This is a genomic window from Klebsiella sp. 10, assembly GCF_018223925.1.
In the GTDB taxonomy this organism is placed as follows: Bacteria; Pseudomonadota; Gammaproteobacteria; order Enterobacterales; family Enterobacteriaceae; genus Klebsiella; species Klebsiella pneumoniae.
Genome location: NZ_JAGRRB010000008.1, coordinates 1 through 55,503, shown reverse-complemented (window position 1 = coordinate 55,503; position 55,503 = coordinate 1). Strand labels below are relative to the sequence as shown.

Annotated in this window: 55 protein-coding genes, 1 rRNA gene and 1 pseudogene (1 of these 57 only partly in view); 34 read left to right on the top strand and 23 right to left on the bottom strand. The window is 58.1% G+C overall.

What is annotated here, in order from left to right; translation table 11 throughout:
• On the top strand, positions 1-591 hold the 3' portion of the coding sequence (locus KHQ26_RS09140; RefSeq protein ID WP_002887559.1) for a MurR/RpiR family transcriptional regulator. 273 nt of this gene lie to the left of the window's left edge; 591 of the gene's 864 nt are visible here — the last part of the coding sequence; its start codon lies off the left edge, out of view; it ends in the stop codon at positions 589-591.
• Here the strand turns inward: KHQ26_RS09140 and KHQ26_RS09135 are convergent.
• The 5 genes from KHQ26_RS09135 to KHQ26_RS09115 form a co-directional block, all read right to left on the bottom strand.
• Complete coding sequence (locus KHQ26_RS09135; protein WP_004178521.1) at positions 588-1,187, bottom strand: 2-dehydro-3-deoxy-6-phosphogalactonate aldolase; 600 nt, start codon at positions 1,185-1,187, stop codon at positions 588-590. The two genes, KHQ26_RS09140 and KHQ26_RS09135, sit on opposite strands and share 4 nt — an antisense overlap.
• Positions 1,174-2,046, bottom strand: a complete 873-nt coding sequence (locus KHQ26_RS09130) for a 2-dehydro-3-deoxygalactonokinase (protein ID WP_020805197.1) — start codon at positions 2,044-2,046, stop codon at positions 1,174-1,176. Before KHQ26_RS09130 ends, KHQ26_RS09135 begins: the two co-directional genes overlap by 14 nt.
• Before the next feature lie 9 nt (positions 2,047-2,055).
• Positions 2,056-3,543 (bottom strand): sodium:solute symporter family protein, encoded by a 1,488-nt coding sequence (locus tag KHQ26_RS09125; protein ID WP_004182852.1) that lies wholly within the window; start codon positions 3,541-3,543, stop codon positions 2,056-2,058.
• Positions 3,544-3,728: 185 nt separating this feature from the next.
• Positions 3,729-4,121, bottom strand: coding sequence for a RidA family protein (locus KHQ26_RS09120; RefSeq protein WP_002887555.1), 393 nt, complete (start codon positions 4,119-4,121; stop codon positions 3,729-3,731).
• Positions 4,122-4,131: 10 nt separating this feature from the next.
• On the bottom strand, positions 4,132-5,571 hold the full coding sequence (locus KHQ26_RS09115; protein WP_002887553.1) for an N-acyl-D-amino-acid deacylase family protein: 1,440 nt from the start codon (positions 5,569-5,571) through the stop codon (positions 4,132-4,134).
• Here KHQ26_RS09115 and KHQ26_RS09110 point away from each other — a divergent pair.
• The gene (locus KHQ26_RS09110; protein WP_009485350.1) at positions 5,549-5,728 is read left to right on the top strand and encodes a hypothetical protein; all 180 of its coding nucleotides are present in this window, start codon (positions 5,549-5,551) and stop codon (positions 5,726-5,728) included. The genes KHQ26_RS09115 and KHQ26_RS09110 overlap by 23 nt on opposite strands.
• Before the next feature lie 43 nt (positions 5,729-5,771).
• Positions 5,772-6,992, top strand: a complete 1,221-nt coding sequence (locus tag KHQ26_RS09105) for an amino acid deaminase (RefSeq protein WP_029496943.1) — start codon at positions 5,772-5,774, stop codon at positions 6,990-6,992.
• Positions 6,993-7,110: 118 nt separating this feature from the next.
• Here KHQ26_RS09105 and KHQ26_RS09100 read toward each other — a convergent pair whose 3' ends face one another.
• Entirely contained in the window at positions 7,111-8,127 is a 1,017-nt protein-coding gene (locus KHQ26_RS09100) for an Ldh family oxidoreductase (protein WP_009485353.1), read from the bottom strand.
• Positions 8,128-8,339: 212 nt separating this feature from the next.
• Between KHQ26_RS09100 and KHQ26_RS26025 the strand changes: the two are divergent.
• A pseudogene (locus KHQ26_RS26025) lies at positions 8,340-8,604 on the top strand (FAD/NAD(P)-binding oxidoreductase); the annotation flags it as partial.
• 3 nt (positions 8,605-8,607) lie between these two features.
• On the opposite strand, the gene hpaR reads toward KHQ26_RS26025, so the two are convergent.
• Positions 8,608-9,048 (bottom strand): homoprotocatechuate degradation operon regulator HpaR, encoded by a 441-nt coding sequence (gene hpaR, locus KHQ26_RS09090; RefSeq protein ID WP_002887503.1) that lies wholly within the window; start codon positions 9,046-9,048, stop codon positions 8,608-8,610.
• A gap of 64 nt (positions 9,049-9,112) precedes the next feature.
• Between hpaR and KHQ26_RS09085 the strand changes: the two genes are divergently transcribed.
• The 12 genes from KHQ26_RS09085 to KHQ26_RS09030 all read left to right on the top strand — a co-directional run bounded on the left by KHQ26_RS09085 (position 9,113) and on the right by KHQ26_RS09030 (position 19,760).
• Positions 9,113-9,277: a hypothetical protein gene (locus KHQ26_RS09085; RefSeq protein WP_020805208.1), complete on the top strand. Its 165-nt coding sequence runs from the start codon at positions 9,113-9,115 to the stop codon at positions 9,275-9,277.
• Positions 9,278-9,334: 57 nt separating this feature from the next.
• Positions 9,335-9,967, top strand: coding sequence for a fumarylacetoacetate hydrolase family protein (locus KHQ26_RS09080; RefSeq protein ID WP_004146085.1), 633 nt, complete (start codon positions 9,335-9,337; stop codon positions 9,965-9,967).
• Positions 9,964-10,728 carry a fumarylacetoacetate hydrolase family protein gene (locus KHQ26_RS09075; protein ID WP_004146933.1) on the top strand — a complete coding sequence of 255 codons (765 nt, stop codon included), beginning with the start codon at positions 9,964-9,966 and terminating at the stop codon, positions 10,726-10,728. Before KHQ26_RS09080 ends, KHQ26_RS09075 begins: the two co-directional genes overlap by 4 nt.
• The gene (gene hpaE, locus KHQ26_RS09070) at positions 10,725-12,191 is read left to right on the top strand and encodes a 5-carboxymethyl-2-hydroxymuconate semialdehyde dehydrogenase (protein WP_002887494.1); all 1,467 of its coding nucleotides are present in this window, start codon (positions 10,725-10,727) and stop codon (positions 12,189-12,191) included. The genes KHQ26_RS09075 and hpaE overlap by 4 nt, the downstream gene beginning before the upstream one ends.
• Position 12,192: 1 nt before the next feature.
• Positions 12,193-13,050, top strand: a complete 858-nt coding sequence (gene hpaD, locus KHQ26_RS09065) for a 3,4-dihydroxyphenylacetate 2,3-dioxygenase (RefSeq protein WP_002887492.1) — start codon at positions 12,193-12,195, stop codon at positions 13,048-13,050.
• Between the two features lie 9 nt (positions 13,051-13,059).
• Complete coding sequence (locus KHQ26_RS09060; RefSeq protein ID WP_020805209.1) at positions 13,060-13,440, top strand: 5-carboxymethyl-2-hydroxymuconate Delta-isomerase; 381 nt, start codon at positions 13,060-13,062, stop codon at positions 13,438-13,440.
• Between the two features lie 108 nt (positions 13,441-13,548).
• The gene (gene hpaH, locus KHQ26_RS09055; protein ID WP_002887487.1) at positions 13,549-14,352 is read left to right on the top strand and encodes a 2-oxo-hept-4-ene-1,7-dioate hydratase; all 804 of its coding nucleotides are present in this window, start codon (positions 13,549-13,551) and stop codon (positions 14,350-14,352) included.
• 10 nt (positions 14,353-14,362) lie between these two features.
• Positions 14,363-15,160 carry a 4-hydroxy-2-oxoheptanedioate aldolase gene (hpaI, locus tag KHQ26_RS09050; RefSeq protein WP_002887479.1) on the top strand — a complete coding sequence of 266 codons (798 nt, stop codon included), beginning with the start codon at positions 14,363-14,365 and terminating at the stop codon, positions 15,158-15,160.
• Between the two features lie 21 nt (positions 15,161-15,181).
• Complete coding sequence (gene hpaX, locus KHQ26_RS09045) at positions 15,182-16,540, top strand: 4-hydroxyphenylacetate permease (RefSeq protein ID WP_211777879.1); 1,359 nt, start codon at positions 15,182-15,184, stop codon at positions 16,538-16,540.
• 9 nt (positions 16,541-16,549) lie between these two features.
• Positions 16,550-17,440: a 4-hydroxyphenylacetate catabolism regulatory protein HpaA gene (hpaA, locus tag KHQ26_RS09040; RefSeq protein WP_016530625.1), complete on the top strand. Its 891-nt coding sequence runs from the start codon at positions 16,550-16,552 to the stop codon at positions 17,438-17,440.
• A gap of 225 nt (positions 17,441-17,665) precedes the next feature.
• Positions 17,666-19,228, top strand: coding sequence for a 4-hydroxyphenylacetate 3-monooxygenase, oxygenase component (hpaB, locus tag KHQ26_RS09035; RefSeq protein WP_002887473.1), 1,563 nt, complete (start codon positions 17,666-17,668; stop codon positions 19,226-19,228).
• A gap of 19 nt (positions 19,229-19,247) precedes the next feature.
• Entirely contained in the window at positions 19,248-19,760 is a 513-nt protein-coding gene (locus tag KHQ26_RS09030; protein ID WP_002887467.1) for a 4-hydroxyphenylacetate 3-monooxygenase reductase subunit, read from the top strand.
• 74 nt (positions 19,761-19,834) lie between these two features.
• Here the strand turns inward: KHQ26_RS09030 and KHQ26_RS09025 are convergent, their stop codons facing one another.
• Positions 19,835-20,545, bottom strand: a complete 711-nt coding sequence (locus KHQ26_RS09025; RefSeq protein WP_002887465.1) for an ascBF operon repressor — start codon at positions 20,543-20,545, stop codon at positions 19,835-19,837.
• A gap of 127 nt (positions 20,546-20,672) precedes the next feature.
• Complete coding sequence (locus KHQ26_RS09020) at positions 20,673-21,296, bottom strand: hypothetical protein (protein WP_009485366.1); 624 nt, start codon at positions 21,294-21,296, stop codon at positions 20,673-20,675.
• Positions 21,297-21,680: 384 nt separating this feature from the next.
• Between KHQ26_RS09020 and KHQ26_RS09015 the strand changes: the two genes are divergently transcribed.
• The 4 genes from KHQ26_RS09015 (at position 21,681) to KHQ26_RS09000 (ending at position 26,049) form a co-directional block, all read left to right on the top strand.
• Entirely contained in the window at positions 21,681-23,831 is a 2,151-nt protein-coding gene (locus KHQ26_RS09015) for a carbon starvation protein (RefSeq protein ID WP_002887454.1), read from the top strand.
• Between the two features lie 109 nt (positions 23,832-23,940).
• On the top strand, positions 23,941-24,144 hold the full coding sequence (locus KHQ26_RS09010; RefSeq protein WP_002887451.1) for a YbdD/YjiX family protein: 204 nt from the start codon (positions 23,941-23,943) through the stop codon (positions 24,142-24,144).
• 11 nt (positions 24,145-24,155) lie between these two features.
• Positions 24,156-25,112, top strand: coding sequence for a GTPase (gene yjiA / locus KHQ26_RS09005; protein ID WP_002887442.1), 957 nt, complete (start codon positions 24,156-24,158; stop codon positions 25,110-25,112).
• Between the two features lie 391 nt (positions 25,113-25,503).
• On the top strand, positions 25,504-26,049 hold the full coding sequence (locus tag KHQ26_RS09000) for a YfaZ family outer membrane protein (protein ID WP_004177540.1): 546 nt from the start codon (positions 25,504-25,506) through the stop codon (positions 26,047-26,049).
• Positions 26,050-26,146: 97 nt separating this feature from the next.
• Here KHQ26_RS09000 and KHQ26_RS08995 read toward each other — a convergent pair whose 3' ends face one another.
• Entirely contained in the window at positions 26,147-27,517 is a 1,371-nt protein-coding gene (locus KHQ26_RS08995; protein ID WP_029496946.1) for an NAD-dependent succinate-semialdehyde dehydrogenase, read from the bottom strand.
• Positions 27,518-27,675: 158 nt separating this feature from the next.
• Entirely contained in the window at positions 27,676-28,578 is a 903-nt protein-coding gene (locus KHQ26_RS08990) for an Rpn family recombination-promoting nuclease/putative transposase (protein WP_020805202.1), read from the bottom strand.
• 215 nt (positions 28,579-28,793) lie between these two features.
• Here KHQ26_RS08990 and KHQ26_RS08985 point away from each other — a divergent pair, with 215 nt between their 5' ends.
• The 8 genes from KHQ26_RS08985 to KHQ26_RS08950 all read left to right on the top strand — a co-directional run bounded on the left by KHQ26_RS08985 (position 28,794) and on the right by KHQ26_RS08950 (position 35,441).
• Entirely contained in the window at positions 28,794-29,609 is an 816-nt protein-coding gene (locus KHQ26_RS08985; RefSeq protein ID WP_029496947.1) for an AraC family transcriptional regulator, read from the top strand.
• Between the two features lie 47 nt (positions 29,610-29,656).
• Positions 29,657-30,319 carry a LysE family translocator gene (locus KHQ26_RS08980; RefSeq protein ID WP_020805198.1) on the top strand — a complete coding sequence of 221 codons (663 nt, stop codon included), beginning with the start codon at positions 29,657-29,659 and terminating at the stop codon, positions 30,317-30,319.
• Entirely contained in the window at positions 30,312-31,604 is a 1,293-nt protein-coding gene (locus KHQ26_RS08975; protein ID WP_004146918.1) for a DUF445 domain-containing protein, read from the top strand. The genes KHQ26_RS08980 and KHQ26_RS08975 overlap by 8 nt, the downstream gene beginning before the upstream one ends.
• A gap of 53 nt (positions 31,605-31,657) precedes the next feature.
• The gene (gene mdtM / locus KHQ26_RS08970; protein WP_004192185.1) at positions 31,658-32,899 is read left to right on the top strand and encodes a multidrug efflux MFS transporter MdtM; all 1,242 of its coding nucleotides are present in this window, start codon (positions 31,658-31,660) and stop codon (positions 32,897-32,899) included.
• Between the two features lie 25 nt (positions 32,900-32,924).
• Positions 32,925-33,164 carry a DUF2164 domain-containing protein gene (locus KHQ26_RS08965; protein ID WP_002887416.1) on the top strand — a complete coding sequence of 80 codons (240 nt, stop codon included), beginning with the start codon at positions 32,925-32,927 and terminating at the stop codon, positions 33,162-33,164.
• A gap of 97 nt (positions 33,165-33,261) precedes the next feature.
• Positions 33,262-34,413, top strand: coding sequence for a double-cubane-cluster-containing anaerobic reductase (locus KHQ26_RS08960; RefSeq protein WP_002887414.1), 1,152 nt, complete (start codon positions 33,262-33,264; stop codon positions 34,411-34,413).
• A 9-nt stretch (positions 34,414-34,422) separates the two neighbouring features.
• Complete coding sequence (yjiL, locus tag KHQ26_RS08955) at positions 34,423-35,190, top strand: putative 2-hydroxyacyl-CoA dehydratase activator YjiL (protein ID WP_004178487.1); 768 nt, start codon at positions 34,423-34,425, stop codon at positions 35,188-35,190.
• On the top strand, positions 35,187-35,441 hold the full coding sequence (locus KHQ26_RS08950; protein WP_004177546.1) for a DUF3343 domain-containing protein: 255 nt from the start codon (positions 35,187-35,189) through the stop codon (positions 35,439-35,441). The genes yjiL and KHQ26_RS08950 overlap by 4 nt, the downstream gene beginning before the upstream one ends.
• Here KHQ26_RS08950 and KHQ26_RS08945 read toward each other — a convergent pair.
• The 4 genes from KHQ26_RS08945 to KHQ26_RS08930 form a co-directional block, all read right to left on the bottom strand.
• Entirely contained in the window at positions 35,438-36,502 is a 1,065-nt protein-coding gene (locus KHQ26_RS08945; protein ID WP_020805207.1) for a DUF2955 domain-containing protein, read from the bottom strand. The genes KHQ26_RS08950 and KHQ26_RS08945 overlap by 4 nt on opposite strands.
• A complete protein-coding gene (locus KHQ26_RS08940; RefSeq protein ID WP_002887394.1) occupies positions 36,492-37,559 on the bottom strand; it encodes an HlyD family secretion protein in 1,068 nt (355 codons plus the stop codon). Before KHQ26_RS08940 ends, KHQ26_RS08945 begins: the two co-directional genes overlap by 11 nt.
• Before the next feature lie 6 nt (positions 37,560-37,565).
• Positions 37,566-38,030: a MarR family winged helix-turn-helix transcriptional regulator gene (locus KHQ26_RS08935; protein WP_004177547.1), complete on the bottom strand. Its 465-nt coding sequence runs from the start codon at positions 38,028-38,030 to the stop codon at positions 37,566-37,568.
• Between the two features lie 164 nt (positions 38,031-38,194).
• Positions 38,195-38,359, bottom strand: a complete 165-nt coding sequence (locus tag KHQ26_RS08930) for a DUF1127 domain-containing protein (protein ID WP_020325220.1) — start codon at positions 38,357-38,359, stop codon at positions 38,195-38,197.
• A gap of 177 nt (positions 38,360-38,536) precedes the next feature.
• On the opposite strand from KHQ26_RS08930, the gene KHQ26_RS08925 reads away from it, so the two are divergent.
• A complete protein-coding gene (locus tag KHQ26_RS08925; RefSeq protein WP_002887384.1) occupies positions 38,537-39,949 on the top strand; it encodes a PLP-dependent aminotransferase family protein in 1,413 nt (470 codons plus the stop codon).
• A 944-nt stretch (positions 39,950-40,893) separates the two neighbouring features.
• Here KHQ26_RS08925 and KHQ26_RS08920 read toward each other — a convergent pair.
• Together KHQ26_RS08920 and KHQ26_RS08915 are read right to left on the bottom strand one after the other, a co-directional pair.
• The gene (locus tag KHQ26_RS08920) at positions 40,894-41,313 is read right to left on the bottom strand and encodes a fosfomycin resistance glutathione transferase FosA5 (RefSeq protein ID WP_012579083.1); all 420 of its coding nucleotides are present in this window, start codon (positions 41,311-41,313) and stop codon (positions 40,894-40,896) included.
• Positions 41,307-42,215 (bottom strand): LysR family transcriptional regulator, encoded by a 909-nt coding sequence (locus KHQ26_RS08915; protein WP_004178483.1) that lies wholly within the window; start codon positions 42,213-42,215, stop codon positions 41,307-41,309. The genes KHQ26_RS08920 and KHQ26_RS08915 overlap by 7 nt, the downstream gene beginning before the upstream one ends.
• An 86-nt stretch (positions 42,216-42,301) precedes the next feature.
• On the opposite strand from KHQ26_RS08915, the gene KHQ26_RS08910 reads away from it, so the two are divergent.
• Positions 42,302-43,084 (top strand): NAD(P)H-dependent oxidoreductase, encoded by a 783-nt coding sequence (locus KHQ26_RS08910; protein ID WP_002887354.1) that lies wholly within the window; start codon positions 42,302-42,304, stop codon positions 43,082-43,084.
• A 36-nt stretch (positions 43,085-43,120) separates the two neighbouring features.
• Here KHQ26_RS08910 and KHQ26_RS08905 read toward each other — a convergent pair whose 3' ends face one another.
• Genes KHQ26_RS08905 through KHQ26_RS08890 form a run of 4 tightly spaced genes read right to left on the bottom strand, consistent with a single transcriptional unit; the run spans position 43,121 to position 47,556 of the window.
• A complete protein-coding gene (locus KHQ26_RS08905; protein WP_002887352.1) occupies positions 43,121-44,077 on the bottom strand; it encodes an ABC transporter permease in 957 nt (318 codons plus the stop codon).
• Positions 44,074-45,045 carry an ABC transporter permease gene (locus tag KHQ26_RS08900; RefSeq protein WP_002887351.1) on the bottom strand — a complete coding sequence of 324 codons (972 nt, stop codon included), beginning with the start codon at positions 45,043-45,045 and terminating at the stop codon, positions 44,074-44,076. Before KHQ26_RS08900 ends, KHQ26_RS08905 begins: the two co-directional genes overlap by 4 nt.
• Positions 45,038-46,522, bottom strand: coding sequence for a sugar ABC transporter ATP-binding protein (locus KHQ26_RS08895; RefSeq protein WP_004177552.1), 1,485 nt, complete (start codon positions 46,520-46,522; stop codon positions 45,038-45,040). Before KHQ26_RS08895 ends, KHQ26_RS08900 begins: the two co-directional genes overlap by 8 nt.
• A gap of 50 nt (positions 46,523-46,572) precedes the next feature.
• A complete protein-coding gene (locus tag KHQ26_RS08890; protein WP_002887349.1) occupies positions 46,573-47,556 on the bottom strand; it encodes an autoinducer 2 ABC transporter substrate-binding protein in 984 nt (327 codons plus the stop codon).
• A gap of 503 nt (positions 47,557-48,059) precedes the next feature.
• On the opposite strand from KHQ26_RS08890, the gene trpS reads away from it, so the two are divergent.
• From trpS to KHQ26_RS08870, 4 genes are all read left to right on the top strand, one after another.
• Entirely contained in the window at positions 48,060-49,067 is a 1,008-nt protein-coding gene (gene trpS / locus KHQ26_RS08885) for a tryptophan--tRNA ligase (protein ID WP_002887348.1), read from the top strand.
• Positions 49,068-49,373: 306 nt separating this feature from the next.
• Positions 49,374-50,441, top strand: a complete 1,068-nt coding sequence (locus KHQ26_RS08880) for an HlyD family secretion protein (RefSeq protein WP_004152412.1) — start codon at positions 49,374-49,376, stop codon at positions 50,439-50,441.
• Positions 50,438-53,182 (top strand): ribosome-associated ATPase/putative transporter RbbA, encoded by a 2,745-nt coding sequence (gene rbbA / locus KHQ26_RS08875; RefSeq protein WP_020803970.1) that lies wholly within the window; start codon positions 50,438-50,440, stop codon positions 53,180-53,182. Before KHQ26_RS08880 ends, rbbA begins: the two co-directional genes overlap by 4 nt.
• Positions 53,182-54,306: an ABC transporter permease gene (locus KHQ26_RS08870; protein WP_020803971.1), complete on the top strand. Its 1,125-nt coding sequence runs from the start codon at positions 53,182-53,184 to the stop codon at positions 54,304-54,306. The genes rbbA and KHQ26_RS08870 overlap by 1 nt, the downstream gene beginning before the upstream one ends.
• Before the next feature lie 40 nt (positions 54,307-54,346).
• On the opposite strand, the gene KHQ26_RS08865 is transcribed toward KHQ26_RS08870, so the two are convergent.
• Both KHQ26_RS08865 and rrf read right to left on the bottom strand, forming a co-directional pair.
• On the bottom strand, positions 54,347-54,664 hold the full coding sequence (locus KHQ26_RS08865; RefSeq protein ID WP_002887322.1) for a hypothetical protein: 318 nt from the start codon (positions 54,662-54,664) through the stop codon (positions 54,347-54,349).
• Positions 54,665-55,236: 572 nt separating this feature from the next.
• A 5S ribosomal RNA gene (gene rrf / locus KHQ26_RS08860) occupies positions 55,237-55,352 on the bottom strand.
• Between the last annotated feature and the right edge of the window lie 151 nt (positions 55,353-55,503).

Genomic DNA, 55,503 nt, shown 5'->3' with positions numbered 1-55,503 from the left:
GAAGGCGTCCAGGGGATCTATGAGTCAATCATCAGCGTACTGGAGACCAACCGGCGGGCGCTGGATATCGAGGCGCTGAAGCGCGCGGTGAGCTGGCTGAGCGATGCGCGGCAGATCCTCGCCCTGGGGATGGGCGGCGGTTCGACCATCTGCGCTCAGGAAATTCAGTATCGCCTGTTTCGCCTCGGTCTGCCGGTAGTCAGCCAGAGCGATGGTCTGCTGGTACGCATGATGAGCTCGGCGGTGACGCCGCAGGATGTGGTGATCGTGCTGTCTCTGGGCGGCTATACCCGGGAAATCATCGAGAGCGCGGCGATTGCCAGCCAGTACGGCGCGAAGGTTATTGCGATTACCCCCGCCGGAACGCCGCTGGCTGAACAGGCGGATCTGGTGCTACCGCTGCTGGTACGGGAAAACGACTATATCTTTAAGCCCAGCACTTCCCGTTACGCGATGCTGGCGATGGTCGATGTGCTGGCCACCGAACTGGCGATGGCCAACAAACCCCAGGCAAAAGGCAAATTACGCCGTATTAAGCTGGCGCTCGACAGCCACCGCGGCGGCGTCGATCGGCAGCCGCTGGGGGACTAACTTTTACTGGCGGAGATAAACCTCTCCGCCTGCTCGCGGGTACGTTCCACGGCCTGTCCGGCGCGATAAAGATCGCTGCCCAGACCGGCACCGGCGCACCCCGCCTGTATCCAGGTCGCCAGACTTTCCGGCGTCACGCCGCCGACCGCCAGCACCGGAACCTCCGGCGGCAACACCGCTTTCAGCGCGCGAATATAGTCCGCGCCGAATGCTGATGACGGAAAGATTTTCAGCCATTGCGCCCCGGCATCCAGCGCGCTAAACGCCTCGGAGGCCGTCGCGCAGCCGGCGCACACCAGCATCCCCTTATCTACCGCGCGGCGGATCACCGCCGGGGCCGTATTGGGCGTCACGATAAGTTTCGCCCCGGCTTCAGCGAGAAAATCAACCTGTTCAACCTTCAGCACCGTTCCCGCGCCAATCATCGCCCGCTCGCCAAACTGACGCACCATCGCCGGAATACTTTGCTGCCAGTCCGGCGAATTGAGCGGGATTTCGATATAGCGAAAGCCTGCATTTATTAGCGTCTCAATATGATCTGCCGCCTCAGCGGGTTGAATGCCGCGTAAAATCGCCACCAGCTTAATCTTGTCCATCAATCATCCTCGCTATACCCGAAAGAAACGCCGCCTCGCCGGAGCAACAGGAAACGGCTAACCCACGCGCCGCCATCGCCTGCTGATAACGGGCGTTGAGCGAGTGCTCACCAACCAGCACCACGCGGCTGGCGCGATAGCGTTCGCTGAATGTCGCCACCTCCGCGCCAATCAACAGCCCGGAGAGATAATCGCTCACCGAAGTCGCCGCCAGCGCGCCTAACACCCGCGCGGCGCGGGCGCTAAAAAGCCCGGACAATAACGCCGGCTGATTTAACCCTTTTTCTATACCGAGGGCGAAAGAGGCTTCATCCGGCAACTGCGCAGGCAGTTGCTGGCCGAGCAGCGAATGGTTAAGCAGCAGGTGATGCAGTTCGCCGGTCATCGCCGTGGCGAACTGGCGCACCACGCCGTTTTGCACCTGCACCCATTTGCAGTGGGTGCCGGGCATCACGTAACACTCCGCGGGCATCAGTTGCCAGGCGCCCAGCAGCTGCGTTTCTTCACCGCGCATTACGTCGTAATCTGCAGCCTGCGCCACTTTCAGCCCCGGCACGATCCACACTTTTTCCGCCACCTCATATAACTGACCGTTGAGTGCCTCCAGCGCCAGCGGGCAGGCCAGATAAGGCACCGGTTGCCAACCGGCATCGCTGCCGATCATGCCCGCCATCACCACCGGCAGCGCGGGGTCGCCGCGCCACGGCGCCAGCTGCTGCTGAAATACCGCTTCGGCGCGCTGCCCGTTCAGACGCGTGACGCCGCAGGGCAGTTTCAGCTTGTCGATGCATTCGCCATCACGCATCCGCCATGCCCGCAGCTGGGTGGAGCCCCAATCGACGGCAATATACTCGTTCATGATTGCCCCTTACCCGCGTGAGGTATGACGTTTGCCAATCGGCAGCGGCGGCGGCGTTGGGCGGCTTTCACGCTCGCGGGTAATCATCTCCAGCGCCTGCTCGCGGCTCATGCTGCTTGCCGGGGTCAGTAACGTCACCACAACCGAGGCCACCAGGCTCGTCAGCACCGCCGGAATACACGGGTTGCCCCAGAACGCCAGCCAGTCGCTATCCACCAGCACCGCAACCGATGCCCCGGCGCCGCCGGCCAGCGCGGCGACCGCGCCCTGCCAGTTAAAGCGTGTCCAGAAACGGCCAAGCATGGTGCAGATAAACATCCCGGACATAATCATCGAGATCATTTTGGTGATGTAGCTGATGATGTCGTTGGAGGTCAGGGCAAACAGCAGCGCCAGCGCAATCACCAGAACCAGGAAGATCCGCGACAGGCGAATCGCTTTCTCCGGCGCGGGCATATGGCCGGTCACCAGGGTGTAGAGGTCGCGCAGCATAATGGACACCGCGGCGATGGCATCAGAGCTGCCGGAAGACATATTGGCCGACATGCCGGCAATCAGGATCGCCATCGCCAGCACCGGCGGCAGCACCTGGGTGGCAAACAAGAAGGCGAAGCCGCTGTTCTCCAACTGCGGGTTCATGGTCCATACCGCCATACCGATGATCGCCGGCAGGAAGGAGAATCCCAGATACAGCAGGCCGGTAATCGTGAAAGAGTGGCGTACCGAAGAGACGGTCTTCGCCGAGTAAATACGCTGGCGATAAGAAGGCGTCGCCAGCACGCCGACGCCGATCACCATCGCCAATGATAGCGCCGGCAGCACGCCTAATTTATCGACCGCGAACAGGCTTTGCGCCGCCGGATCGACGGCCTGCTGAATATGGCTCCAGCCGCCAACGTGATGAACCGCCAGTATCGCCATTAAAATAAAGCCCACGAACAGCACGATCGATTGAATGGTATCGATCCACACCACCGCGGAATAGCCGCCGATACCGACATAAACCACAAAAGCCAGCGCGATAATAATTTTCGCGACATTAATATCAATGCCGCTGGCCCACGCCAGATATAATCCGCCGCCTAATATATGCGCCCCCAGCCAGCCGATAGAGGCAATAAAAATAAGTATCGCGACGAGGTTTTTAATAATTTTACTGCCGCCGGTGTAATACGACATTTCTTCACTCATGGTCATGAAGCGAAGTTTACGTACCGGTGCAAATAACCATGCCACCAGCAGGATCCCCACCGCGCCGCCGAGGCCGTAAAGCATCCCGGCCCAGCCGTTGCTGTAGCCAAAGCCGACGGCGCCGACGCTGGAGCCGGTCCCCACCATGGTGCCGACCGTCGAACCGAGAGTGAGGATCATCGGCAGCGAACGACCGCCAAGTAAAAAGTCTTCGCCGGTTTTCTGTTTGCGCGAAACGTACCAGCCTAAGGTAATCATCGCGCAGGCATAAACGGAAAACCAAATCATAAATGACATATTATTCATGGCTCACATCCAGACGTAATAAATAATATTCGTGCCGCTGAATATTATGAGTTAACAGGAACCATGCCTGAAAAAAGGCATAGCGAACCCAGTGGCACCGATTTATTTATTCACTCTGGTGCCGATATCACACTTTTTTGATGCTCCCTCCCGCAAAGGGAGGGATTTATTTTAGGTTTCGAGCGTTATTGTCGCGCAGCGTTAAAACAGGTCACATCCACTTCGACTTTACAATCCACCACCAGGTCCGCTACGCAGCAGATGCGGGCAGGCGGGTTGTCGCCAAAGAACTCGCGAAATACCTTATTGAACGACTGAAAATAGCGCGCATCGGTGAGGATCACTTTAACATGCACCACGTCGGCCAGGGTGTAGCCCGCTTCGGTCATGATATCTACGCAGTTCTGAATCGCCAGACGCGACTGGTCGACAATCCCGCCTTCCACGACTTCGCCATTTTTCATCGGCGTCTGGCCGGAAACGTACAGCCAGCCTCCCGCTTCCACCGCCCGCGCGAACGGCAGGTGCTGCCCGCCGGTACCGGTACCACCTTCTACGCCATAACGCTTGATACTCATACTCAACTCCTTAGTCCATCCGACGACGCAGGAAACGCCCTGCCCGTCCGGTAATTTTCTTATCACTGCCGTAGCTCATCACGCCGTTGACCATCACCGCCTCAATGCCGTCCGCCGGTCGTTTCGGGTCGGAGAAACTGGCGACATCGCGCACCGTCTGCGGGTCAAACAGCACCAGGTCGGCAAAGTAGCCAATTTTCACCAGCCCGCGATCCGCCAGCTGGAAGCGCGCCGCCGACAGCCCGGTCATCTTGTGTACCGCGGTAGTCAGCGGGAATAGCTGCTCGTCGCGGCTATAGTGGCCGAGCACCCGCGGGAAGGCGCCCCACAGGCGCGGATGCGGCATCGGATCGTTCGGCAGCCCGTCAGAGCCAATCATGGTGACCGGATAGCGCATCACCCGCCGTACGTCCTGCTCATCCATGTTGTGATAAATAGCGCCCGCCGGCATCAGCCGCGCCGCGGCGTCGTGCAGGCTCACCTGCCACTCATCGGCGATCTGCTGCAGCGTTTTCCCCGCCTGCTCCGGCTGCGCTTCGGACCAGGTAATCACGATATCAAACTCGTCGGTCACCTGTTTCATATCCAGCGTCGATGAGCTGGCTGAATAGGGATAACAGTCGCAGGCGATATCCTGCTGCTGGCGCATCTCATCGAAAAACGCCAGCGTCTCTTTGGTACGCCCCCAGTTTTTTGCCCCGGCGCACTTGTGGTGCGAAACCACCACCGGCACGTTGCCGTGACGGCCAATACGGAAGGCTTCGTCCAGCGCCTCGAGAATCGGCTCAAACTCTGAACGTAAATGGGTGGTATAGACGCCCTTCCCGGCCGCCAGCTCTTCCGCCAGCGCCATCACCTCCTCGGTGGTCGACTGGAAGGCGCTGGCGTAGGCCAGCCCGGTACTGAGCCCTAATGCTCCCTGGCGCAGCGCATCGCGTAGCTGTACGCGCATGCCGGCGATTTCCGTCTCGTTCGCCGGACGAAACAGATCGTCCATATGGTTATTGCGCAGCGCGGTGTGACCGATTAACGTGCCGACGTTCAGCGACGGTCGCGCCGCCTCCACCGCATGGGCATAAGCCTCCACGGTGGGATAGATAAAGTGTTGCTGCTCGCCGAGGAGATTCATCGGGTCCGGCACTTCCCCCCGCATGGTGGCGGTCGCCGCACTGATCCCGCAGTTGCCGACGATCACCGTCGTCACCCCCTGGCTGAGCTTCGGCAAGTACTCCGGCATGCGGATCACGTTGATATCATCATGGGTATGCACATCAATAAAGCCCGGCGCCAGTACCCGCCCCTGGCCATCAATCACCTGCTCCGCCGCAACGTCCAGCGCCGGGGCGATAGCCATAATTCGATCGCCCTTCACCGCCACATCAGCACGGTATTGCGGCCCGCCGCTCCCGTCGATCACCGTGACGTTTTTGAAAAGCCAGTCAACTTTCATAGCAATTACTCCCTTTCGACATGCCGATAAGTTAACCATTTACAAGCGCAAAAAACAGTGGAAAACTACGCAAAACTCAGATCGTTTTGTGATACTTTTATTCAAAACGAATAACATTTTTATATTAAAAATATATTTATCAAATAGTTATAAATGATACCCAGCGACTAACCGATTATAAACCCTGAAAGGATAGTGTTATGAAATACCATTCAGCACCGATCATCCCGCACAAATCCGCCCTCATGTCCGCGCCGGCTAATCTGCTGGCGGAAGAGGTCTGTCTACCCGCCGCGCTGCTAAAAAAGTCGGCGCTGGAAAATAATATTTCATGGATGCAGCGCTACGCCGACGCCCGCGGCGTATCGCTGGCGCCGCATGGTAAAACGACAATGACGCCATGGATATTTCAGGCGCAGCAGCGAGCGGGGGCGTGGGGGATCGGCGTGGGCAGCGTCTGGCAGGCTAGCGCGGCAATGGCCAGCGGCATCCAACGCGTCCTGATGGTTAATCAGCTGGTCGGCAAAGCCAATATGCAGGTGGTCGCGCAGCTAAAAGCCCACTATCGGGCGGTGGATTTTATCTGCTGCGTCGATAGCGAGGTCAACGTGCGCGCCCTCTCCACATTCTTCGCAGACCAGGGACAAACGCTGGATGTGCTGATTGAACTTGGCGTGCCTGGCGGGCGCTGCGGCTGTCGTAGCGTTGATGACGCGCTGGCGCTGGCGCAGCGGGTAAGCGACCTGCCGGGGTTACGGCTACGCGGACTGGAATTGTATGAAGGGGTGCTGCACGGCGACGATCCGCAGCCGCAGGTGGAAGCGCTGTTACAGCAGGCCGCGGCGCTTGCCTGCCGCATGGAGCCGCTGGTTGACGGCGAATTTATTCTCACCGGCGCGGGCACCGTCTGGTATGACGTGGTATGCAATATCTGGCTGGCGGCGGCAAAACCGCGCCGCTGCCGTATCGTTATTCGCCCTGGCTGTTATATCACCCACGATCGTGGGATCTACGATCTCGCTCAGCAAGCGCTGATCGCCCGCGATCCGATTGCCTGCGATCTCGCCGGCGATCTCACTTCAGCGCTGGAGCTGATGGCGATGGTGCAATCGGTGCCGGAGGCGGATCGCGCGGTAGTGAATTTCGGCAAGCGCGACTGCGCTTTCGACGCCGGGCTGCCGCAGCCGATCGCCCATTATCGTAATGGCCAGCAGTTAGCGCTGCGCGCGGAGTCGATCGTCAGCACCGGCATCATGGATCAGCATTGTATGCTGCGCCTGGCGCCGGGCAGCGATGTGCAGGTCGGCGATATTCTGCTGTTCGGCACCTCGCACCCGTGTCTGACCTTTGATAAGTGGAAGACGTTGCTGCTGGTCGATGACGACTACAACGTGCTGGACGAGCTCGACACGCTGTTTTGACAGGCATCCGGATAGCGGCGCTTCGCGCCTTACCCGGGCTACACAACCCGCGACGTTCGGTAGCCCGGCTAAGCGTAGCGCGAGCCGGGGGATGTATCGGGTAGCGGCGCTTCGCGCCTTACCCGCCCTGGCGCAAGGCGCAAATCTCATCATGCAATGAACGACTGATAATGACCCCCTGCCGTTCACTCTGCTGGCGGCAGGCAAAACGCCGCTCGCCCGGCAGCCGCGCCCCTTGTTCCTGCATCCCCATGAACAGCGTTTCGGCGCGCGCCAGCTGCTCTGGTGCCTGCGCGCCGAGAAAACGCTGCGGATCCAGCGCCAGAATCAGCTCGCCGCCGTAGGGGAGACCGCCCGCGCCGTTATCCCACGCCAGCGATTCGGCGCTGGTCATATCGCCGATAAGCGGCCCGGCCAACAGCTCAACCATTGCCGCCAGCGCCGAGCCCTTATGGCCGCCGAAAGTCAACATCGCGCCGTTCAGCACCTCTGCGGCATCGGTCGTTGGCTGTCCCTGACTGTCGATTCCCCAGCCTTCCGGTAGCGCTTTGCCGGCGCGCTGATGCAGCTGGATCTCGCCGCGCGCCGCGGCGCTGGTCGCCATATCAACAATAAACGGCGGCTTATCCTGCCGCGGCCAGCCGAAGGCGATGGGGTTGGTGCCGAACAGCGGACGTGTGCCGCCCGCCGGGGCGACCCAGGCGTGGCTTGGCGTACAGGCCAGCCCTACCAGCCCTGCCTCGGTCAACGGCTCAATATCGGCAAACAGCGCGGAAAAATGAACGCAGCGATTAATTGCCAGCGCCGCAATGCCATTGTGGCGCGCCTTCTCCAGCAGCAGCGGCAGCGCGCGCTCGTAGGCCAGCAGTGAAAAAGCGCCCCCGGCGTCCGCCCGCGCAATCCCCGGCGCCTGGTCATGGATCTGCGGCTCGGCATCGGGCGATACCTTACCTTTGCGCAGGGTATCGACAATGCCCAACAGCCGCCACAGGCCGTGGGAAGCGCAGCCGTCGCGCTCCCCGGCGGTCACATTGCGGGCAATCGCCGCCGCGTGGTCGGCGCTAAATCCATTGGCGCTGAGTACCTCCAGCGCCAGGTCATAAGCTTCAGGTAACGATAGAGTTACCGACTCCATACTGTTCTCCTTTACTCTTCTTCGTCTCCGCTAAAGTTAGCCTGCGGCAGGCAGCTGCGCGCGCCCCAGTAGTAAATCCCCAACGACATCGCCGCCATCCGGAAGGTGAAGGGCGCGCGGCTGATTGCCCGCCCCTCCGTGCACAACGCGCTGTTTGAAACCGCCGACGGCGGCGGCGTGGTTTACTGGCAGAAACTGATCCTCTGCTGCAGCGCTGGCAGCGCTTCGCCGCGGCCATCAACCGCACCTTCCGGCTGGCGGAGTCGTTGAAAAACGCGGCGACGCCGGAGAGCCTGCTGTGCCGTTGCGAAGATGTGCGCTGCGGCGACGTGGCTGCCGCCGACGACTGGCTGCAGGCCAAACTGACCCAGCGCCTGCTGGCTGTATGGCTGGCCGCTGCCGCAGCCGAGAGAGCCGCTGTCCCCCGCCCGCGCGGAAACGCTTATTGCCCTCGCCAGGCTGAGCGCCGAGCCGTAACCGCTACTCTTCTTCATCGCCGCGCCCGGCAGGGACGCCAAGCGCAATAAACTCCTCCAGCAGGGAGGTCAGTTGCTGCAGCTTTTCCGTGGTGAACTGGGCCTCCAGCAGGCGATAGGTTTCTTCCACCTCCGCCTGGGCGCTTTCGTACAGCGCAGTTCCGGCAGGCGTCAGCGAGACGTACAGCTTGCGCTGATCGTTAACTGGCTTTAAGCGCAGCACCAGCCCATCCCGCTCCATACGCGTCAAAATACCGGTCAGACTGGGGCGCAGGATACAGGCGCGAAAGGCCAGATCGTGAAAGTCCATCGACGGACGTTCGGCGAGAATTCGCACGATCCGCCACTGCTGTTCGGTGAGATTGTGCCGTTTGACGATCGGTCGAAAGTAGGCCATCGCCGCTTCACGCGCCTGCAACAAGGCAATGGTTAATGAATCATGCATAGTATCCCCTCAACAGCCTCACCAAAAACTTATTAATAACTTAATAATTAGCGTTAATCCTGCCATGTACAACCGGTTTCTGCACCTGAAAAGTACCAGTCTTTTCCTGAAAAATATTCAAATTATTGATTTACAACAAATAAGTAATTGCTATGTAAATATTGTGTTAATCCGATCACAAAACATTCACTTCCAGTTGCTAAACCTCAGCGCAAAGCATAAAAGATGATCATTAATATATTAACGAAATCCCTTTGAACCGAAATCTGTCCCAGAGGAGTGGTGAATGAAAGGTACCATCTTCGCCGTTGCGCTCAATCATCGCAGCCAGCTCGACGCCTGGCGCGAGGCGTTTCAACAGGCCCCCTACAAGACGCCGCCGAAAACCGCGGTCTGGTTTATCAAGCCGCGCAATACCGTAATTGGCGATGGCGAAGCGATCCCGTATCCGCAGGGCGAGACCGTACAAAGCGGCGCAACGGTGGCGCTGATTGTCGGCAAAACCGCGCGTAAAGTGGCGGCGGAAGAGGCGGCGAACTATATCGCTGGCTACGCGCTGGCTAACGATGTGAGTCTGCCGGAAGAGAGTTTTTATCGCCCGGCGATCAAAGCCAAGTGCCGCGATGGCTTCTGCCCCATCGGCACGCTATCGGCGGTACGCAACGTCGACGATCTGACCATCATCACCGAAATCAACGGCCGCGAGGCGGATAGCTGGCATACCGGCGATCTGCAGCGTAATGCCGCGCAGCTGCTGAGCGCCTTAAGCGAATTCGCCACCCTCAATCCCGGCGACGCGATCCTTATCGGCACGCCCCACTCCCGCGTCACGCTGCGCCCCGGCGACCGGGTACGTATTCTCGCCGACGGTTTCCCGGCGCTCGAAAACCCGGTTGTCGCAGAAGGAGAGCTGGCATGAAACAGGCACGCATTGAATGGCAAGGACAGGTACGCGACGTGCTGGTCAATGAACGCGACCAGGTGCGCCTGGACGATGGCACGGTATTAAAAGAAGGTGAATTCCGCTGGCTGCCGCCCGCCGACGGCACGCTGTTCGCGCTGGGGCTGAATTACGCCGATCACGCCAGCGAGCTGGAATTTAAACCGCCAACCGAGCCGTTGGTGTTTATCAAAGCGCCGAACACCTTTACTGGCCACCAGCAGCAGTCGGTACGCCCGGATAACGTCGAATACATGCACTACGAAGCCGAACTGGTGGTGGTGATTGGGAAAACCGCGCGCCGCGTCAGCGAAGCCGAGGCTATGGATTATGTCGCTGGCTATACCCTGTGCAACGACTACGCGATCCGCGACTATCTGGAAAACTACTACCGCCCGAACCTGCGGGTGAAAAGCCGCGACACCCTGACGCCGATCGGCCCGTGGATCGTCGCCAAAGAGGCGATCCCGGATCCGCATAATCTGGCCCTACGCACCTGGGTCAACGGCGAACTGCGCCAGCAGGGCACCACCGCCGATCTGATCTTCAGCATCCCGTTCCTCATCGCTTATTTAAGCGAATTTATGACCCTGCAACCGGGCGACATGATCGCCACCGGCACGCCGAAAGGGCTATCCGATGTGGTGCCGGGCGATGAGGTGATCGTTGAAGTCGAGGGCGTGGGCCGCCTGGTCAACCATATCATCAGCCAGCAAGCGTATGAGGAGACACTGTCATGAAAAAGATTAACCATTGGATCAACGGTAAAAACGTTGCCGGCGCAGACTATTTTCATACCACCAACCCGGCCACCGGCGAGGTACTGGCGGAAGTCGCCTCCGGCGGTGAAGCCGAAATAAACCAGGCGGTGGCGGCGGCGAAAGAGGCCTTCCCGAAGTGGGCTAACCTGCCGATGAAAGAGCGCGCGCGCCTGATGCGCCGCCTGGGGGATCTGATCGATCAGAACGTCCCGGAGATCGCGGCGATGGAAACCGCCGATACCGGCCTGCCGATCCACCAGACCAAAAACGTGTTGATCCCGCGCGCCTCACACAATTTCGAATTTTTCGCCGAAGTATGCCAGCAGATGAACGGCAAGACCTATCCGGTCGACGACAAGATGCTGAACTACACCCTCGTGCAGCCGGTTGGCGTCTGCGCGCTGGTGTCGCCGTGGAACGTGCCGTTTATGACCGCCACCTGGAAGGTGGCGCCGTGCCTGGCGCTGGGGAATACCGCGGTGCTGAAAATGTCCGAGCTGTCGCCGCTGACCGCCGATCGTCTGGGCGAGCTGGCGCTGGAAGCCGGGATCCCGGCTGGCGTGCTCAACGTGGTGCAGGGCTACGGCGCCACCGCTGGCGACGCGCTGGTGCGCCATCATGATGTGCGCGCCGTCTCCTTCACCGGCGGCACCGCCACCGGCCGCAACATCATGAAAAACGCCGGCCTGAAAAAGTACTCCATGGAGCTGGGCGGAAAATCGCCGGTGCTGATTTTTGAAGACGCCGATATCGAGCGCGCGCTTGACGCCGCGCTGTTCACCATCTTCTCGATCAACGGCGAACGCTGCACCGCCGGCTCGCGCATCTTTATTCAGCAGAGTATCTACCCCGAGTTCGTTAAACGCTTCGCCGAGCGCGCCAATCGCCTGCGCGTAGGCGATCCGACCGATCCGAATACCCAGGTCGGCGCGCTGATTAGCCAGCAACACTGGGAGAAAGTGTCCGGCTACATTCGCCTCGGCATCGAAGAGGGGGCCACCCTGCTGGCCGGCGGCGCGGATAAACCGTCCGACCTGCCGGCGCATCTGAAAGCCGGCAACTTCCTGCGCCCGACGGTGCTGGCGGATGTCGACAACCGTATGCGCGTCGCCCAGGAAGAGATTTTTGGCCCGGTCGCCTGCCTGCTGCCGTTCAAAGACGAAGCGGAAGGGCTGCGCCTGGCGAACGATGTGGAATACGGCCTGGCGTCGTATATCTGGACCCAGGACGTCAGCAAAGTGCTGCGTCTGGCGCGCGGTATTGAAGCCGGGATGGTGTTCGTCAACACCCAGAACGTGCGCGACCTGCGTCAGCCGTTCGGCGGCGTGAAGGCCTCCGGCACCGGCCGCGAAGGCGGCGAGTACAGCTTTGAAGTGTTCGCCGAAATGAAAAACGTCTGCATCTCGATGGGCGACCATCCGATCCCGAAATGGGGAGTCTGATATGGGTAAGTTAGCGTTAGCAGCAAAAATCACTCACGTGCCGTCGATGTATCTGTCTGAGCTGCCGGGGAAAAACCACGGCTGCCGTCAGGGCGCGATCGACGGGCATAAAGAAATTGGCAAGCGCTGCCGTGAAATGGGCGTCGATACCATCATCGTGTTCGATACCCACTGGCTGGTCAACAGCGCCTACCACATCAACTGCGCCGACCATTTTCAGGGCGTCTACACCAGTAACGAACTGCCGCATTTCATTCGCGACATGACCTACGACTACGACGGCAACCCGGAGCTGGGCCAGCTTATCGCCGACGAGGCGGTGAAGCTCGGGGTGCGTGCCAAAGCGCACAATATTCCCAGCCTGAAGCTGGAGTACGGCACCCTGGTGCCGATGCGCTACATGAACAGCGATAAGCACTTCAAGGTGGTATCTATCTCTGCTTTCTGTACCGTTCACGACTTTGCCGATAGCCGCAGGCTGGGCGAAGCGATCCTCAAAGCCATTGAGAAATACGACGGCACCGTGGCGGTGCTGGCCAGCGGTTCGCTGTCGCACCGCTTTATCGACGACCAGCGCGCCGAAGAGGGGATGAACAGCTACACCCGCGAATTTGACCATCAAATGGATGAGCGGGTGGTGAAGCTGTGGCGCGAGGGCAAATTCAAAGAGTTCTGCACCATGCTGCCGGAGTATGCCGACTACTGCTACGGCGAAGGCAACATGCACGACACGGTGATGCTGCTCGGTCTGCTGGGTTGGGATAAATACGACGGCAAAGTGGAGTTTATCACCGAGCTATTCGCCAGCTCCGGTACCGGCCAGGTTAACGCCGTGTTCCCGTTGCCAGCGCAGGCGTAAGGGGGCCCCATGCCGCATTTTATCGCCGAATGTACCGACAACATCCGCGAGCAGGCCGATCTGCCTGGGCTGTTCGCCAAAGTCAACGAGGCGCTGGCCGCCACCGGCATCTTTCCGATCGGCGGGATCCGCAGCCGCGCCCACTGGCTGGATACCTGGCAGATGGCCGACGGCAGGCAGGATTACGCCTTCGTGCATATGACCCTGAAGATCGGCGCCGGGCGCAGCCTGGAGAGCCGTCAGGACGTGGGAGATATGCTGTTCGCGCTGATCAAATCCCACTTCGCGACGCTAATGGAGAGCCGCTATCTGGCGCTGTCGTTCGCCATGGAAGAGCTCGAACCGACGCTGAACTACAAACAAAACAACGTGCACGCGTTATTTAAATAATGTGCAAATTGCCCGGTGGCGCTGCGCTTACCGGGCCTACAACGGCCATGAATTTGTAGGCCGGATAAGCGAAGCGCCATCCGGCAATGCAATGCCACAGGAATCTCTATGCTCGATAAACAGACCCGTACCCTGATTGCCCAGCGGCTGAACCAGGCCGAAAAGCAGCGTGAACAGATCCGCGCGATCTCGCTGGATTATCCGTCGATCACCATTGAGGACGCCTACGCCGTCCAGCGCGAGTGGGTCGAGATGAAGATCGCCGAAGGCCGCGTGCTCAAAGGCCACAAGATCGGCCTGACCTCTAAAGCGATGCAGGCCAGCTCGCAGATCAGCGAGCCGGACTACGGCGCGCTGCTCGACGATATGTTCTTTCACGACGGCAGCGATATTCCCACCGACCGCTTTATCGTGCCGCGTATTGAAGTCGAGCTGGCCTTCGTGCTGGCCAAACCGCTGCGCGGCCCGAACTGCACGCTGTTTGATGTCTACAACGCCACCGACTACGTTATCCCGGCGCTGGAGCTTATCGACGCGCGCTGCCACAACATCGACCCGGAAACCCAGCGTCCGCGCAAAGTGTTCGACACTATCTCCGACAACGCCGCCAACGCCGGGGTGATCCTCGGCGGCCGGCCGATTAAACCGGACGAGCTCGACCTGCGCTGGATCTCCGCCCTGCTGTATCGCAACGGCGTAATTGAAGAGACCGGCGTCGCCGCGGGCGTACTCAATCATCCGGCCAACGGCGTGGCCTGGCTGGCCAACAAGCTGGCGCCGTACGATGTCCAGCTCGAAGCCGGGCAGATTATCCTCGGCGGCTCCTTCACCCGCCCGGTCCCGGCGCGCAAGGGCGATACCTTCCACGTCGACTACGGCAACATGGGCGCCATCAGCTGCCGGTTTGTCTAGGAGAAACACCATGAATAACGCCTTTAAAGACGCCTTAAAAGCGGGCCGTCCGCAAATCGGCCTGTGGCTTGGACTGTGCAGCAGCTACAGCGCCGAACTGCTGGCCGGCGCGGGCTTCGACTGGCTGCTGATCGACGGCGAACACGCGCCCAACAATGTACCAACGGTGCTGACCCAGCTGCAGGCCATTGCGCCCTACCCCAGCCAGCCGGTGGTGCGTCCGTCGTGGAACGATCCGGTGCAGATCAAACAGCTGCTGGATGTCGGCGCGCAAACCCTGCTGGTGCCGATGGTGCAGAATGCCGAAGAGGCGCGGTTGGCGGTCAGAGCCACCCGCTATCCGCCAGCCGGCATCCGCGGCGTCGGCAGCGCGCTGGCCCGCGCCTCGCGCTGGAATCGCGTCCCGGACTATATCCACCGGGCCAACGACGCCATGTGCGTCCTGGTACAGATTGAGACCCGCGAAGCGCTGAAAAACCTGCCGCAGATCCTCGATGTCGACGGGGTGGACGGCGTGTTTATCGGCCCGGCGGATCTCAGCGCCGATATGGGCCACGGCGGCAATCCGCAGCACCCGGAAGTGCAGGCCGCCATCGAAGATGCCATCCAGCAAATCCGTCAGGCCGGCAAGGCGCCGGGGATCCTGATGGCCAATGAACAGCTGGCGAAACGCTATCTCGAACTGGGCGCGCTGTTCGTCGCCGTCGGCGTCGATACCACCCTGCTGGCCCGCGGCGCAGAAGCGCTGGCGGCCCGGTTTACCCACAACGCAACCACCACAACCGATAACAATAAATCCGTCTATTGAACGGATAATGTGGAGCGCAACATGACTACCTCTACCCTGCAACACAATGATAATAAAGCCGTTGAAGTAGAAAACCGGGTGATCAAAAAGCTGTTCCGCCGCCTGATTACCTTCCTGTTTGTTCTCTTTGTTTTCTCATTTTTGGATCGCATTAATATCGGCTTCGCCGGTCTGACGATGGGTAAAGATCTCGGCCTGACCTCCACCATGTTCGGCCTGGCGGCGACGCTGTTCTACGTCACCTACGTGCTGTGCGGGATCCCCAGCAATATCATGCTGGCGAAAGTTGGCGCGCGCCGCTGGATCGCCGGGATCATGGTGGTCTGGGGGATCGCCTCGACCTGCACCATGTTCGCCACCAGCCCGCATACGCTGTACATCCTGCGCATGCTGGTCGGCATCGCCGAGGCTGGTTTTCTGCCGGGGATCCTCGTCTATCTGACCTGGTGGTTCCCGGCCTACCATCGCGCCCGCGCCAACGCCCTGTTTATGATCGCCATGCCGGTGACCATGATGCTCGGCTCGATACTTTCCGGCTATATTCTGGCGCTCGACGGCCTGTGGAACCTGAAAGGCTGGCAATGGCTATTTCTGCTGGAAGGCCTGCCGTCGGTGGTGCTCGGCGTCGTCACCTGGTTCTTCCTCAACGACACGCCGGATAAAGCCAACTGGCTGGATAACGAAGAGAAACAGGCGCTGAAGGCGATGATCGATCGCGAACTGGAACATGCGGCGATCGTCCCGGCTTCGCCGCGTTCCACGCTGCGCGAAGTACTGACGCCAGCGGTGCTGATGTATACCCTCGCCTACTTCTGCCTGACCAATACCCTCAGCGCCATTAATATCTGGACGCCGCAGATCCTACAGAGCTTCAACACCGGCAGCAGCAACATCATGATTGGCCTGCTGGCGGCGATCCCGCAGTTCTGCACTATTTTCGGCATGATCTGGTGGAGCCGCCGATCCGACCGCCGCAAAGAGCGCAAGATGCATACCATCCTGCCCTACCTGTTCGCCGCGGCGGGTTGGCTGCTGGCTTCGGCAACGCACCACAGCCTGATCCAACTGATCGGCATTATTATGGCTTCTGTGGGATCCTTTACCGCGATGGCCATTTTCTGGACCACCCCGGATCGGGTGATCAGCCTGCAGTCGCGCGCGGTGGCGCTGGCGGTGATCAACGCTATCGGCAACGTCGGCTCTGCCGTCAGCCCGCTGTTGATCGGCATTTTGCGCGATACCACCGGCAGCTTTAGCTCCGGGCTGTGGTTTGTCGCCGGATTACTGATCGTCGGCGCGCTGGTGCTTACCCGCATTCCAATGAGCCAGCGTGAGGACGCCGCCGCCGCGCCGGGCTTAGCGGCGCAAAAAGGCCACTAAGGAGCGGGTATGTGCCAGCATTCCATCGCCAACATCGACATCAATAAAGATTACGACGAGAGTCTGGGTACCGAAGAGGTGCACTACCAGTCGTTCTCCCGCATGGCGGCCTTTTTTGGCCGCGACATGCAGGCGCATCGCCACGACCGCTATTTCCAGATGCACTACCTTGATACCGGACAGATTGAGCTGCAGCTTGATGACCATCGCTATTCGGTGCAGGCGCCGCTGTTTGTGATAACGGCGCCCTCGGTACCGCACGCTTTTATTACCGAGTCCGATAGCGATGGCCATGTGTTGACGGTCCATGAGGAGCTGATCTGGCCGCTGCTGGAGGTACTTTATCCCGGCACGCGGGAGACCTTCGGCCTGCCGGGGATCTGCCTGTCGCTGGCGGATAAACCCGACGAGCTGGCGGCGCTGGCCCACTACTGGCAGCTGATTCGCCGGGAATCTACCGCCCAGTTGCCGGGGCGGGAGCATACCCTGGCGCTACTGGCGCAGGCGGTCTTTACCCTGCTGCTGCGTAACGCAAAGCTCGACGATCACGCCGCCAGCGGGATGCGCGGCGAGCTGAAGCTATTCCAGCGCTTTAACCAGATGATCGACAGCCACTACCATCAGCACTGGACGGTACCGGATTACGCCAGGGAGCTGCATCTGACCGAATCGCGGTTGACCGACATCTGCCGCCGCTTCGCCAACCGTTCGCCGAAGCGGCTGATATTCGACCGCCAGCTGCGCGAGGCGAAGCGCCTGCTGCTGTTTTCCGATAGCGCGGTCAATGAGATTGCCTGGCAGCTGGGGTTTAAAGACCCCGCCTATTTTGCGCGCTTTTTTAGCCGCCAGGTCGGCTGCTCGCCCAGCAGCTACCGGGCGCAAAAAGTACCGGTGTCGTAATACCCCGGCGGCGCTGCGCTTGCCTGGGCTACAGACCGTAGGGCGGGTCAGCGCCGCGCCAGCCGGTAAAAGTTGCAGAGATCACAAAATTCACTCCCGCCTGAAAAGTACCCGCCGTTGTCGCAAACGTCCCTTCACGACAAGCACCATAACCGCTTCAATTAAACAACAAAAACAAAACATATATTTAACATCATTATTCCGATAAATACTGAAGAGGCCCCTATGAAACCTGAAGATTTCCGCGCCGACGCGAAACGCCCGTTAACTGGCGAAGAGTATTTAAAAAGCCTGCAGGATGGCCGCGAAATTTATATCTACGGCGAGCGCGTGAAAGACGTCACCACGCATCCGGCCTTCCGTAATGCCGCGGCCTCCGTCGCTCAGCTGTACGATGCGCTGCACAAACCGGAGATGCAGGATTCCCTGTGCTGGGGCACCGATACCGGCAGCGGCGGCTACACCCATAAATTCTTCCGCGTGGCGAAAAGCGCCGACGATCTGCGCCAGCAGCGCGACGCCATCGCCGAATGGTCGCGCTTAAGCTACGGCTGGATGGGCCGCACCCCAGACTACAAAGCCGCCTTCGGCTGCGCGCTGGGCGCCAACCCGGCGTTTTACGGCCAGTTCGAGCAGAACGCCCGCAACTGGTACACCCGCATTCAGGAAACCGGCCTGTACTTTAACCACGCTATCGTCAACCCGCCGATTGACCGCCACAAGCCAGCTGATGAAGTGAAGGATGTCTACATCAAGCTGGAAAAAGAGACAGATGCCGGGATCATCGTCAGCGGCGCGAAAGTGGTCGCCACCAACTCGGCGCTGACCCACTACAACATGATCGGCTTCGGCTCCGCACAGGTGATGGGCGAGAACCCGGACTTCGCGCTGATGTTCGTCGCGCCGATGGATGCCGAAGGCGTCAAGCTTATCTCCCGCGCCTCCTATGAGATGGTCGCCGGCGCGACCGGATCGCCGTACGACTATCCGCTTTCCAGCCGTTTCGACGAGAACGACGCGATTCTGGTAATGGATAAGGTGCTGATCCCATGGGAGAACGTACTAATTTATCGCGACTTTGACCGCTGCCGTCGCTGGACCATGGAAGGCGGTTTTGCCCGCATGTACCCCCTGCAGGCCTGCGTGCGTCTGGCGGTCAAACTGGACTTTATCACTGCCCTGCTGAAGCGTTCTCTGGAATGTACCGGCACCCTCGAATTCCGCGGCGTGCAGGCCGACCTTGGCGAAGTGGTGGCGTGGCGCAACATGTTCTGGGCGCTGAGCGATTCCATGTGCTCGGAAGCGACGCCGTGGGTCAACGGCGCATGGCTGCCGGATCACGCCGCGCTGCAGACCTATCGCGTGATGGCCCCGATGGCCTACGCCAAGATCAAGAACATCATCGAGCGCAACGTCACCAGCGGCCTGATTTATCTTCCATCCAGCGCCCGCGATCTGAACAACCCGCAGATCGACCAGTATCTGGCGAAGTACGTGCGCGGCTCCAACGGTATGGACCACGTTGAACGTATCAAAATCCTCAAACTGATGTGGGACGCCATCGGCAGCGAATTCGGCGGCCGCCATGAACTGTATGAGATCAACTACTCCGGTAGCCAGGATGAAATTCGCCTGCAGTGTCTGCGCCAGGCGCAGAGCTCCGGCAATATGGACAAAATGATGGCGATGGTCGACCGCTGCCTGTCCGAGTACGACCAGAACGGCTGGACGGTGCCGCATCTGCACAATAATGCTGATATCAACATGTTGGATAAGCTGCTGAAGTAATTCGCAGCGGGAGGTCATAATGCAATTAGATGAACAACGCCTGCGTTTTCGCGATGCCATGGCCAGCCTGTCGGCTGCGGTTAACGTTGTCACCACCGCGGGCGAAGCCGGCCGCTGCGGCATTACCGCCACGGCGGTATGCTCGGTGACGGATACGCCGCCATCGGTGATGGTGTGTATCAACGCCAACAGCGCGATGAACCCGGTGTTTCAGGGCAACGGCAAGTTGTGCATCAACGTGCTGAACCACGAACAGGAAATCATGGCCCGTCATTTCGCCGGGATGACCGGGGTGACGATGGAAGAGCGGTTTGCCCTCAGCGGCTGGCAGCAGGGCGCGCTCGGGCAGCCGGTGCTGAAGGGCTCGCTGGCCAGCCTCGAAGGCGAAATTAGTCAGGTGCAAACCATTGGTACCCACCTGGTGTATCTGGTGGAGATCCGCAATATTACCCTGAGCCCGCAAGGGCACGGCCTGATTTACTTTAAACGCCGTTTCCACCCGGTGATGATGGAAATGGAAGTGGCAGTCTAAAATCCGCGCCCAGGTTTACTTATCGCCCGATACGTAAACCTGGCGCTTAATATGCGTCATCTCACCCGCCAACCTTATTCAACAGCGCGACATGAAGCCCAATCAAAACGTCCACCGCCGCGGAAATTTTGTTCCCGGTAGTCAGCAGGTAATGTTAAGTGCCAGCCTTTTCGCCTGGCGGTACAGGCAATAACCGGGAATTGCGAATAATCTATAGCGTCATGAATAAATTGTTGTTTACCTATATTTGTTAAAAAAGCGTCTCCCCGATTCCAGATAGCTTTTTTTAACTTGATATTCCAGGTCTGATAGCTTTCACCAGCAATTGTATAACCTTCACCTTCAGGCGCTTTTTTGGTCCAGTCAATCTCGCCGCCATCGTATAAATATTGCCATACAGCATAGCGTTCAAGGGTAAACTGGCTGGGTAAAGTACTGACATTTTTAGAATCGATTTTATCGAGTAATTGCGGATTCGCTAACAGTAGCGCCATGGCTTTATGCATGTAACCCAACATAATATCGGGATGTTCGGGCACTCCCTCTTCTGCTTCAAACAAAGAGATATAAGCGAGATAGAGCGCATCATCACGCACTTTTTGACCGTTCGCCGCGGCGTTGGCGACGATTTTCGCCGCCCGATATTGTAAACTTCCCCAGGATTCCTCACCGCTAACAGGCCTGTAGCGATTATTGTATTTTTCTCCCGTCAGGTAGCCCTGAGCTGCATTTAAATCGTTAGCGTTTAACGCCGATTTAGCGCGCTGATGGTCGGATAAGGTCATTATATTGCGCCCCGTATTTCTGGCAATATAATACGACTGACGACAATCAGAAAGGATCATAACCATAATGACCATGGCAATAATTCTAAAAAAAATCTTATACATTCTCACCGTTAAGTCCTTTAATTTATTTATAAATATAATGTTTGGAAACTTGTCTCGGTTCGATGTATAGCAAAACGGTTACCCGACCTTTTTTATAAGTACGTTGCCAGGTTGAACAATTTGTTATTTTATTCAGATCTAATCTTTTATTATACCACTCCTGCTGTTTTGCAATGCAGGCGGAAAGACTTTGATAGAATTTCCCTTTTTCTGCAATGAACTCTTCTTTGATTGTCGCTGGCCCATATTCTCGATCAAGAACCTTAACTTCCTCATTATATAAGGCGAGTGCTTCCCGGCCATCATCAACTTTATAGGCCTGCTGACTGGAATCAACATCAGCGCTAACAAAAACACTTTTCAGCCCTTTATTCTTATCGAAATAAAGCTTCATCTCCTGATATTTCAACGCCCCCACTTCCTGGGGAGTCAGCGTTGAGATAATCAGATCCGGGTCTTTTCCGGCATAATTGATATCTGATACCTCCAGAGAATATAAAGGCGTGTTTCTGGCCTCATCGTAACTCATCCCCCAGCGCAAATTATAAGGGGCTGCCGGCTCATCAACAGCCTGATGTATCTCTCTTGCATGAGCATATGTTAAGTAAAAAGCACTGGCGATGATCATTATCTTTACAAATTTCATAACTCGAATTCCCTTTGTTAAACGCTATCCATACGACATGACAAAGTCAGCATAATATCAAAATACCTCTACTTGAAATAAAGATAGTGATCTGCGGGTGATAAAAATCGTTATCCTCAGTTTGAAAGCATATCTTTGAGATGCGCAGAATAATATTGTGAGCTTAATCACACATTTACGCGCTCTCGTACTCATATCTAACCGCTTACCCCCGCAAGTAACCGCTTAACCCCCTATACAACCACTCACCGATTTACCCAACTTTACGCGCGCGCTGTTCTGGCAAGATCGGAGGCAGCCTAGCTAATCAATACCTCCATCAACCCTTACTTAAAACCAGACGGCTTCGGCCAATTATTCATCTAATTAACGCCAGGTTTTACTATGGATACCAAAAAACTATTCAAGCACATACCCTGGGTGATTCTCGGAATCATCGGGGCATTTTGCCTCTCAGTCGTCGCCCTGCGCCGCGGTGAGCACGTCAGCGCCCTGTGGATCGTCGTCGCATCGGTTTCTGTGTACCTCGTCGCCTACCGTTATTACAGCCTGTACATCGCGCAGAAGGTGATGAAGCTTGACCCGACGCGCTCCACGCCGGCGGTCATTAATAACGATGGCCTGAACTATGTGCCAACCAACCGCTACGTGCTGTTTGGCCACCACTTTGCCGCGATCGCCGGCGCCGGCCCGCTGGTCGGCCCGGTACTGGCCGCGCAAATGGGTTATCTGCCGGGTACCCTGTGGCTGCTGGCCGGCGTGGTGCTGGCGGGCGCGGTACAGGACTTCATGGTGCTGTTTATCTCCTCGCGGCGTAACGGCGCCTCGCTGGGCGAGATGATTAAACAGGAGATGGGGCCGGTTCCGGGCTCTATCGCCCTGTTCGGCTGCTTCCTGATTATGATCATCATCCTCGCGGTGCTGGCGCTCATCGTGGTGAAAGCGCTGGCGGAAAGCCCGTGGGGCGTGTTTACCGTCTGCTCGACGGTGCCTATCGCCCTGTTTATGGGGATCTACATGCGCTTCCTGCGCCCAGGCCGCGTCGGTGAAGTGTCGGTTATCGGTATCGTGCTGCTGGTGGCCTCTATCTGGTTCGGCGGCGTGATTGCCCACGACCCGTACTGGGGCCCGGCGTTGACCTTTAAAGATACCACTATCACCTTTACCCTGATTGGCTACGCGTTCATTTCCGCGCTGCTGCCGGTATGGCTGATTCTGGCGCCGCGCGATTATCTGGCCACCTTCCTGAAAATCGGCGTAATCGTCGGCCTGGCGCTGGGGATCGTTATCCTCAACCCGGACCTGAAAATGCCGGCAGTGACCCAGTACATTGATGGTACCGGCCCGCTGTGGAAAGGCGCGCTGTTCCCGTTCCTGTTTATCACCATCGCCTGCGGCGCGGTCTCCGGTTTCCATGCGCTGATCGCTTCCGGCACCACGCCGAAGCTGCTGGCCAACGAAACCGATGCCCGCTTTATCGGCTACGGCGCGATGCTGATGGAATCCTTTGTTGCAGTCATGGCGCTGGTCGCCGCCTCGATTATCGAACCGGGCCTTTATTTCGCGATGAACACCCCGCCGGCAGGCCTGGGCATCGTCATGCCGAACCTGCATGAAATGGGCGGTGAGAACGCGGCGATGATTGCAGCGCAGTTGAAAGAAGTGACCGTCCACGCGGCGGCGACCGTCAGCTCCTGGGGCTTTGTGATTTCACCTGAGCAGATCCTGCAGACGGCGAAAGATATCGGCGAACCTTCGGTACTGAACCGCGCTGGCGGTGCGCCGACGCTGGCCGTCGGTATCGCCCACGTATTCCATAAAATCATCCCGATGGCGGATATGGGCTTCTGGTACCACTTCGGTATCCTGTTTGAAGCGCTGTTTATCCTCACCGCGCTGGATGCGGGTACCCGCGCAGGCCGCTTTATGCTGCAGGATCTGTTGGGTAACTTCGTGCCGTTCCTGAAAAAAACCGACTCGCTGGTCGCCGGGATTATCGGTACCGCCGGCTGCGTCGGGCTGTGGGGCTACCTGCTGTATCAGGGCGTGGTCGACCCGCTGGGCGGCGTGAAGAGCCTGTGGCCGCTGTTCGGGATCTCTAACCAGATGCTGGCCGCCGTGGCGCTGGTGCTTGGCACCGTGGTGCTGGTCAAGATGCAGCGCACCAAATATATCTGGGTCACCGTTATCCCGGCGGCATGGCTGCTGCTGTGCACCACCTGGGCGCTGGGCCTGAAGCTGTTCAGCAGCAACCCGCAGATGGAAGGCTTCTTCTTTATGGCTCAGCAGTATAAAGAGAAGATTGCCGCCGGCGGCGAGCTGACCGCGCAGCAGATCGCCAACATGAACCATATCGTGGTCAACAACTACACCAACGCCGGCCTGAGTATTCTGTTCCTGGTGGTGGTGTATAGCATCATCTTCTACGGCATCAAAACCTGGCTCAATGTCCGCAACAATAAGGTGCGTACCGACAAAGAGACTCCGTATGTGCCGGTACCGGAAGGCGGCGTGAAGACCTCGTCACATCATTAACCCTGATGCCGGATAGCGCTACGCGTATCCGGCCTACCAAAAGCGCATTAACGTAGGCCGGATATGGCGCTAGCCGCCATCCGGCTTTATTCGTTATCTGGAACTTATAATGTTTGGTAACTTAGGTCAGGCAAAAAAATATCTCGGTCAGGCGGCAAAAATGCTGATTGGCATTCCGGATTACGACAACTACGTCACGCATATGCAAACCAACCATCCGGATCAGCCGTACATGACTTATGAAGAATTCTTCCGCGAACGCCAGCAGGCCCGCTACGGCGGCGACGGCAAAGGCGGCGTACGCTGCTGTTAATGGAGGCAATAATGGCACCGATTGCAGTCACCCTACTCACCGGTTTTCTCGGCGCAGGAAAAACCACCCTCCTGCGCCATATCCTCAATGAGCAGCACGGTTTCAAAATCGCCGTAATTGAAAACGAATTCGGCGAAGTCTCCGTTGACGATCAGCTCATCGGCGACCGCGCCACGCAGATTAAAACCCTGACCAACGGCTGTATCTGCTGTACACGCTCCAACGAACTGGAAGACGCCCTGCTCGATCTCCTCGACAGTCGCGATCGCGGCGAAATCGAGTTTGACCGGCTGGTGATTGAATGCACCGGCATGGCCGACCCGGGGCCGATTATCCAGACCTTTTTCTCCCATCAGGTGCTCTGCGAGCGCTATCTGCTGGACGGCGTGATCGCCCTGGTTGACGCCGTCCATGCCGACCAGCAGATGGATCAGTTCACCATCGCCCAGTCGCAGGTCGGCTACGCGGACCGGATCCTGTTAACCAAAACCGACGTCGCCGGCGACACCGAAAAGCTGCGTGAACGGCTGGCGCGCATTAACGCGCGGGCGCCGATTTATACCGTCATTCACGGCGATATCGATTTAAGCCAGTTGTTTAACACCAGCGGTTTTATGCTGGAAGAGAAGGTTGTCAGCGCCACACCGCGCTTTCATTTTGTGGCAGAAAAACAGAATGACGTCTCGTCGATTGTGGTCGAGCTCGACTATCCGGTGGATATCAGTGAAGTTTCACGGGTAATGGAAAATCTGCTGCTCTCCTTCGCCGAGCAATTGATGCGTTATAAAGGCATGCTGTGGATCGACGGCGAGCCAAATCGCCTGCTGTTCCAGGGCGTGCAGCGCCTCTACAGCGCCGACTGGGATCGCCCGTGGGGCGATGAAACGCCGCACAGCACGCTGGTGTTTATCGGCATTCAGTTGCCGGAAGAGGAAATTCGCGCGGCGTTTGCCGGGTTACGACGCTAACCTGCCCGCCTGCGCCCTAAGGCGCAGGCCCCCTTCTCTCTGAGACCTCGTCAAAAACAGGGACCAAACGTCGGCAGCGCGTCGAAAAATGTAAAGCAAAGTTTTAATAAGTAACAGTAGAAACATTTTTGGAAATTATAAGAAACTGAATGAATAGGCCCCTTAATAATTAATGACTGCTCTGTTCAGTTTCTGTTTAGCCCACCAATTAAACCACGGCTAAACAGGCTAAATTTGATGATTGATCTCGCCGTAACCCAACGTCATTACAACATTTTCAAAACACCTTCCTGACAAAACCAGCATAAAAAATCGACGCAAGTCACATTTGCAGAGGTAAACATCGCTTGTTAAGGTGCCCTCAGACAACTTTATTGACGAGGAGTAAACCATGAGAAAGCTTAACATCCTTATTCTTGCAGCCCTGACCGCGGTCTCTGGTTCCGCCATGGCGGTGGGGTTTACCGTTGAACAGGGTAAAAACTTCACTAATCTGAATATGGAAATGGGTAAATCCTCTTCTGGCCTGTACGCCGAAAGCCACTGGCTGAAGAATACCGATGATGGTAGCCAGACCGGCGGCGTGGGCGCGGGTTACAACCTGGAAGTGGGCCCGGTGATGCTCAACGCCGGCGCGAAAGCCATCTACCTCGGGCCGAAAAAAGGCGATAACGGCGTCGCGTTTCCGGTCGGCGGGGGGGTGAACGTGGCCCTGACCGACAGCATCCACGTGTTTGGCGAAGGGTATGTCGCGCCGGATGGTCTGAACAACAGCGTGAAAAACTATGTTGAAGCGAACGGCGGCGTGAGCTGGTCTCCGATTGGTCCAGTGACGTTGAAAGTGGGTTACCGCCATGTGAGCGTTGACGGTAAAGAGGGTCGCCCGAACCACACCCTGATTGATGGCGCCTATGTGGGCGGCGGGGTCACCTTCTGATTATGATCAACGCCCCGCGATAAAGTTAAGGTGCGCTGAGCATTAGCCATAAAAAAACCTGCCGAATGGCAGGTTTTTTTATGGCCGGGTCATAGGCTTAGCGGCGCACCACCACCAGCTTCTGGTTCACAAACTCTTTGATGCCGAGATCGGAGAGCTCCCGTCCGTAACCGGAACGCTTCACGCCGCCAAACGGCAGCTCCGGCGCGGTATCGGTGAGCCAGTTGATATAAACCATTCCGGTTTCAATGGCGGAGGCCATCCGTTTGGCGCGTTCGATATCCTGACTGAACACCGCGCCGCCCAGACCATAGTGGGAATCATTGGCCAGCTGGATTGCCTCCTCATCGTTTTTCACCACGTAGATCTGCGCCACCGGGCCAAAGAACTCTTCGAAGTACGCCGGATTATCACGGGTGATACCGGTCAAAATGGTGGGTTCAAAGAAATTGCCTTCTCGAGCCACCGCTTTGCCGCCCAGATGCAGCTTAGCGCCATTTTTCACCGCCTCGTCCACCTGTTTGCTTAGGGTATGCAGCGCATCTTTGGAAGAGAGCGGCCCCAGCGTGGTGCTTTCATCCAGCGGATCGCCGATTTTCACCTGGCGAAACGCCTCGCTAAATTTTGTCAGGAACGCATCCGCGATATTTTCGTGCAGGATAAAGCGCTTGGCAGCGGTACACACCTGGCCGGCGTTGTTCAGCCGCGCCTGGACGCCGATTTTCACCGCGCGCTCCAGGTCGGCATCGTCCAGCACGACAAACACATCATTGCCGCCCAGTTCCAGCGTTGATTTCTTAATATGCTTCGCCGCCTGCGCCGCCACCACGCTGCCGGCTTTCTCCGACCCCGTTAGCGCCGCGCCCTGCACGCGATCGTCGGCGATAATCTTCGCCACCTGATCCTGGGAGATAAACAGGTTGGTCCACGCCCCCTCCGGAGCGCCGGCCTCACGCACCAGATGGGCAAAGGTCTCCGCGCAGTGCGGCACAATGCTGGCGTGTTTGGCGATAACCGGGTTACCGGCCGCCAGGTTTGGCGCCAGGACGCGCATCAGCTGGTAATAGGGGAAGTTCCACGGCTCCACCGCCAGTAAGACGCCAATAGGATGGTGCTCAACCCAGGCGTCACCCAGTTCGGAGGGATACTTCACCGGCGCCAGGAACGATTTGGCGTTATCGGCGTAATAGCGGGCGATCTGCGCGCAAAGTTTCACTTCGCCGCGGCTCTGCTTAATGAGTTTCCCCATCTCCTGGCTGGCGATTTTTGCCAGCTCCTCCGCCCGGCTATCGATCAGATCCGCCAGCTTATGCAGTACCGCCAGCCGCGGTTCAATATCGCCTTTTGCCCAAGCAGAATGGTAGAGCGCATCCGCCTGCTGCAGCGCTGCCTCCACGTCCGCATCGCTGTGCGCCGGGTACGTTTTAATAAGCTGATTGTTCGCAGGATTCACCGTCTGATAGGCCATATCGCATGTCTCCTTGTTATCGCTACTAAGGCAGTCAAAAATGCCGTTAAGGATATTAAGGGTAGTCGAGATGGCTGGCGATGCGGGTAAAGTTAGGTATATCCGGAATATTCCATAACGAGGCTAACCGGGGCGACCGTCAGGCCGCCCCGGCGTTATCAATGCGCCAGCGCGGCGATCTCGTCGGCGGCCAGGCCGGTGATTTTCACTACCGTCTCGCGGGCAATACCGTAGTCCAGCATCCTCTGGGCGATGCGCAGCGCCTCGGCATGCTGTCCTTCACGCTTGCCTTTTCTGCGGCCCACTTCCTGTAATCTTTCAGCAATAGTCATCAATCTCTCCCTGTGCTGAGGAACCCGTTGCGCCACTTCGTGGATAAACCGGCCAAAGCGGCGCGCGTTGCCAGTCTGCAGCAGATAATTAAACAGCGTTTTTAGCTGTCTGTCATTAGCGTCCCCGCTAAGTAAAATCGTCGTCAGTTGCTCAACAATGCCCATTAAATCGCGCTGGCGAATATGCTTCTGTATCAGCTCGAGTAATGCCACGCGCCGGTGGCGAACGATCTCATCGTCGGGGATCACCGTGACATCCACCAGCGGAAAGGGCGAGATATAAAGCTCACTCGCCAGCTGTGGATCGGCAAAACAGTCCAGCCAGTTGAGTGACCACGGGTATGGCGTGGTCGCTCCGTGATAGAAGAGCATCGGCACCACCAGCGGCAGTTTTGTATGACCGCCATCAAGATGGCGCTGCATCGCGGCGATGGCGTAGCGCATCAGGCGGAAGGCCATCTGCGCATCCGGCGAGCTCTGATGTTCGATAACCACATAAATGTAGCCCTCGCCAGACGCGGTTTTGAGTGACCACAGCACATCGGAGTACCAGGCCCGCAGGCTCTCCTCGATAAAGCTTGCCGATTCCAGCTGTAAGGTATCGAGGTCGCAGCGCTGACGCAGCGCAGGCGGTAGATGGATCGCCAGAAAATCGCGCGCGGTGTCGGCCTGAGTGAGGAACTGTTTAAACACCGCATCATGCGGCGTCGAGGTGGTGCCCTTTGCCATCGGCTCATCCCTGCCTGCTTATCCTGCAGGGACTCTACCTCCCATGAATGTCTCTGGCACCCCGGAAACCGGGATTTTACATTCCGCTACGAAAACATATTTCCCCGGACTGCAAGCGTGACATCCTTTTTCGACGCGGTACGCAAATCCAGGCGGGCGACAGCCTCGGCGCAGCATGCTATAAACGGCTTATCCCCGCAGCAAAGGCCAAAGCAGTGAACCATACCCGAGATATTCCCCAAACCTTCTGGCGAGACGATCGTCTGCCGTGGCTGGAGCTGCGCAGCACCTGGCGCAGCCGCCGGGCCTATAAGCGCCACAGCCACCCCCAGCTTTCCGTAGGGGCGATTATCGAGGGGGAAACGCGCTGCCTGTGCGCTGGCCAGGAGTACCTGCTGCAACCCGGGGATCTGATCGTGATCCCGCCGCACGCGCCGCATAGCTGTAATCCGCTGCATGGCAGGCCGCGCAGCTATCACATGCTTTACCTGGACGCGACATGGTGCCGCGCGCAGCGCCCGGATATTCCCCCTGGCGCCAGTATCACCTCGCCGCAGCCGCTGCTGCGCGACAGCCCTCTCTTTGCCAGTTTCCAGCAGGTTGTCGCCCTGATGAACCGCGGGAGCCTTGAACAACTGCCCGCCCGGCTGGCGCAACTCCTGCACGCGCTGCCGCTGTGCGCCGCCGCGCCGCAGGCGCCACATCACGCCAGCGCCCTGCTGTTTCAGCGCCTGGCGATGGATCTGCCGGCGTCGCCGTCGCTGGATAAGCTGGCCCACGACAGCGCGCTTCGTAAAGAGACCGTTATCCGCGCCGTGAAACAAGATACCGGCCTGACGCCTGCCAGTTTGATCAACATGGCGCGCATCGAATATGCGAAAACGCGCTTACGCGCCGGGGATCCTATCGCCGACGTTGGCTATCAGGCTGGCTTTGCCGATCAGAGCCATTTCCATAAAACCTTTGTCAGCTATACCGCCGCCACGCCGCGGCAGTATGCGCAAAGCAGATCAATATCTGACAATAAGTAATACGCCACCTGGCGTAGGGTGGCCTCTGCACCATTATCGAGGCCACTATGCATACCTTATCGACGCTCTTTCCCGCCGTCTTCCCGGCGCTAGCCCTGTCCCACTTTGTCGCTCTGCTCAGTCCGGGCCCTGATTTTTTTCTGCTGATCGGCTACGCCGTGCGCTACCGGATCCGCGGCAGCATCGGATTGTGTCTCGGCATCGCCGCAGGCAATGCGCTGTATATTGTGCTCGCCATCGTCGGCTGGGGGCTTCTGCGCCAGGCGCCGCTGCTTTTTTTGCTCATCGAGCTGCTGGGGGCGGGCTATTTATTGTGGATTGGCAGCCTGCTGATACGCAGCCGTCCCGCGACGCTGGCGATGGAGAGCGTTCGCGCAGCGCGTCCGGGGTTCGGCAGGCAGCTGCTGCTGGGGCTGGGGTCATCGCTGCTCAACCCCAAAAACGCCCTGTTTTATCTGGCGCTGATGACTTCCCTGCTCGGGCCGGCTGTGACCCTGCTTCAGCAAACGGTGAGCGGGCTGTGGATGGTCAGCGTGGTGTTCTTCTGGGATTTACTGCTGGTGAGCGCGATTGCGCTGCCACAGATACAGCGCCGCCTGGGCGCCATCGTCTGGCGAGTCGAGCGGGCGGCGGGGGCGATCCTGATGCTCTTCGGCCTGGGGATTATCTGGCGATTTTTGCACGACCTCGCCGTCAGGCTATATGCTTAAGCATATGGAAAAACTCGCTGAACTGAAACGCGCCAAACTGCTGGCGCTGTCGCTGCTGCTGATTGCAGCCGCCATTTTTATCACTACCCTCGCGCTACCACCGTCGCCCTGGGTCGGTGCGCTAAAAGCTATTTCCGAAGCGGCGATGGTCGGGGCGCTGGCCGACTGGTTTGCGGTCGTGGCTCTGTTTCGCCGTATTCCGCTGCCCTTTGTCGCCCGCCATACGGCGATTATTCCTCGCAATAAAGACCGCATCGCCGACAACCTCGGCCGCTTTGTCGAGGAAAAGTTCCTTGATACCCCGTCGCTGGTCGCGCTGATCCGCCGCTATCAGCCAGCCCTGATGCTCGGCAACTGGTTCAGCCAGCCGGAGAACGCCCGACGGGTCGGCCAGCACCTGCTGCAGGTGATGAGCGGTTTTCTCGAACTGACCGATGACGCGCGCATTCAACGTCTGCTGCGACGCGCGGTGCATAAGGCTATCGATAAGGTCGACCTGACGCAGACCAGCGCCATGATGCTGGAGGGACTGACCCGCGACAATCGCCATCAAAAGCTGCTCGATTCGCTGATAAACCAACTGATTGCCCTGCTGCAGCGCGACAGCTCCCGCGCCTTTATCGCCCGCGGCATCGTACACTGGCTGGAGACCGAACACCCGCTGAAGGCCAAACTCCTACCCACCGAGTGGCTCGGCGAGCACAGCGCTGAGATGGTCACCGACGCGGTGAATACCCTGCTGGACGAGGTGACTCACGACCGTACGCATCAGATCCGTCAGACTTTTGACCGCGCCGTGCAAAAGCTTATCGATAACCTGAAATCCGACCCGGATATGGCGCAGAAGGCCGATAACATCAAAGCCTGGCTAAAAAATGATGAGACCTTTAACCACTATCTTGGCGAAGTATGGGGCGACCTGCGCGGCTGGGTAAAAAACGATATCAGCAGCGACGACTCACGTATTAAGCAGCGTATCGCCGAGGCGGGGCAGTGGTTCGGTGAAACCTTACTCCGCGACGACGCGCTGCGCGAATCGCTTAACGAACACCTGGAGCAGGCGGCGCACCGGGTGGCGCCGGAGTTCGCCGCCTTCCTCACCCGCCATATCAGCGACACAGTGAAGAGCTGGGACGCCCGCGATATGTCGCGGCAGATCGAGCTCAATATCGGTAAAGATCTGCAGTTCATCCGCATCAACGGTACCCTGGTGGGGGGAACCATCGGCCTGTTGTTGTGGCTGCTCTCGCAGATCCCCTCGCTGCTGCATCTGCATATTGGTTAGTAATGATACTATCCGAACAATAGCGCTGATAAATATTCCACAGGGAGGGCGAGATGATGCACAGGATTTCCCACTGGCTGAGCCGACACGCCGCCGCGCTGTTCTTCCCGGCGGCGTTAATTCTGTATGATTTTTCCGCTTATCTCACTACCGATCTGATCCAGCCGGGGATCCTGCACGTGGTGCGGGATTTCAATGCTGATGTGGCGCTGGCTCCGGCCTCGGTGAGCCTGTATATGGCCGGCGGCATGGCGCTACAGTGGCTGCTGGGGCCGCTCTCTGACCGGATAGGACGGCGTCCGGTGCTGCTCACCGGCGCGCTGATTTTCACCCTCGCATGCCTGGCGACCCTGTTCACCACCTCCATGACGCAGTTCCTGATTGCCCGCTTCGTGCAGGGCACCAGCATCTGCTTTATCGCCACCGTCGGCTACGTCACCGTACAGGAGGCCTTTGAGGAAAAAAGGTCGATCAGGCTGATGGCAGTGATCACCTCCGTCGTGCTGGTGGCGCCGATCGTCGGCCCGCTCTCCGGCGCGGCGCTGATGCATTTCATCCACTGGAAAGCGCTGTTCGGCATTATCGCCGCCATGGGATTGGTGGCCTGGCTCGGCCTGCTGTTGACCATGCCGGAGACGGTGCGCCGCGGCGATGTGCCGTTCAGCCCCCTGGGCGTGCTGCGCGATTTTCGCAACGTCTTTCGCAACCGCATCTTTTTACTCGGCGCCGCCACGCTGTCGCTGAGCTATATTCCGCTGATGAGCTGGGTGGCGGTATCGCCGGTGATTTTAATGGACGCCGGCGGACTGACCACCAGCGAGTTCGCCTGGAGCCAGGTGCCGGTCTTCAGCGCCGTTATCATCGCCAACCTGTCGGTGGCGCGCTGGGTAAAAGACCCCACCCGCCCGCGCTTTGTCCTCAGCGCGGTGCCGGTACAGATGCTCGGCCTGGCCATCCTGATCGTTGGCAATCTGGTATGGCCCCACGTCTGGCTGTGGTCGGTGGTCGGCACCTGCTTCTACGCCTTCGGCATCGGGCTGATTTTCCCGACGCTGTTTCGCTTTACCCTCTTTTCCAACGACCTGCCGAAAGGCACGGTCTCCGCCTCGCTGAATATCGTGATCCTCAGCGTCAGCGCGTTATCAATTGAAGGCGCGCGCTGGCTGTGGTTCCATGGCGGCAGACTCCCCTTCCACCTGTTGGCGGTGGCCGCCGGGATTGTCGCCGCCTGCTGCCTGGCCGGACTGTTACGCCACCAGCGCGGACAAGCGGTGATCGAAGCCCGGCAGTCGTGAGCCCTTTTACGGAGAAAGCCCCATCATGAATGACATTGAACTCAGCCAGGCGCAGCGCGACCTGCTGCGCGACAGGCTCAGCAAGTACTGCGCAGAGACCTTCGACCTCGAACTGGAGCAGTTTGACGCCGAATTTTTCGTCGACTTTATCGCCAAAGAGCTGGGGCCGCTGTTTTACAACGCCGGTATCGAAGAGGCCATCCGCACCCATCAGGCATGGAGCGAGCGTATCCAGGAAGAGATGGATTTGAAAAAGGTCTATTAACACCGCGTACAGACGCAGGAGATCAATAAAACCCTGCATACACCATGGCTATAATGGCGACTCTTTCAGCATCTCCCGTGTACGGGGAAGGAAAACCATGTCGCTTATCACCGATCTACCCGCCATTTTTGACCAGTTCTCAGAAGCTCGCCAGAAGGGCTTTCTCACCGTCATGGATCTTAAAGAGCAGAACGTACCGCTGGTGGGCACTTACTGCACCTTTATGCCCCAGGAGATCGCCATGGCGGCGGGCGCCGTTGTCGTCTCGCTGTGCTCAACCTCCGATGAAACCATCGAGGAAGCGGAAAAAGATCTCCCGCGCAACCTCTGCCCGCTTATCAAAAGCAGCTACGGCTTCGGCAAAACCGATAAATGTCCCTACTTCTATTTCTCTGACCTGGTGGTTGGGGAAACCACCTGCGACGGCAAAAAGAAAATGTATGAGTACATGGCCGAGTTCAAGGCGGTCCACGTCATGCAGTTGCCGAACAGCGCCAGCGATGCCGCCTCGCGCGCACTGTGGAAAACGGAGATCCTGCGCCTGCAGCAGGTGATTGAGGCCCGGTTTGGCACGCCGATTAGCGAGGCGGCACTGCGCGAAGCCATCGTGTTGAAAAATCGCGAGCGCCGGGCGCTGGCCCACTTTTATCGTCTCGGGCAGCTCAATCCGCCGGCGCTCAGCGGCGGCGACATCCTGAAAGTGGTGTACGGCGCCACTTTTCGTTTCGACAAAACCGCCCTGATTGATGAACTGCATGCCATGGCGGAGCGCATCCATCAGGAGTGGCAGCAGGGTAAACGGCTGGAACCTCGTCCGCGGATCCTGATCACCGGCTGCCCGATCGGCGGCGCGGCGGAAAAAGTGGTCCGCGCCATCGAGGAAAACGGCGGCTGGGTGGTCGGCTATGAGAACTGCACCGGCGCGAAAGCGACCGAGCGCTGCGTGGCGGAAGAGGGTGACGTCTACGACGCCTTAACCGATAAATATCTCGCCATCGGCTGCTCCTGTATCTCCCCCAACGACCAGCGTCTGCAGCTGCTGAGCCAGATGGTGGAGGAGTATCAGGCCGACGGGGTGATCGACGTCATTTTGCAGGCCTGCCATACCTATGCCGTGGAATCGCTGGCGATTAAACGCCATCTGCGCCAACAGCACGATCTTCCTTACATGGCGATTGAAACCGACTATTCGACAGCGGACCTCGGCCAGCTCAGCACCCGCGTCGCCGCCTTTATCGAAATGCTGTAAGGAGCTGGCGTGAACTATACGGTTGGCATTGATTCCGGCTCCACCGCCACAAAAGGCATCCTGTTGGCGGACGGCGTCATCGTGCGCCGCTTCCTCTGCCCCACCCCCTTTCGCCCCGCCGACGCCATCCACGAGGCCTGGGAGACACTGCGCGCTGGCCTCATGGAGACGCCTTTTTTAACCCTCACCGGCTATGGCCGCCAGCTGGTGGATTTTGCCGATAAGCAGGTGACGGAGATCTCTTGCCACGGCCTCGGCGCCCGCCTGCTGGCGCCGGACACCCGCACGGTGATTGATATCGGCGGCCAGGACAGCAAAGTCATCCAGCTGGACGCCGGGGGCAACCTCAGCGACTTCCTGATGAATGACAAATGCGCCGCCGGCACCGGCCGCTTTCTGGAAGTCATTTCACGCACCCTCGGCGCCAGCGTCGAACAACTGGACGCCATTACCGACGGCGTGGAACCGCACGCCATTACCAGTATGTGCACGGTGTTTGCCGAATCGGAGGTCATTAGCCTGCGGTCGGCCGGTGTCGCGCCGGAGGCGATTCTGGCGGGGGTGATTAACGCCATGGCCCGGCGCAGCGCGAACTTTATCGGCCGCTTATCGGCGCAGGGGCCGCTGCTGTTTACCGGCGGCGTCAGCCACTGCGCCGCCTTTGCCCGGATGCTGGAAAGCCATGTCGGCATGGCGGTGACAACCCATCCCGACGCCCAGTTTGCCGGGGCGATCGGCGCGGCGCTGATCGGCCAGCGCCAGCGGAGGCGCGGATGACAACGTTTCTGTTTTTATTTCACTCCACGGTGGGGGTGGTGCGGATGCGCAAAGCCCTGCAGGCGGCGGGAGTGGCCTTCGAGGTCAAAGATATACCCCGCCAGCTGCGCAGCGGCTGCGGGCTGTGCATCCTGCTGGAGGGGACGGAAGCCGATGCGCGAGGCTGGATCGTCCCGGAACAGACGGCGGCGCTGTATCAGCAGAACGGGGAAGCATGGCGCTGTCTCGCCACCTTCCCACCTGCAGGTTAGTTGCTCACCACAAAACGCGTCGCCGCGAAACAGTTCAGCAGGCGGTGCATGAGAAAAACCAGGGTCAGCGTCACCACCAGCGAGACCGTCACCGAGGTGATGCGGTACAGATCGCTGAACACCAGATCCTGATACGGATGCAAATTCTGGCCGAACATAATGCCGATGGTAGTGATGCTGGCGAAGCCCACCCCGGCGCCCACTTTCTCCATCACGTGGAGGCGGGCGCTGAAGGCCAGCCCGAGACCAATCAGCGGCATCATCAGGATCATGTGGTTGCTGAAATCATAGATAATCAGCTGCACCACCAGTATATAGAGACAGGCCAGCACCACCCCGACGACGCGCCAGATCGAGCTGATCACCGCCCCACGATAGTGCATCGGGAACAGGATCAGGACCCCGGCCATCAGCGCCGACAGCGAGTCGCTGAGATCGCAGATCTGAAACACCACAAAGATGATCGTCGCTACCGTACCGGAGAGCAGCGACTCATGACGGATGCGGGCGGCGTCTTTCTCAATCCGCGGCGGCGGCTTGCGCGGTTCGACGTCCGGGATCAGGTAATGCAGCAGCGCGCTCAGCGCCACGGCCATCACGCAGGCTTCCATATTGGAGAACATCAGGGTGTGCCAGTTGCTGGTGGGATAGCTCATAAAGTTGAGCATCGTGCTCTGGCACACCACCCCCATCGATCCCAACAGGAACAGCGGTCCCTGGCTCATAAAGCGGAAACGCATCACGTACAGGGCAAACACCACCAGGGTCATGATCACCGGCCACTGCGACAAATAGCCGACAATTAGCACCATTTCGACACAGTTTACCGCCGCGCTAAATATAAACTGGCGGGCGACGTGCAGGTTGAACATCGGTACCAGCGACATCAGCATCAGCGGATAAACGACGAAAAATACGCCGTACTGTACGTCGTAGAAGGTGGAGATGCTGAGCGCAATGGTCCCGGCCACGGCGATACGCACCGTCTGGCGAAAATCATTCGCCGTGTAGACGATATTGCCGTGCGGGGTAAAGACATGCGCCAGGGTATTAATAGACATAGTGCAACCAGCTCACCAGGTGGATCTGCAGGCCGGCGAAGGTGCGGGCAAAAGGTCCCTCGCTATTGTACAGCTGCACCGTAGCGCGGGCGCCGGTCGGCAGCGGTTTGTCCAGCGGCTGATCCAGCGCGACGTGAATGCGCATCCGCTGGGCGTCGCGCACCCAGCGGGTGGACTGCTCGGGCTGCGACAGCTGGCCGTTCACCGCCTCCTGTCCCGCCAGAATCCCGGCGTCGCTGCTGGTCACGTGCGCCGGGAAGACTTGACCCGGCAGGGCGTCAAAGACCACCGCCGCATCGGTATTCACCGCGGTGTGGCGCAGGCTTTTTTCGCGGAAGTCGGCGACGATGTCAGTGTTGTTGTTAACCAATGCCAGCACAGCCGTCGCCGCGGTGGCGTAGATCCCCGGGTTCAGCTGCAGGTTGCTGACCATGCCGTCAGTTTCCGCACGCACTTTGGTCCAGGCCAGGTTCAGCTGCGCCTCCTCCAGCGCATTACGGTATTTTTGCAGGGTGACGTTGCGCTTATCGTCGCGCTCGCCGCGCTGGATCAGCAGGTTCTGGATCTGCGCGTTCAGCGCCGAGACCGACTGCTCGCTGGTCTGCCAGGTGGTCCGCACCTTATCGAGGTCGGACTGCGAGACGTTCTGCATCGTACTCAAGCGCTGGTAGCGATCGAGGGTGACCTTATCGTTACGCGCGGTGTACTGCGCGGTGCGCAGGTTGGCGCGGGCGGCGGCGATTTGCGCGTCCAGCTGCTGGTTGCTCAGTTTCGCCTGCTCGAGGGCGATCTGCGCCGCTTCAACTTTATTAATGAATGGCGTTGGGTCGAGCTCATACAGCAGGTCGCCCTTTTTCACCTGGCTGTTGTTGTGCACGTAGACGTGCGAGACATAGCCGGAGACCCGCGACGAAACCGGGGTCACCACGCGCATGACGGTGGAGTCCGGCGTCAGCGGGATCCAGATATCGGCAACGATAAACCAGGCGAATATTCCCAGAAAAGCGGCAATACTCACCCGTACCCAGCGGGCAAATTTTTGTTCAGGCGTCATCATAGTGTGTTAGATCTTGTTATCTTCTTCGCGGATATTCCGCAAACGGCAGGCGATTTGATTTAACGTGGCGCTGAAGGTAGCGAGATCGGCCTCCGGGATGGTCTGGGTTACGCGCTCCTGATAGGTCTCGATCACGCAGCTCAGTTTTTCCAGAATAGCCCGCCCCTCAGCGGTCAGCGTCAGCAGGCGAATGCGTTTGTCATATGGCGATGTGGAACGCACCAGATAGCCCTGCTTTTCCAGTAATGAGAGGGTGCGCATTAGCGGCGGCAGTTCAATGCCCTGCACCTCCGCCAGTTCGCTGACCGAGACGTTGTCTCCCAGCTGATGCAGTTGCATCAGCACCGTCCAGCTGGACTGGGTGAGTCCGGTATCGGTGATAGCGGAGTCAATAATGGCGCGCCACTGGCGCACCACCATAGCCATCCGCATCCCCAGCGGGCGGCGGGCAAACAGTTCGTCTTCAGTCACGGGTCTTCCTCTCATTATTGAGAAGAAAATAATACTTATCAGGATAAGCATCAAGAAACGGAAGCTCGTGCCGCATCAATTGATAAATTTCGTGAATGTATCCCGGCGGCACTTTGCGCTCACCGGGATAATGAAGAAGGTTTGCCTGTAAAAAACCGCACGTTTTAATTGATCTGGTCCCGACGCAGGCCGATATCTTTCAGCTGTTCGTCGCTCATTTGCTGCAAAACTCTGCGCGTTTGCCCCTGAAGCCACCATTTTTTGATAAACCGCACCAGCAGTACGAAACCGATAAATGGCTGTCTTGCCCTGTTCTCGTGAAATTCCATCCTCTACCTCCTCACCTTGCCAGAGGCTTTATCTTCACGGATTTGGGGGTAAGGAATACAGATTCACAAAACGCTTTTCTTTAACATACAGATTAGCTAAAACGTACACCAGAGCCCAATTTTTACGCCAATCTGTACTGGTTATTCCATCTGTATGGCGGCAATTAAGGATACAGTATGACCCGCTACCAACATCTCGCTACGCTGCTGGCCGAACGCATCGAACAGGGCCTGTATCGCCATGGCGAAAAGCTGCCGTCGGTGCGCAGCCTGAGCCAGGAGCACGGCGTCAGCATCAGCACTGTCCAGCAGGCCTATCAGCTGCTTGAGCAGCAGCAGATGATTGTGCCGCAGCCGCGATCGGGCTATTTCGTCGCCCCGCGCAAAGCCCAGCCGCCGGTGCCGCCGATGTCGCGTCCGGTCCAGCGCCCGGTGGAGATCACCCAGTGGGATCAGGTGCTGACCATGCTTGACGCCCGCTACGATAAATCGATCATCCCCTTCGGCGGTGGCTCGCCGGACGTGACGCAGCCAAGCCTGAAGCCCATCTGGCGTGAACTGAGCCGGGCTATCCAGCACAACCTCACTGAGGTGTTGAACTATGACGAGCTGGCCGGGCGTCGCGAGCTACGGGAGCAGATCGCCCGCCTGATGCTCGACGGCGGATCGGTGGTAACTGCCGACGATCTGGTGCTCACCAGCGGCTGCCACAGCGCGCTGTCGCTGGCCCTGCTGTCGGTGTGTCAGCCAGGGGACATCATCGCCGTTGAATCCCCCTGCTACTACGGCACCATGCAGATGCTGCGCGGGCTGGGATTAAAGACCATTGAGATCCCCACCGATCCGGAAACCGGGATCAGCATCGAGGCCCTGGAGCTGGCGCTGGATCAGTGGCCGATCAAAGGGGTGATCCTCGTGCCAAACTGCAATAACCCGCTGGGCTTTATCATGCCGGACGCCCGCAAGCGCGCGGTGCTGAACCTTGCCCAACGCTACGATATCGTTATTTTCGAGGATGATATTTACGGCGAGCTGGCCACCGAATACCCGCGCCCGCGCACGATCCACTCCTGGGATATCGACGGCCGGGTGATGCTCTGCAGCTCCTTTACCAAAACCATCGCCCCCGGGCTGCGTATCGGCTGGATCGCCCCCGGGCGCTACTACGACAAGCTGCTACAGATGAAGTACGCCGCCAGCGGGACCAACGTCCCTTCCACTCAGCTGGCGGCCTGTAATTTTATTCGCGAAGGCCACTACCACCGCCACGTGCGGCGGATGCGGCAGATCTATCAGCGCAATATCGAGATCTACACCTGCTGGCTGCGGGAATTTTTCCCCTGCGGGATCTGCGTCACCCGGCCGAAGGGCGGTTTTATGCTGTGGGTTGAGCTCCCGGAGCAGGTAGATATGGTCTGCGTCGCCAAGCAGCTGTGCCGGCTGAAGATCCAGGTCGCGCCGGGCTCGCTGTTTTCGGCAGCGGGCAAGTATCGCAACTGCGTCAGGATCAACTGCGCCCTGCCGCCGACCGAGAAACATAAAGCGGTGATGGTGAAGCTGGGAGAAGCGGTGAAGGTGGCGATGGAGTGATTAATCATCTCAACTAATAGGACATATATGGAAAACAACTTAAAAAATTTTTTGACAAATGCATTAAGAGTCATTCCGGGATACGATTTCCTGTCGGAAATGTTTATTTTCATTAAACACCCAGAAATATATGATGGTACCCACGAGTATGCTCCACTGGAAAAATCTGGTGCTAACTTATTAAAATCGATGCTCTTCGTCGGTTCATTAATAGCAGCATTCAGTTTTCTTTCCATTAAATCAAGCCCTATAACTAGTTTTAAATTAATATTCAATCAAATCTATTGGTACATTCTTTTGATGATCCAACCTATAAAGTTTGGTGGTTTTTTCTGGTTATGCATGTCTACCGCGACCAGAGTAAGAAAAAATGAGTTGCATAGTGTTTATTTCTTTCAAGTGATTCAAACTTACGCAGTTATTAATATAATAATCTTCTTCTTATTTTGCATAGCAATCAACAGGATTTTACTTACTGGAGATTTTAACCAACCATTTGGCAACATTGATCTTATGATAGGAAGTATATTGGCATTACTTGCTCTTATACTTATATACAGGCTATTTATAGTTCCATCATTTAATTACTTGTCGATATATTACAACAAAGTAACCAGTTTAATCGTTCTTCTTTTGTCAATTATTATTTCTTATTATTCATCTAGTTATATACGGATAATAGATGAAAAAGAAATTATCAACCCAAAAGAATACTGCGAATTATCTTATATATTAAAATTTTCACCTTCACATATTAATGAAATAAATAAAAGCTTATACCTGAATAAATGTATAAATCTCTTCCCCCAGTAGAGAGCATTATGTAAAACAGAAGATTAGATAACAATATCTGCAAATATAGAATAATTCAGCCACGAGCAGGTCCTGCCCCTTCGGGCAGGCCACGCAAGAGATTAGCCTCCCCCATAGCGCAGAGGACAGCTTCACTCAGCAAAAAACACCATCCCCTTATACGGCTGCTCGCGGCAGGCGGCCAGACGCTGGGCGAGACTGCCGACGTGCAGCTCCAGCTTATGGCCATCGGGATCGAGGAAATAGTGCGAAGCGCCTTCGCTACGGTTCAGCTTCCAGACCGCTACGCCGGCAGCCTCAAGGCGGGCGGCGAAGCTAGCAAAATCGGCTTCGCTAATACTAAACGCATAATGGGTGTAGTCGCTCTCTTCCGGCGGAGTAACGCGCCGCTGCGGATCCAGCGACAGGCACAGCCACAGATCGCCGCAGGAGAGATAAGCCCCGCTGTCCCAGCGGGCATGCAGCATCATGCCCAGCAGCTGCTGATAAAACGCCACGCTCGGCGCCAGCTGGCTGACTGCCAGGGTCAGGTGATTCAGTCCACTCAGCATGTCTGTTCCTCCAGTGAATTCACAATGAACTGACGCAGCCATTGATGCGCCGGGTCGCGGTGCCAGCGCTCGTGCCACAGCATCAGCATCTCAAAGCCGGCGACCGCCAGCGGCGGCTCGACGACCACCAGCCCGCTCTGCCCGCGCACCAGCCGCTCCGGCAGGACCGCCACCAGATCGCTATTGCGCAGGGTCTCCAGCATAAACAGGAAATGTGGCACGGAAAGGACAACCCGCCGCATCAGTCCGAGGTTCGCCAGCGCGATATCGGTCGCCGCGCTGAAGCCGCCCCCGTCCGGGGAGACGATCACGTGCTCCAGCTGACAGAACGTTTCCAAGCTAAGCCCAGGCCGCAGCGCCGAATGTTCCGCCCGGCCAGCCAGCACGTAGCGTTCGCGAAACAGCAGGCGCTGATGCAGCCCCGGCGGCGCGCCCTCGCGGGTATGAAAGAAAAGATCTACTGTATCGCTGGCCGCCTGCTGCTCCAGCCGCGCCGGCTGCAGTTCGAATACCGCCAGCCGACTGCCGGGAGAGGCCTGGCGTAACCCAGCCAGCATCGGCAGGAGGATCGCCGAGGCCATATAGTCCGTCGCCGCCACCCGCCAGGTCTCCGCCGCCGTGGCCGGATCAAAAGGGCTGACCGGCGCCACCGCCTGCTCCAGCGCGGCTAATGCGGCGCGCAGCGGCTGGCGAAGCTCATCGGCGCGGGCGGTGGGCTGCATGCCGCGCGGGCCCGGCATCAGCAGCGGATCGGCGAAAATCTCCCGCAGCCTGGCGAGCTGAATACTTACCGAGGGCTGCGACAGATTCAGCCGCTGCGCCGCCCGGGTAACGTTGTTTTCGCTAAGCAGCACATCCAGGGTGCGCAACAGATTGAGATCCAGACGCTGTAAATTAATCACGACTATACCGGGAATTTAAGTAATTAATTTCTACTATAGCGTCAGCTTTCCTACTCTGCAGCTCTCCATACGCCAGAGGTGATATTATGAAAGTACTGCTGATTTACGCCCATCCGGAACCGCGCTCGCTCAATGGCGCGCTGAAAAATTTCGCCGTCCGCCATCTGCAGCAGGCCGGGCATGAAGTGCAAGTCTCCGATCTCTACGCCATGCGCTGGAAGGCCGGGTATGACGCCGACGACAGCGGCGCCCCGCCGGTCGGCGAGTTCTGGCGGCCGACCCTCGATTCCAAACAGGCCTTTGCCCAGGGCACCCAAAGTGCGGATATCGCAGCCGAGCAGGAAAAGCTGCTGTGGGCCGATACGGTGATTTTCCAGTTCCCGCTATGGTGGTTCTCGATGCCCGCCATCATGAAGGGCTGGATCGACAGGGTGTACGCCTGGGGCTTTGCCTATGGCGTCGGCGAGCACAGCGACCGCCACTGGGGGGATCGCTACGGGGAAGGCACTTTCGTCGGCAAGCGGGCGATGCTGATCGTCACCGCCGGCGGCTGGGCGGAACACTATTCACCGCGCGGGATCAATGGCCCCATCGACGACATCCTGTTCCCCATTCAGCACGGTATGCTGTTCTACCCCGGCTTTGAGGTGCTTCCGCCGCTGGTGTTCTACCGCACGGATAAAACCGATGCCGGGCAGTTCGCCGATCAGTGCGCCGCCCTGGCCGAGCGGCTGGACACGCTGTGGCAAACCGAGCCCATTCCATTCCGCCGCCAGAATCATGGCGATTATCTGATCCCGTCGCTGACGCTGCGCCCGGAGCTGGCGCCAGGGCAAAGCGGCCTGGCGGTGCATTTGCGTAGCGAATAACTGGCTATCCCGTCTTCGCCCCCGAGGACGGGTCATTTACCCGGCTCTCTCCAGTCCCAGCATGCCTCGCGCCTGGATAAAGCACAGCAGCAATACGCCCCACAGCGCCATCGTCAGATAGGGGCTGATACCGAGGATATTGAACCCACTCTCAATAATCTGCAGCAGGAACAGCGCGAGCACCATCCCAACGATGCGCCCGCTACCGCCATCCGGATTCACGCCGCCAAGCACCGCCGCGAGGATCGACACCAGTAAATACGATTCCCCATAAGATGCTTTGGCTGAGTTCAGCTTCGACATCATCAGAAACGCAGCCACCGCGCAGAGCAGGGCCGAGATGACATATACCCACATCAACACCCGCCGGGTATTGATCCCGGAATAATGGGTCGCCCGTTCGTTGGATCCGATCAACATGATCGCCCGACCCAGCGGGCTTTTCTCCAGCAGCACCCACAGCCCGGCCGCCACCACCGCAAAAAGCCACATTGGCAGCGGAATACCGAACCACTGGGCGTGATTCAGCCACAGCACCCACTGCGGATAGTTAGCGATGGCGCTGCCGCCGGTGATCAGAATATTTATCCCTTTGAGCAGGGTCATCATGCCAAGGGTAGCCAGGATCGGCGAAACGCGGATCCCGGCGATCAATATCCCGTTGCACAGGCCAATGATCATCGCCGCCCCTCCGCCGGCCAGCAGCGTCGCCAGCGCGGTAGCGCCCCCAGGCGGATAGCTCGTCGCCACCCAGGCCATCACCAGCGAGCAGGCGTTAGCCGTCGCGATAATTGACAAATTAATGCCGCCGCAAAGCATAGTCATGGCCATCGCCAGCGCCAGGATCCCCAGCACCGGCATTTGCGAGGCAATCGACTGGAAATTGCTGACAGACCAGAAGATGTTTGGCATGGCGATGCTAAAGGCGATAACCATCAGCAGCAGCAGGCCGATCAGGTAAAACTCAACGTTGTTGCGCCACGATTTTTTCATAACAAGCTCCGGTTCTGATGCTGGCTCCATGCCGTTACGCTGATGCTGACGACGATGATCGCCCCAGTGATCAGGGTCTGCCAGTAGGAGGAGACCCCTAGCAGGTTCAGGCCGTTCTGCATCACCGCCAGTAAAATCACCCCCAGCAGCGTACCGGTGAGAGTTCCGCGCCCGCCAATCAGGCTGGTGCCGCCCAGCACCACCGCCGCCAGCACCGTCAGCTCATAGCCCAGCAGTGAATCCGGCGCAACGGTCATCACTGTCCACGCCTGCACGACACCTGCGGCCCCCGACATTAGCCCCATATAGCCATAAACGAACAGCTGCAGGCGGAGCACGCTGAAGCCGACGCGGCTGGCGGATTCCCGGTTGCCGCCCATGGCATAGATCTTGCGGCCAACGGTAGTGAAATTCATGATAAACGCGGTCAACAGCACCACGACGATCATCGTCAGCAGCGGCAGCCCCAGGCCGTAATCGTAACCATCGGCATCGGTATATTTGAACAGCATAACCCCCTTTTCAAACCACGGAGGGAAGTCGTAGAGCCAGACACCTTTGCTTAACCACAGCAGCAAACCGTAGAAAATGTTGAGCGTAGAAATGGTGATAATGATCGAGGGGACCCGCAGACGATTAACCAACAGCGCGTTCACCAGCCCCAGCAGCACGCCGATGCCGCCGGCAAGCACAAAAGCCACCGCGAAGTTGCCGCCTACTTTTTGCAGCATCACCACCATGCCGTACTGGGCGATAATGGTCATAGCCGGGAAGGAGATATCAATCCCGCCGGCGATCAGCACCACGAACAGACCACAGGCGAGAATGGTCAGCATCGCATAGTTATTAGCGAGGTCGTAAAGATTGCCGAAAGTGAAAAATTCCTCACTGCGCCAGCCCAGCAGCAGGCACAGCGCAATAATGAACATGCCTAACCAGAATTCATGTCGTTTCAACAGATTAGCCATTGACCACCTCCGCTATCTGCTGCTGGGTACTGCTGTCCGGCAGGAAGCTATGGGTCAACTCGCCCTGCTTCATCACCAGGATGCGATGACTCTGGTACCACGCCTCTTCAATCTCGTCGCAAATCATCAGCACGGCGATACCATGGGCAGCCAAATCGCTGATGATATGATAGATCCCGGCTTTGTTTGCGATATCCACCCCCACGGTTGGGCTATCGAGGATCAGCAGCTTAGGAGAGATCGCCAGCCATTTGGCGATAGAAACGCGCTGGGCATTACCACCGGAGAGGGTATTCACCGGCAGATGCGTATCCGGCGCCTTAATGGTCAACGCGTTGACCATTCTTGCGACCAGCTGCTGAGCTTTACTATCACTCAATAGTCCGCAAGCGCCTTTCACTTTATGAAACACGGTGCTGATAATGTTGTTTTCAATCGACTGACTCATCACCAGGCCGCGCGACATACGGTCCTCGGAGACATAGCCGATACCGTGGCGGATAGCGTCCTGATTGCTACGCAACCGCACCGGCTGGCCATTTATCAGGATCTCGCCGCTGTCAGGGCGGGTCATGCCGAAAAGGCTCAGGCACAGCTCTGTTCGCCCGGCGCCCAACAGGCCGACTATCGACACCACTTCTCCGGCTTCGACCTTCAGGGAGACGTTATGATATTCCCCTTTGCGGCTGAGATTGCGCACCTCCAGCACCGGCGTACTGCCCTGCCCCTGCCACAGATCGCGCACCTGATAGTCAAACTCCTGGCCCGTCATCAGAAAACCGAGCCGGCGGGTGGTTACCTCTGCCGCCGGCAAGGTGCCGACCAGATTGCCATCCTTCAGCACGCTGATGCGGTCCGATACGGCCATGACCTCTTCCAGACGGTGGCTTACGAAGACGATGCAGATCCCCCTCTCACGCAGCTGGCGCACCACATGCAATAGTCCCTCCACTTCCTGATGGGTCAATGAGGCCGTGGGTTCATCCATAATGATAAGCCGGGCATCCTGCGCCAGCGCGCGGCAGATAGCCACCAGCTGACAGCGAGCGATGGAGAGCGATTCCACGGCGGCATCCAGCGGCAGCGAGACGTTAATACTGCGCATCGCCTGCTCCGCACTGCGTCGCAGTTCGCTGCGCCTCACCAGTACGCCGCGATGATAGTGGTTTATAGCAATGTTCTCCCACACGCTGAGATTGGGAAACAGCGACAGATCCTGATAAATCACCTGGATCCCATGGGCGACAGAGGCCGCTGGCGTCAGTTTGGGCCACGTCTTGCCGCCCAGCGTCATCGCTGCGCCCTCATCCGGGCGATAGACGCCAGAGATAATTTTGATCAACGTCGACTTCCCGCAACCGTTCTGCCCGGCCAGGCAGTGCACTTCTCCGGGCATAAAGTCGATGCTGATATCATTGAGCGCGCGGTTGGCGTGGAAGGTTTTGCTGACGTGTCGAAGGGAAAGGAAAGGTTCCATAGCATCCCCTGGCTGGTTAAGCCGGGGCGGCAGGCGCCCCGGAAGGTGGATTAGTAGAGCGAATCAATATTGTCTTTATTTACCAGCAGCACTTTATGGAAGCGGATAATATGCTTGTCGCTATCGACTTCCGCTTTACCGAGCTCTTTCAGTTCAAATCCCGGCTCAATGGTTTTGCCGTTCAGCAGGGTGCTGGCGACGGCCGCGAGGGCATAGCCGGCTGTCGCCGGATCGTAGGTGATCCCTTCGGTAATATCGCCGCTCTTAATAAGAGAAGCCGCCTGCGAGGGGATCATCATCCCGTAGACCGCGACTTTATTTTTCGCACGCTTCTCTTTCACCGCGCGCCCCGCGCCAATCGGGCCATTCGAACCAAAAGAGACCACCGCTTTCAGATCCGGGTAAGTTTTCATCAGATCGAGCGTGGTACGGCGGGAATCATCAACACTTTCCGCCACCGGCATTCGGCGGGTGACTTCATGCATGTCCGGGTAATGTTCTTTTTGGTATTTCACCAGCAGATCGGCCCACAGGTTGTGCTGCGGTACCGTAAGGCTACCGACATAGATAACGTAGCCGCCTTTGCCCCCCATCCGCTTGGCCATATGCTCCACGTATTCAGCAGCGAACTTCTCGTTATCGATGATCTCCACATCCCAGTTGGCGCTCGGCTGCCCGGGCGATTCGTTGGTCAGCACCACGATGCCGGCGTCACGGGCTTTTTTGAATACCGGCTCCAGCACGTTGGCATCGTTAGGCACGATAGTGATGGCATCCACTTTACGTGCAATCAGGTCCTCAATAATTTTCACCTGCTGCGGCGCATCGGTGCTGGACGGCCCTACCTGGGAGGCGTTGAGGTTAAACTCTTTCCCGGCCTGGACTACCCCTTCACCCATCCGGTTAAACCATGGCATGCCGTCCACTTTTGAAATATTGACTACGGTTTTTTCCGCCGCATATACCGGCGCGGAAATAAGCGCAGCCCCCAACAGCAATGATGAAAAAATATTAACGACCAGACGTTTATGCATAATAATTAGCCTCAATACGTTGTAGTCAGACAGGGGTATGACGCAAAGCGGAAAAATAGATAGAAATTGTAATAATGTTAATAATTTAGAAGAGAATAAACACAAGCTGTAACAGCAGACAGGTAATATTCAGCTATAAATATGGATAATAATACTATAATCCTGTGGCGTGAGCTTTTTCACAAAAAAATGCAACATAGTTTGTTGTTCCAGAATAATGATCGGGTCGCAGAGAAAATATATTTTTCCCGCTTCGTTATTTACCGAAAAACAATCACATAAATAACATCAGGAAAAGTATGTGATTTTTGATTGCGCCTCCAGCCCCTTCCGTGGCAGGATACTCCCTATGAACAGAAACGTTATCGTTACCTATCCCCGCCGTTGGTGGCTGCCTGCATAACAGGCGGCACGATACACGTTTCCATTTTCAAAGCCGCCGGAAGGCGGCTTTGGTGTTTTCAGGACGTCTTTCGGCTGAACAGTCTGATAAGGAGTCCCTGATGAACCATCCACAAACCATCCTCACCGGCGACCGCCCGACCGGCCAACTTCATCTTGGCCACTACGTCGGCTCGCTGCGCCAGCGCGTCGCGCTGCAGCATAACCACCAGCAATTTATCCTGATCGCCGACCTGCAAGGGCTCACGGACAACGGCAGCAATCCGCAAAAAATCAGCCACCATATCCTCGAAGTCATGGCCGATTATCTGGCCGTCGGCATCGACCCCAGGCTCACCACTATTTGCCTGCAGTCCGCCCTGCCGGCGCTGGCGGAGCTCAGCGCGCTGTATATGAATATCGTCACCGTCGCCCGCGTAGAACGTAATCCGACGGTCAAAAATGAGATTGCCCAGAAGGGATTCGCCCGCTCGCTACCGGTGGGTTTTCTTGCCTATCCGATTAGCCAGGCGGCCGATATCACCGCGTTCAAGGCCGAACTGGTGCCGGTGGGCGACGATCAGCTACCGATGATTGAGCAGACCAACGAGATCGTCCACAAGATGAATAGCCTCACCGGCGAGCCGGTGCTGCGCCACTGCAAGGCGCTACTCAGCGAAGTGAGTCGCCTGCCGGGCGTCGATGGCAACGCCAAAATGTCGAAATCGCTGGGCAATACGCTGACGTTATCGGCCACAGAGGAGGAGATCCACCACGCGGTCAGCGCGATGTATACCGACCCGACGCACCTGAGAGTCAGCGATCCGGGGCATGTCGAGGGCAACGTGGTGTTTACCTATCTCGATGCATTCCACAGCGATAAGGTGCGGGTGGCAGAGATGAAAGCCCACTATCAGCGCGGCGGGCTGGGCGATCGCCAGTGTAAGAATGAGCTGGAAACCTGCCTGCAGACGCTACTGGCGCCGATCCGCGAACGCAGGGCCACTTTTATTCAGGATAAAGGGATGCTGCTGGAGCTGCTGCGCCAGGGCAGCGAACGCGCCCACCACCTCACACAGCAGACGCTGCATGAGGTGAAGCGTGGGCTGGGTCTGCCTGTGCTGTTCTGAGATGGTGAAATACTCCCTGTGCGGATAATTTTGTTAACACGCCGACAAGACCCTGTCTTTCGTATGGACAATATCGCCCCGGCTGTTACTATCGCGTTAACGGTAGCTCTCACTATGCGTGTTTCATTAAGGCCAGGATCGCTGATGATGACCACATAAGTAGCCCAGCGAGCGGCTGCGCATCGGCGCGGCAGAGCGCGGCGTCAGCGGCCCTCCCTCCACTTTTTCGTCCTTCGCAAGAAGGACGCTCCGCCCGCCGGAGGAAACACGCGCACCACTCAGCACAGGGAATCAAGCGAGTCGCGTATGGACAAAATAAAGAAACGTTGGGCAGGGTATTTTGTCGGCTTACTGGTGGTGCTCGCCGCCGCCGCATGGTGGCTGCTGCGCCCGCCGGGACTCCCGGCGGGGTTTGCCAGCAGCAACGGCCGAATCGAAGCCACCGAAGTTGATATTGCCAGTAAAATCGCCGGGCGTATCGACACCATTCTGGTCAAAGAGGGTCAGTTCGTGCACCAGGGAGAGGTGCTGGCGAGAATGGATACCCGGGTACTGAACGAGCAGCGTCTTGAAGCCGCCGCGCAAATCAAGGAAGCGGAAAGCGCGGTCCTGGCCGCCAGAGCCTTGCTCGATCAGCGACAAAGTGAAATGCGTGCCAGCGAAGCGGTAGTGAAGCAGCGCCAGGCGGAGCTGGATTCCACGGCGAAACGCCATGTTCGCTCCAACACCCTCTCCCAGCGTGGCGCCGTCTCCGCCCAGCAGCTGGATGACGATCGCGCGGCCGCAGAGAGCGCCCGCGCGGCGCTGGAATCGGCGAAAGCCCAGGTCTCCGCCGCCCGCGCCGCCATCGAAGCTGCCCGCACCAGCATTATTCAGGCGCAAACCCGCGTCGAAGCCGCCCAGGCGACCGAGCGGCGGATCCTCGCCGATATTGACGATAGCGAGCTGAAAGCCCCCCGCGATGGCCGCATTCAGTATCGCGTCGCTGAGCCAGGCGAAGTCCTGGCCGCCGGTGGCCGGGTACTGAACATGGTCGATCTCGCCGATGTCTATATGACCTTTTTTCTGCCCACCGAACAGGCAGGTCTGCTGGCGCTCGGCAGCGAAGCGCGCTTGGTCCTTGATGCCGCGCCGGATCTGGTGATCCCGGCCAATATCAGCTTTGTCGCCAGCGTCGCCCAGTTCACGCCGAAAACGGTCGAGACCAGCGACGAGCGCCTGAAGCTAATGTTCCGCGTCAAAGCGCGTATCCCGCCGGAGCTGCTGGCGCAACACCTGGAGTATGTCAAAACCGGCCTGCCCGGTATGGCTTACGTACGGCTGGATAAACAACAACCCTGGCCTGAAGCCCTGGCGGTGAGGTTGCCGCAATGAAACTAACGCCGCAGGATACCTCGCCCCCCGTCGCCCTGCTGGAACATGTTGGTCAGCAGTTTGGCGCCACCATCGCGCTGCGCGATATCAGTCTGGCGATCCCGGCACGGCGTATGGTTGGCCTGATTGGCCCGGACGGCGTCGGCAAATCGAGCCTGCTTTCGCTGATCGCCGGGGCGCGGACCATCGAGCAGGGGAACGTGATGGTGCTTGGCGGCGATATGCGCGATGTGCATCACCGCCGCGAGGTGTGCCCGAAAATCGCGTGGATGCCGCAGGGGCTGGGGAAAAACCTCTATCACACTCTCTCGGTGTATGAAAACGTCGACTTCTTCGCCCGCCTGTTCGGCCACGATAAAGCCGAGCGCGAACTGCGCATCAACGAGCTGCTGCAGAGTACCGGGCTGGCGCCGTTTCGCGATCGCCCCGCCGGAAAACTCTCCGGTGGGATGAAGCAAAAGCTCGGCCTGTGCTGCGCGCTGATCCACGATCCGCAGCTGCTGATCCTTGATGAACCGACCACCGGCGTCGATCCCCTCTCCCGGGCGCAGTTCTGGGAGCTTATCGACAGTATTCGCCAGCGCCAGCCGGCGATGAGCGTGCTGGTGGCCACCGCCTACATGGAAGAGGCCGAGCGCTTTGACTGGCTGGTGGCGATGAACGCCGGCGAGGTGCTGGCGACCGGCAGCGCCGCAGAGCTCAAAGCCCAGACCGGCAGCCAGACCCTGGAGCAGGCGTTTATCGCCCTGCTGCCAGAAGCACAGCGTCGGGCGCATAGGGCGGTAGTTATCCCACCGCGCGACAGCCGTGAGGAAGAGATCGCCATCGAAGCGCGCGGCCTGACCATGCGCTTCGGCAACTTTGTTGCCGTCGACCACGTTAATTTCCGCATCGCCCGCGGTGAAATCTTCGGCTTCCTCGGCTCCAACGGCTGCGGCAAATCCACCACCATGAAGATGCTCACCGGCCTGCTGCCCGCCAGCGAAGGTGAAGCCTGGCTGTTCGGCCAGCCGGTCGACCCGAAGGATATCGCCACCCGCCAGCGGGTGGGCTATATGTCGCAGGCCTTCTCGCTCTATAGCGAGCTGACCGTCCGGCAAAACCTCGAGCTGCACGCCCGCCTGTTCCATATTCCGGACGGCGAAATCCCCGGCCGGGTGGCGGAAATGTGCGAGCGCTTTATGCTGACCGAGGTTGAAGACGCGCTTCCCGCCGATCTGCCGCTGGGGATCCGTCAGCGCCTGTCGTTAGCGGTGGCGGTCATCCATCGCCCGGAGATGCTGATCCTCGACGAGCCGACCTCCGGCGTCGACCCGGTGGCGCGGGATATGTTCTGGCAGCTGATGGTAGACCTCGCGCGGCAGGATCAGGTGACCATTTTTATCTCCACCCACTTTATGAATGAGGCGGAACGCTGCGATCGTATCTCCCTGATGCACGCCGGCAAAGTGCTGGCCAGCGATACGCCGCAGGCGCTGGTCGAGCAGCGCGGTTCAAACAGCCTGGAAGAGGCGTTTATCGCCTGGCTTAAAGAGGCCCAGCCGTCCTCTCCAGTACCAGAAGAACCCACGTCTGCTGTGGCATCGTATTCCGGACACACGGCTCCACGGCAGGCCTTCAGTCTTCGCCGGCTGTTTAGCTATAGCCGCCGCGAGGCGCTGGAGCTGCGCCGCGATCCGGTACGATCGACGCTGGCGCTGCTGGGGACGGTGATCCTGATGTTTATCATGGGGTATGGGATCAGCATGGACGTTGAGGATCTGCGCTTTGCCGTCCTCGACCGCGATCAAACCCTCAGCAGCCAGGGCTGGTCGCAGAACATAGCCGGTTCACGCTACTTTATCGAGCAGGCGCCGCTGCACAGCTATGACGAACTGGACCGCCGGATGCGCGATGGCGAGCTGGCGGTGGCAATAGAGATCCCGCCGAACTTTGGTCGCGATATCGCCCGCGGCACGCCGGTGCAAATCGGCGTGTGGGTGGACGGCGCGATGCCCAACCGCGCGGAAACCGTGCGCGGCTACGTACAGGCGATGCATCTGGCCTGGCTGCAGGAGATGGCCGGCCGGCAGAGCAGCCCGCAGCGCGATACCTCGCTCATCTCCATCGAGACCCGCTATCGCTACAATCCAGATGTGAAGAGCCTGCCGGCCATCGTCCCGGCGGTGATCCCGCTGCTGCTGATGATGATCCCGGCGATGCTCAGCGCCCTGAGCGTAGTGCGTGAGAAAGAGCTCGGATCGATTATCAACTTGTACGTGACGCCAACCACCCGCAGCGAATTCCTGCTCGGCAAGCAGCTGCCTTACATCGTACTGGGGATGTTTAACTTCTTCCTGCTGTGCGCGCTGTCGGTCTTTGTCTTTGGCGTCGCGCATAAGGGGAGTTTCCTGACGCTGACCCTGGCGGCGCTGCTGTATGTCACCATCGCCACTGGTCTGGGGCTGCTGATCTCAACCTTTATGAAGAGCCAAATCGCCGCTATTTTCGGTACCGCGATTATTACGCTGATCCCGGCAACCCAGTTTTCCGGAATGATCGATCCGGTGGCCTCGCTGGAAGGTCCCGGGCGCTGGATTGGACAAATCTACCCGACCAGCCACTTCCTGACTATCGCCCGCGGGACCTTTTCGAAAGCGCTGAATATTAGCGATTTGTGGGGCTCATTCATTCCGCTACTGATTGCGGTGCCGCTGGTGCTCGGGTTGAGCGTGCTGCTGCTGAAGAAACAGGAGGGATGATGCGCGGATTACGCAATATTTATAATCTTGGCGTCAAAGAGCTGCGCAGCCTGCTCGGTGATAAAGCGATGCTGGCGCTGATCGTGTTTGCGTTTACCGTGTCGGTGTACTCCTCGGCCACGGTGATGCCCGGTTCGCTGCACCTGGCGCCGATCGCGGTTGCTGATATGGATAAATCACAGCTCTCCTCACGCATTATTAACGCTTTTTACCGTCCCTGGTTTCTTGAGCCGGAGCTGATCACCGCTGATGAGATGAACGCCGGGCTGGATGCCGGGCGCTACACGTTCGCCATCAACATCCCGCCTAACTTCCAGCGTGATGTACTGGCCGGTCGGCAGCCGGAAATCCAGGTCAACGTCGACGCCACGCGCATGAGTCAGGCCTTTACCGGCAACGGTTACATCCAGAATATTATCACCGGCGAAGTAAACAGTTTTATCGCCCGCTATCGGGATAACAGCGTGCTGCCGGTAGAGCTGGCGGTCAGGATGCGTTTTAATCCTAACCTTGAGCAGGAGCGCTTTGGCGCGGTGATGGCGATCATCAACAATATCACCATGCTGGCCATTGTCCTCACCGGTTCGGCGCTGATCCGCGAGCGGGAACATGGCACCATTGAGCATCTGCTGGTGATGCCGGTCACGCCGTTTGAAATTATGCTGGCCAAGATCTGGTCGATGGGCCTGGTGGTGCTGGTGGTCTCCGGGTTGTCACTGATACTGATGGTACAGGGGATTTTGCAGGTGCCCATTGAAGGGTCGATTCCCCTGTTTATGCTGGGGGTGGCGCTCAGCCTGTTCGCCACGACCTCAATCGGCATTTTTATGGGCACCCTCGCCCGCTCGATGCCGCAGCTGGGGCTGCTGATGATCCTGGTCTTACTGCCGCTGCAGATGCTCTCCGGCGGATCCACGCCGCGAGAAAGTATGCCGCAGCTGGTACAGGATATTATGTTGACCATGCCGACCACCCACTTCGTCAGCCTGGCGCAGGCGATATTGTATCGAGGCGCCAGCTTCGCCATCGTCTGGCCGCAGTTCTTAACCTTGCTGGCTATCGGCGGAGTGTTCTTTACTATCGCGTTGCTGCGTTTTCGTAAGACTATTGGTGAGATGGCATAAAGGCTTAAGAAGGGCCGTCGACTTACGGCGGCCGAATGGTTTATTTATGGCGATTCATAAAGCGACGTAAACCCCAGGTGAAGGCCATCGCCATACTGAAGAGAATGAACAGCAACACCACCCAGCTGATGGAGATGCGCAGCAGCGTGCCGGGGGTCATAAACGGCTGCAGATACACGGTGAAGGACTGGGCTGGTGATTTTCCCAGCAGTTCATAAACGTTATCGGTGAGCCACACGCCGACCCGACAGAACAACCAGATAATCGCTGGCCAGCAGAGCAGCACCAGAAAGGTAAAGCGCTCCTGAATGTAAGTGAAGAGCTGGCGCAATGGCGACCAGTTAAGCAGGATTTTCATTTCTATTCTCATTTGCCAGCCGAGAACCAGCATATGTCTCGCAAGGTATTTCGGGCAGCATCCATACAGGCAATCATCCCCCTTTGTATATCAAATTTGCTGCCATATAAACCAGATCAAGTTAACAAAGTGTTAATGATAAAGCTCATTTAGACAAAAACAGGGAAGAAGCATACCGTTCGCCACAATACATCCGGAAGCGAAGTATCCAGTCACGGAAATATTTTTTCTGAAGCGTAAACGCGTTATTTTGTGGGAGGAAGAGGCCGCATCATTATTTTACCGGGGCACAATATAATGGTGCTGAAATAAAGAAATAATATTAATCGTAGCTGCTGATAATTATTTTCCGACTTGTATCATCCGGTAAATTCACTATCCGGTTGATCATGCCACAAGCATTCGTCACGCTATTTTGCGAAGCAATAAAGGCGGTGCTGCGCACTTTGTCCGGGCTACGCTTTTGTAGCCCCGGTAAGCGCAGCGCCACCGGGGAGGCATGCCGGCACGCTGGCCGGACGACAGAAACGCAAAAAGCCCATCCGACAGGATGGGCTCTTCACTTGTTTGATGCCTGGCAGTTCCCTACTCTCACATGGGGAGACCCCACACTACCATCGGCGCTACGGCGTTTCACTTCTGAGTTCGGCATGGGGTCAGGTGGGACCACCGCGCTAGTGCCGCCAGGCAAATTCTTTGTGCTCAGTACGCAATTCTTTATCGCATCAGCTGCGTTGCCTGCGCTCGTAAAGTCAGTCACATACTTCAGTATGCTCCTTCCTTTCCGTCGCTTGTCGCCTTGCTGCTGCGCAAATTATTGCGTACTCAACTCTGAATCT

What these genes read in the sequence shown, in the direction of transcription:
- KHQ26_RS09130 (WP_020805197.1), bottom strand. Translation starts at nt 2,046, where the DNA reads ATGAACGAGTATATTGCCGTCGATTGGGGCTCCACCCAGCTGCGGGCA.
- KHQ26_RS09105 (WP_029496943.1), top strand. Translation starts at nt 5,772, where the DNA reads ATGAAATACCATTCAGCACCGATCATCCCGCACAAATCCGCCCTCATG.
- KHQ26_RS09075 (WP_004146933.1), top strand. Translation starts at nt 9,964, where the DNA reads ATGAAACAGGCACGCATTGAATGGCAAGGACAGGTACGCGACGTGCTG.
- KHQ26_RS08900 (WP_002887351.1), bottom strand. Translation starts at nt 45,045, where the DNA reads ATGGCTAATCTGTTGAAACGACATGAATTCTGGTTAGGCATGTTCATT.
- KHQ26_RS08870 (WP_020803971.1), top strand. Translation starts at nt 53,182, where the DNA reads ATGCGCGGATTACGCAATATTTATAATCTTGGCGTCAAAGAGCTGCGC.
- KHQ26_RS08990 (WP_020805202.1), bottom strand. Translation starts at nt 28,578, where the DNA reads ATGGCAAAGGGCACCACCTCGACGCCGCATGATGCGGTGTTTAAACAG.
- trpS (WP_002887348.1), top strand. Translation starts at nt 48,060, where the DNA reads ATGAACCATCCACAAACCATCCTCACCGGCGACCGCCCGACCGGCCAA.
- KHQ26_RS08880 (WP_004152412.1), top strand. Translation starts at nt 49,374, where the DNA reads ATGGACAAAATAAAGAAACGTTGGGCAGGGTATTTTGTCGGCTTACTG.
- rbbA (WP_020803970.1), top strand. Translation starts at nt 50,438, where the DNA reads ATGAAACTAACGCCGCAGGATACCTCGCCCCCCGTCGCCCTGCTGGAA.
- KHQ26_RS08940 (WP_002887394.1), bottom strand. Translation starts at nt 37,559, where the DNA reads ATGATGACGCCTGAACAAAAATTTGCCCGCTGGGTACGGGTGAGTATT.
- KHQ26_RS08945 (WP_020805207.1), bottom strand. Translation starts at nt 36,502, where the DNA reads ATGTCTATTAATACCCTGGCGCATGTCTTTACCCCGCACGGCAATATC.
- KHQ26_RS09000 (WP_004177540.1), top strand. Translation starts at nt 25,504, where the DNA reads ATGAGAAAGCTTAACATCCTTATTCTTGCAGCCCTGACCGCGGTCTCT.
- hpaR (WP_002887503.1), bottom strand. Translation starts at nt 9,048, where the DNA reads ATGCATGATTCATTAACCATTGCCTTGTTGCAGGCGCGTGAAGCGGCG.
- KHQ26_RS08950 (WP_004177546.1), top strand. Translation starts at nt 35,187, where the DNA reads ATGACAACGTTTCTGTTTTTATTTCACTCCACGGTGGGGGTGGTGCGG.
- hpaI (WP_002887479.1), top strand. Translation starts at nt 14,363, where the DNA reads ATGAATAACGCCTTTAAAGACGCCTTAAAAGCGGGCCGTCCGCAAATC.
- KHQ26_RS09120 (WP_002887555.1), bottom strand. Translation starts at nt 4,121, where the DNA reads ATGAGTATCAAGCGTTATGGCGTAGAAGGTGGTACCGGTACCGGCGGG.
- KHQ26_RS09020 (WP_009485366.1), bottom strand. Translation starts at nt 21,296, where the DNA reads ATGAAATTTGTAAAGATAATGATCATCGCCAGTGCTTTTTACTTAACA.
- KHQ26_RS09080 (WP_004146085.1), top strand. Translation starts at nt 9,335, where the DNA reads ATGAAAGGTACCATCTTCGCCGTTGCGCTCAATCATCGCAGCCAGCTC.
- KHQ26_RS09010 (WP_002887451.1), top strand. Translation starts at nt 23,941, where the DNA reads ATGTTTGGTAACTTAGGTCAGGCAAAAAAATATCTCGGTCAGGCGGCA.
- KHQ26_RS08890 (WP_002887349.1), bottom strand. Translation starts at nt 47,556, where the DNA reads ATGCATAAACGTCTGGTCGTTAATATTTTTTCATCATTGCTGTTGGGG.
- KHQ26_RS09015 (WP_002887454.1), top strand. Translation starts at nt 21,681, where the DNA reads ATGGATACCAAAAAACTATTCAAGCACATACCCTGGGTGATTCTCGGA.
- KHQ26_RS09100 (WP_009485353.1), bottom strand. Translation starts at nt 8,127, where the DNA reads ATGGAGTCGGTAACTCTATCGTTACCTGAAGCTTATGACCTGGCGCTG.
- KHQ26_RS08905 (WP_002887352.1), bottom strand. Translation starts at nt 44,077, where the DNA reads ATGAAAAAATCGTGGCGCAACAACGTTGAGTTTTACCTGATCGGCCTG.
- KHQ26_RS08975 (WP_004146918.1), top strand. Translation starts at nt 30,312, where the DNA reads ATGCTTAAGCATATGGAAAAACTCGCTGAACTGAAACGCGCCAAACTG.
- KHQ26_RS08960 (WP_002887414.1), top strand. Translation starts at nt 33,262, where the DNA reads ATGTCGCTTATCACCGATCTACCCGCCATTTTTGACCAGTTCTCAGAA.
- yjiA (WP_002887442.1), top strand. Translation starts at nt 24,156, where the DNA reads ATGGCACCGATTGCAGTCACCCTACTCACCGGTTTTCTCGGCGCAGGA.
- KHQ26_RS08930 (WP_020325220.1), bottom strand. Translation starts at nt 38,359, where the DNA reads ATGGAATTTCACGAGAACAGGGCAAGACAGCCATTTATCGGTTTCGTA.
- KHQ26_RS08895 (WP_004177552.1), bottom strand. Translation starts at nt 46,522, where the DNA reads ATGGAACCTTTCCTTTCCCTTCGACACGTCAGCAAAACCTTCCACGCC.
- hpaA (WP_016530625.1), top strand. Translation starts at nt 16,550, where the DNA reads ATGTGCCAGCATTCCATCGCCAACATCGACATCAATAAAGATTACGAC.
- KHQ26_RS09135 (WP_004178521.1), bottom strand. Translation starts at nt 1,187, where the DNA reads ATGGACAAGATTAAGCTGGTGGCGATTTTACGCGGCATTCAACCCGCT.
- KHQ26_RS08925 (WP_002887384.1), top strand. Translation starts at nt 38,537, where the DNA reads ATGACCCGCTACCAACATCTCGCTACGCTGCTGGCCGAACGCATCGAA.
- KHQ26_RS09030 (WP_002887467.1), top strand. Translation starts at nt 19,248, where the DNA reads ATGCAATTAGATGAACAACGCCTGCGTTTTCGCGATGCCATGGCCAGC.
- KHQ26_RS08910 (WP_002887354.1), top strand. Translation starts at nt 42,302, where the DNA reads ATGAAAGTACTGCTGATTTACGCCCATCCGGAACCGCGCTCGCTCAAT.
- KHQ26_RS08980 (WP_020805198.1), top strand. Translation starts at nt 29,657, where the DNA reads ATGCATACCTTATCGACGCTCTTTCCCGCCGTCTTCCCGGCGCTAGCC.
- KHQ26_RS09025 (WP_002887465.1), bottom strand. Translation starts at nt 20,545, where the DNA reads ATGACCTTATCCGACCATCAGCGCGCTAAATCGGCGTTAAACGCTAAC.
- hpaD (WP_002887492.1), top strand. Translation starts at nt 12,193, where the DNA reads ATGGGTAAGTTAGCGTTAGCAGCAAAAATCACTCACGTGCCGTCGATG.
- hpaB (WP_002887473.1), top strand. Translation starts at nt 17,666, where the DNA reads ATGAAACCTGAAGATTTCCGCGCCGACGCGAAACGCCCGTTAACTGGC.
- KHQ26_RS09085 (WP_020805208.1), top strand. Translation starts at nt 9,113, where the DNA reads ATGTACAACCGGTTTCTGCACCTGAAAAGTACCAGTCTTTTCCTGAAA.
- mdtM (WP_004192185.1), top strand. Translation starts at nt 31,658, where the DNA reads ATGATGCACAGGATTTCCCACTGGCTGAGCCGACACGCCGCCGCGCTG.
- hpaX (WP_211777879.1), top strand. Translation starts at nt 15,182, where the DNA reads ATGACTACCTCTACCCTGCAACACAATGATAATAAAGCCGTTGAAGTA.
- KHQ26_RS08865 (WP_002887322.1), bottom strand. Translation starts at nt 54,664, where the DNA reads ATGAAAATCCTGCTTAACTGGTCGCCATTGCGCCAGCTCTTCACTTAC.
- KHQ26_RS08995 (WP_029496946.1), bottom strand. Translation starts at nt 27,517, where the DNA reads ATGGCCTATCAGACGGTGAATCCTGCGAACAATCAGCTTATTAAAACG.
- hpaE (WP_002887494.1), top strand. Translation starts at nt 10,725, where the DNA reads ATGAAAAAGATTAACCATTGGATCAACGGTAAAAACGTTGCCGGCGCA.
- KHQ26_RS08965 (WP_002887416.1), top strand. Translation starts at nt 32,925, where the DNA reads ATGAATGACATTGAACTCAGCCAGGCGCAGCGCGACCTGCTGCGCGAC.
- KHQ26_RS08920 (WP_012579083.1), bottom strand. Translation starts at nt 41,313, where the DNA reads ATGCTGAGTGGACTGAATCACCTGACCCTGGCAGTCAGCCAGCTGGCG.
- KHQ26_RS09115 (WP_002887553.1), bottom strand. Translation starts at nt 5,571, where the DNA reads ATGAAAGTTGACTGGCTTTTCAAAAACGTCACGGTGATCGACGGGAGC.
- hpaH (WP_002887487.1), top strand. Translation starts at nt 13,549, where the DNA reads ATGCTCGATAAACAGACCCGTACCCTGATTGCCCAGCGGCTGAACCAG.
- KHQ26_RS09060 (WP_020805209.1), top strand. Translation starts at nt 13,060, where the DNA reads ATGCCGCATTTTATCGCCGAATGTACCGACAACATCCGCGAGCAGGCC.
- KHQ26_RS09125 (WP_004182852.1), bottom strand. Translation starts at nt 3,543, where the DNA reads ATGAATAATATGTCATTTATGATTTGGTTTTCCGTTTATGCCTGCGCG.